The 57671-nt window shown below is 34.8% G+C and carries 54 protein-coding genes and 1 riboswitch (2 of these 55 running past the window's edge); of the genes, 22 read left to right on the top strand and 32 right to left on the bottom strand.

Features of this window, described 5'->3' with window-relative positions; translation table 11 throughout:
* The 3 genes from I5168_RS10835 to I5168_RS10825 all read left to right on the top strand — a co-directional run.
* Positions 1-542: the 3' portion of an MbnP family protein gene (locus I5168_RS10835; RefSeq protein WP_105018867.1), read on the top strand. 259 nt of this gene lie to the left of the window's left edge; the window shows 542 of its 801 coding nt (coding positions 260-801); its start codon lies off the left edge, out of view; its stop codon occupies positions 540-542.
* Positions 543-624: 82 nt separating this feature from the next.
* The gene (locus tag I5168_RS10830; RefSeq protein ID WP_431471769.1) at positions 625-1665 is read left to right on the top strand and encodes a cytochrome-c peroxidase; all 1041 of its coding nucleotides are present in this window, start codon (positions 625-627) and stop codon (positions 1663-1665) included.
* Positions 1643-2731, top strand: coding sequence for a hypothetical protein (locus I5168_RS10825; protein ID WP_431471768.1), 1089 nt, complete (start codon positions 1643-1645; stop codon positions 2729-2731). Before I5168_RS10830 ends, I5168_RS10825 begins: the two co-directional genes overlap by 23 nt.
* A gap of 74 nt (positions 2732-2805) precedes the next feature.
* Here I5168_RS10825 and gcvP read toward each other — a convergent pair whose 3' ends face one another.
* Positions 2806-5643, bottom strand: coding sequence for an aminomethyl-transferring glycine dehydrogenase (gene gcvP / locus I5168_RS10820; RefSeq protein ID WP_431472769.1), 2838 nt, complete (start codon positions 5641-5643; stop codon positions 2806-2808).
* Between the two features lie 174 nt (positions 5644-5817).
* Here gcvP and I5168_RS10815 point away from each other — a divergent pair, with 174 nt between their 5' ends.
* Positions 5818-6651 (top strand): hypothetical protein, encoded by an 834-nt coding sequence (locus I5168_RS10815; protein WP_105018871.1) that lies wholly within the window; start codon positions 5818-5820, stop codon positions 6649-6651.
* Here the strand turns inward: I5168_RS10815 and I5168_RS10810 are convergent.
* The 5 genes from I5168_RS10810 to purE form a co-directional block, all read right to left on the bottom strand.
* The gene (locus I5168_RS10810; RefSeq protein WP_042278654.1) at positions 6648-6899 is read right to left on the bottom strand and encodes a hypothetical protein; all 252 of its coding nucleotides are present in this window, start codon (positions 6897-6899) and stop codon (positions 6648-6650) included. The genes I5168_RS10815 and I5168_RS10810 overlap by 4 nt on opposite strands.
* A 6-nt stretch (positions 6900-6905) precedes the next feature.
* On the bottom strand, positions 6906-7469 hold the full coding sequence (locus I5168_RS10805; protein WP_431471767.1) for a sigma-70 family RNA polymerase sigma factor: 564 nt from the start codon (positions 7467-7469) through the stop codon (positions 6906-6908).
* Positions 7470-7477: 8 nt separating this feature from the next.
* Positions 7478-9526 (bottom strand): M3 family metallopeptidase, encoded by a 2049-nt coding sequence (locus I5168_RS10800; RefSeq protein ID WP_431471766.1) that lies wholly within the window; start codon positions 9524-9526, stop codon positions 7478-7480.
* Between the two features lie 66 nt (positions 9527-9592).
* On the bottom strand, positions 9593-9832 hold the full coding sequence (locus I5168_RS10795; protein WP_167341896.1) for a hypothetical protein: 240 nt from the start codon (positions 9830-9832) through the stop codon (positions 9593-9595).
* A complete protein-coding gene (gene purE / locus I5168_RS10790; RefSeq protein WP_105018874.1) occupies positions 9825-10316 on the bottom strand; it encodes a 5-(carboxyamino)imidazole ribonucleotide mutase in 492 nt (163 codons plus the stop codon). Before purE ends, I5168_RS10795 begins: the two co-directional genes overlap by 8 nt.
* 152 nt (positions 10317-10468) lie before the next feature.
* Here purE and msrB (I5168_RS10785) point away from each other — a divergent pair, with 152 nt between their 5' ends.
* The 3 genes from msrB (I5168_RS10785) to I5168_RS10775 all read left to right on the top strand — a co-directional run bounded on the left by msrB (I5168_RS10785) (position 10469) and on the right by I5168_RS10775 (position 11993).
* A complete protein-coding gene (msrB, locus tag I5168_RS10785) occupies positions 10469-11002 on the top strand; it encodes a peptide-methionine (R)-S-oxide reductase MsrB (protein WP_085774602.1) in 534 nt (177 codons plus the stop codon).
* 6 nt (positions 11003-11008) lie between these two features.
* Positions 11009-11392 carry a peptide-methionine (R)-S-oxide reductase MsrB gene (gene msrB / locus I5168_RS10780; protein WP_042278659.1) on the top strand — a complete coding sequence of 128 codons (384 nt, stop codon included), beginning with the start codon at positions 11009-11011 and terminating at the stop codon, positions 11390-11392.
* Between the two features lie 373 nt (positions 11393-11765).
* The gene (locus tag I5168_RS10775) at positions 11766-11993 is read left to right on the top strand and encodes a hypothetical protein (protein ID WP_431471765.1); all 228 of its coding nucleotides are present in this window, start codon (positions 11766-11768) and stop codon (positions 11991-11993) included.
* Between the two features lie 37 nt (positions 11994-12030).
* On the opposite strand, the gene I5168_RS10770 is transcribed toward I5168_RS10775, so the two are convergent.
* The 3 genes from I5168_RS10770 to I5168_RS10760 are packed head-to-tail and all read right to left on the bottom strand — an operon-like array spanning position 12031 to position 14961.
* A complete protein-coding gene (locus tag I5168_RS10770; protein ID WP_431471764.1) occupies positions 12031-12786 on the bottom strand; it encodes an ABC transporter ATP-binding protein in 756 nt (251 codons plus the stop codon).
* Positions 12786-13799 (bottom strand): iron chelate uptake ABC transporter family permease subunit, encoded by a 1014-nt coding sequence (locus tag I5168_RS10765; RefSeq protein ID WP_431471763.1) that lies wholly within the window; start codon positions 13797-13799, stop codon positions 12786-12788. The genes I5168_RS10770 and I5168_RS10765 overlap by 1 nt, the downstream gene beginning before the upstream one ends.
* 7 nt (positions 13800-13806) lie before the next feature.
* Entirely contained in the window at positions 13807-14961 is a 1155-nt protein-coding gene (locus I5168_RS10760) for an ABC transporter substrate-binding protein (protein ID WP_431471762.1), read from the bottom strand.
* Positions 14962-15049: 88 nt separating this feature from the next.
* A riboswitch (cobalamin riboswitch) is annotated at positions 15050-15250 on the top strand.
* Positions 15251-15338: 88 nt separating this feature from the next.
* Between I5168_RS10760 and I5168_RS10755 the strand changes: the two genes are divergently transcribed.
* Positions 15339-17189 carry a TonB-dependent receptor plug domain-containing protein gene (locus I5168_RS10755; protein WP_431471761.1) on the top strand — a complete coding sequence of 617 codons (1851 nt, stop codon included), beginning with the start codon at positions 15339-15341 and terminating at the stop codon, positions 17187-17189.
* A gap of 2 nt (positions 17190-17191) precedes the next feature.
* Positions 17192-18253, top strand: a complete 1062-nt coding sequence (locus I5168_RS10750; protein ID WP_105018879.1) for a YncE family protein — start codon at positions 17192-17194, stop codon at positions 18251-18253.
* A 70-nt stretch (positions 18254-18323) separates the two neighbouring features.
* Here the strand turns inward: I5168_RS10750 and I5168_RS10745 are convergent, their stop codons facing one another.
* The 3 genes from I5168_RS10745 to uvrA form a co-directional block, all read right to left on the bottom strand.
* Positions 18324-18899 (bottom strand): hypothetical protein, encoded by a 576-nt coding sequence (locus tag I5168_RS10745; protein WP_431471760.1) that lies wholly within the window; start codon positions 18897-18899, stop codon positions 18324-18326.
* A 248-nt stretch (positions 18900-19147) separates the two neighbouring features.
* Entirely contained in the window at positions 19148-20230 is a 1083-nt protein-coding gene (gene corA / locus I5168_RS10740) for a magnesium/cobalt transporter CorA (protein ID WP_060522592.1), read from the bottom strand.
* Between the two features lie 79 nt (positions 20231-20309).
* A complete protein-coding gene (gene uvrA / locus I5168_RS10735) occupies positions 20310-23114 on the bottom strand; it encodes an excinuclease ABC subunit UvrA (RefSeq protein WP_431471759.1) in 2805 nt (934 codons plus the stop codon).
* A gap of 209 nt (positions 23115-23323) precedes the next feature.
* Here uvrA and I5168_RS10730 point away from each other — a divergent pair, with 209 nt between their 5' ends.
* On the top strand, positions 23324-23911 hold the full coding sequence (locus I5168_RS10730; protein ID WP_042278668.1) for an RNA polymerase sigma factor: 588 nt from the start codon (positions 23324-23326) through the stop codon (positions 23909-23911).
* A gap of 88 nt (positions 23912-23999) precedes the next feature.
* Complete coding sequence (locus I5168_RS10725) at positions 24000-24146, top strand: hypothetical protein (protein ID WP_167341906.1); 147 nt, start codon at positions 24000-24002, stop codon at positions 24144-24146.
* An 83-nt stretch (positions 24147-24229) separates the two neighbouring features.
* On the opposite strand, the gene I5168_RS10720 is transcribed toward I5168_RS10725, so the two are convergent.
* The 3 genes from I5168_RS10720 to I5168_RS10710 form a co-directional block, all read right to left on the bottom strand.
* A complete protein-coding gene (locus tag I5168_RS10720) occupies positions 24230-25189 on the bottom strand; it encodes a D-2-hydroxyacid dehydrogenase (protein ID WP_042278669.1) in 960 nt (319 codons plus the stop codon).
* Positions 25190-25221: 32 nt separating this feature from the next.
* Complete coding sequence (gene serC, locus I5168_RS10715) at positions 25222-26283, bottom strand: 3-phosphoserine/phosphohydroxythreonine transaminase (protein ID WP_431471758.1); 1062 nt, start codon at positions 26281-26283, stop codon at positions 25222-25224.
* A 73-nt stretch (positions 26284-26356) separates the two neighbouring features.
* Complete coding sequence (locus I5168_RS10710; protein ID WP_431471757.1) at positions 26357-27469, bottom strand: acyl-CoA reductase; 1113 nt, start codon at positions 27467-27469, stop codon at positions 26357-26359.
* A 35-nt stretch (positions 27470-27504) separates the two neighbouring features.
* Here I5168_RS10710 and I5168_RS10705 point away from each other — a divergent pair, with 35 nt between their 5' ends.
* Positions 27505-27855 carry a 4Fe-4S dicluster domain-containing protein gene (locus I5168_RS10705; protein WP_042278672.1) on the top strand — a complete coding sequence of 117 codons (351 nt, stop codon included), beginning with the start codon at positions 27505-27507 and terminating at the stop codon, positions 27853-27855.
* A gap of 74 nt (positions 27856-27929) precedes the next feature.
* Here the strand turns inward: I5168_RS10705 and I5168_RS10700 are convergent, their stop codons facing one another.
* The 4 genes from I5168_RS10700 to I5168_RS10685 are packed head-to-tail and all read right to left on the bottom strand — an operon-like array spanning position 27930 to position 30120.
* Positions 27930-28766: an alpha/beta fold hydrolase gene (locus tag I5168_RS10700; protein WP_431471756.1), complete on the bottom strand. Its 837-nt coding sequence runs from the start codon at positions 28764-28766 to the stop codon at positions 27930-27932.
* Between the two features lie 55 nt (positions 28767-28821).
* Positions 28822-29481: an ATP-binding cassette domain-containing protein gene (locus tag I5168_RS10695; RefSeq protein ID WP_431471755.1), complete on the bottom strand. Its 660-nt coding sequence runs from the start codon at positions 29479-29481 to the stop codon at positions 28822-28824.
* Positions 29460-29747 (bottom strand): hypothetical protein, encoded by a 288-nt coding sequence (locus I5168_RS10690; protein WP_431471754.1) that lies wholly within the window; start codon positions 29745-29747, stop codon positions 29460-29462. The genes I5168_RS10695 and I5168_RS10690 overlap by 22 nt, the downstream gene beginning before the upstream one ends.
* A 10-nt stretch (positions 29748-29757) precedes the next feature.
* Positions 29758-30120: a DUF2200 domain-containing protein gene (locus I5168_RS10685; protein WP_431471753.1), complete on the bottom strand. Its 363-nt coding sequence runs from the start codon at positions 30118-30120 to the stop codon at positions 29758-29760.
* 140 nt (positions 30121-30260) lie between these two features.
* Here I5168_RS10685 and I5168_RS10680 point away from each other — a divergent pair, with 140 nt between their 5' ends.
* From I5168_RS10680 to I5168_RS10670, 3 genes are read left to right on the top strand one after another with little or no spacing between them, the layout of a single operon-like run.
* Complete coding sequence (locus tag I5168_RS10680) at positions 30261-33209, top strand: GH92 family glycosyl hydrolase (RefSeq protein WP_431471752.1); 2949 nt, start codon at positions 30261-30263, stop codon at positions 33207-33209.
* A gap of 36 nt (positions 33210-33245) precedes the next feature.
* On the top strand, positions 33246-34232 hold the full coding sequence (locus I5168_RS10675; protein ID WP_431471751.1) for an isoaspartyl peptidase/L-asparaginase family protein: 987 nt from the start codon (positions 33246-33248) through the stop codon (positions 34230-34232).
* A gap of 1 nt (position 34233) precedes the next feature.
* On the top strand, positions 34234-35532 hold the full coding sequence (locus tag I5168_RS10670; protein ID WP_431471750.1) for a sugar MFS transporter: 1299 nt from the start codon (positions 34234-34236) through the stop codon (positions 35530-35532).
* 82 nt (positions 35533-35614) lie between these two features.
* Here the strand turns inward: I5168_RS10670 and fumC are convergent, their stop codons facing one another.
* Positions 35615-37009, bottom strand: a complete 1395-nt coding sequence (gene fumC, locus I5168_RS10665; protein WP_060522581.1) for a class II fumarate hydratase — start codon at positions 37007-37009, stop codon at positions 35615-35617.
* 213 nt (positions 37010-37222) lie between these two features.
* On the opposite strand from fumC, the gene I5168_RS10660 reads away from it, so the two are divergent.
* From I5168_RS10660 to I5168_RS10650, 3 genes are all read left to right on the top strand, one after another.
* Positions 37223-37396 carry a hypothetical protein gene (locus I5168_RS10660; RefSeq protein ID WP_167341914.1) on the top strand — a complete coding sequence of 58 codons (174 nt, stop codon included), beginning with the start codon at positions 37223-37225 and terminating at the stop codon, positions 37394-37396.
* A gap of 146 nt (positions 37397-37542) precedes the next feature.
* Positions 37543-38283 carry a YebC/PmpR family DNA-binding transcriptional regulator gene (locus I5168_RS10655; protein WP_060522580.1) on the top strand — a complete coding sequence of 247 codons (741 nt, stop codon included), beginning with the start codon at positions 37543-37545 and terminating at the stop codon, positions 38281-38283.
* Positions 38284-38374: 91 nt separating this feature from the next.
* Positions 38375-38752, top strand: a complete 378-nt coding sequence (locus tag I5168_RS10650) for a LysM peptidoglycan-binding domain-containing protein (protein WP_105018891.1) — start codon at positions 38375-38377, stop codon at positions 38750-38752.
* 36 nt (positions 38753-38788) lie between these two features.
* Here the strand turns inward: I5168_RS10650 and I5168_RS10645 are convergent, their stop codons facing one another.
* Entirely contained in the window at positions 38789-39394 is a 606-nt protein-coding gene (locus I5168_RS10645; protein ID WP_431471749.1) for an ACP phosphodiesterase, read from the bottom strand.
* A gap of 60 nt (positions 39395-39454) precedes the next feature.
* On the opposite strand from I5168_RS10645, the gene glmM reads away from it, so the two are divergent.
* On the top strand, positions 39455-40849 hold the full coding sequence (glmM, locus tag I5168_RS10640) for a phosphoglucosamine mutase (RefSeq protein WP_431471748.1): 1395 nt from the start codon (positions 39455-39457) through the stop codon (positions 40847-40849).
* Here the strand turns inward: glmM and I5168_RS10635 are convergent.
* On the bottom strand, positions 40809-41729 hold the full coding sequence (locus I5168_RS10635; protein WP_431472768.1) for a lysophospholipid acyltransferase family protein: 921 nt from the start codon (positions 41727-41729) through the stop codon (positions 40809-40811). The genes glmM and I5168_RS10635 overlap by 41 nt on opposite strands.
* 50 nt (positions 41730-41779) lie before the next feature.
* Between I5168_RS10635 and I5168_RS10630 the strand changes: the two genes are divergently transcribed.
* Complete coding sequence (locus I5168_RS10630; RefSeq protein ID WP_431471747.1) at positions 41780-42406, top strand: rhomboid family intramembrane serine protease; 627 nt, start codon at positions 41780-41782, stop codon at positions 42404-42406.
* Here I5168_RS10630 and I5168_RS10625 read toward each other — a convergent pair.
* Positions 42403-43527 (bottom strand): redoxin domain-containing protein, encoded by a 1125-nt coding sequence (locus tag I5168_RS10625; RefSeq protein WP_431471746.1) that lies wholly within the window; start codon positions 43525-43527, stop codon positions 42403-42405. The two genes, I5168_RS10630 and I5168_RS10625, sit on opposite strands and share 4 nt — an antisense overlap.
* Before the next feature lie 115 nt (positions 43528-43642).
* Between I5168_RS10625 and I5168_RS10620 the strand changes: the two genes are divergently transcribed.
* The gene (locus I5168_RS10620) at positions 43643-46003 is read left to right on the top strand and encodes a GAF domain-containing protein (protein ID WP_431471745.1); all 2361 of its coding nucleotides are present in this window, start codon (positions 43643-43645) and stop codon (positions 46001-46003) included.
* Here I5168_RS10620 and I5168_RS10615 read toward each other — a convergent pair.
* Entirely contained in the window at positions 45984-47183 is a 1200-nt protein-coding gene (locus I5168_RS10615) for a Pycsar system effector family protein (RefSeq protein WP_042278761.1), read from the bottom strand. The genes I5168_RS10620 and I5168_RS10615 overlap by 20 nt on opposite strands.
* A 39-nt stretch (positions 47184-47222) precedes the next feature.
* Here I5168_RS10615 and I5168_RS10610 point away from each other — a divergent pair, with 39 nt between their 5' ends.
* Complete coding sequence (locus I5168_RS10610) at positions 47223-50939, top strand: metallophosphoesterase (RefSeq protein WP_431471744.1); 3717 nt, start codon at positions 47223-47225, stop codon at positions 50937-50939.
* Between the two features lie 194 nt (positions 50940-51133).
* On the opposite strand, the gene I5168_RS10605 is transcribed toward I5168_RS10610, so the two are convergent.
* From I5168_RS10605 to I5168_RS10570, 8 genes are all read right to left on the bottom strand, one after another.
* Positions 51134-51994 (bottom strand): hypothetical protein, encoded by an 861-nt coding sequence (locus I5168_RS10605; RefSeq protein ID WP_431471743.1) that lies wholly within the window; start codon positions 51992-51994, stop codon positions 51134-51136.
* A gap of 78 nt (positions 51995-52072) precedes the next feature.
* Positions 52073-52564, bottom strand: a complete 492-nt coding sequence (locus I5168_RS10600; protein ID WP_042278762.1) for a Dps family protein — start codon at positions 52562-52564, stop codon at positions 52073-52075.
* A 213-nt stretch (positions 52565-52777) separates the two neighbouring features.
* Positions 52778-53662 (bottom strand): DUF1853 family protein, encoded by an 885-nt coding sequence (locus tag I5168_RS10595; protein ID WP_431471742.1) that lies wholly within the window; start codon positions 53660-53662, stop codon positions 52778-52780.
* Positions 53663-54295 carry a WbqC family protein gene (locus I5168_RS10590; protein WP_431471741.1) on the bottom strand — a complete coding sequence of 211 codons (633 nt, stop codon included), beginning with the start codon at positions 54293-54295 and terminating at the stop codon, positions 53663-53665. It abuts the gene before it with no gap.
* Positions 54296-54300: 5 nt separating this feature from the next.
* Positions 54301-55887, bottom strand: coding sequence for a signal peptidase I (gene lepB / locus I5168_RS10585; RefSeq protein WP_431471740.1), 1587 nt, complete (start codon positions 55885-55887; stop codon positions 54301-54303).
* A 44-nt stretch (positions 55888-55931) separates the two neighbouring features.
* Positions 55932-56633, bottom strand: a complete 702-nt coding sequence (gene dapB, locus I5168_RS10580; protein WP_431471739.1) for a 4-hydroxy-tetrahydrodipicolinate reductase — start codon at positions 56631-56633, stop codon at positions 55932-55934.
* A gap of 1 nt (position 56634) precedes the next feature.
* On the bottom strand, positions 56635-57231 hold the full coding sequence (locus I5168_RS10575) for a DUF5683 domain-containing protein (protein WP_431471738.1): 597 nt from the start codon (positions 57229-57231) through the stop codon (positions 56635-56637).
* A protein-coding gene (locus I5168_RS10570; protein WP_105018903.1) for a ParB/RepB/Spo0J family partition protein crosses the window boundary here: on the bottom strand, positions 57224-57671 show its 3' portion. The gene runs 449 nt beyond the window's last position; the window shows 448 of its 897 coding nt (coding positions 450-897); the start codon falls outside the window, past its right edge; its stop codon occupies positions 57224-57226. The genes I5168_RS10575 and I5168_RS10570 overlap by 8 nt, the downstream gene beginning before the upstream one ends.

Raw genomic sequence — 57671 nt, 5'->3', positions numbered from 1 at the left:
CTATTCCAGCAATAGATAATATTTTTATTGTAGATGAATCTCAAGCTAACAATGCAGGTGAATTCAACATTACACTTAATGATATTGATGCAGGAAATTACACTCAAATTAAATTTGGAATAGGTGTTGACCAAGATCGTTATACGCTAGGTGCGGCAGGTCAAGGTAATTTTTTACAACAAGCAGATGACGCTGGAATGATGTGGAGCTGGGCAACTGGATATAAGTTTATTAGATTAGACGGAACTTATACCGATTCTAATGCAGCAGACCAAGCTCTAAATATTCACATGGGTAGTGTGGGAACCTCATTAGATAATTATAGAGAAATTACATTAGACTTACCAAATACATCACGAGTACGTGAAAATAGTATTGCCGAAATTCACGTGATTGCTGATATTATGAAAATTTTTGAAGGGTCTACCACAGTTTCTTTCGCCGATGGTTACAATCAAGTGCACACAAACGAAGTAGAGACACCTATTATAGCTCAAAATTTTTCTGAAAGCTTCAGTGTACACCACGTTCATAACAATTAATAGTTCTTATAATCACTGATATTGAAATTCTTCCCTATAAAAAGAATATTCTGTATCAGTGATTTGTTCAATTTTTTAAGTTATGTATAGACTTTTTACAATTACATGTATCTATCTATTGATACTAAGTTGTCAAAGCGAAGAGGACTTGGGATATGAACCTACTCCCGTAGATTTCAGTATTCCAAGTAATTTTCCTTCCATGGAATATGATTTGAATAACAATCCTTTGACAGAACAAGGGATTGCGCTAGGCAAAAAGCTTTTTTTCGATGGTAGATTATCCTCTAACAACGCTATAGCTTGCGCTTTTTGTCATGAACAAGAGTTTGCTTTTACGCATCACGGTCATACACTTAGTCATGGTGTGAATGGTAACATAGGTTTTAGGAACACTCCACCATTACAAAACTTAGCTTTTCAAAAGGAGTTTGGCTGGGATGGTGCAGCAAGTCACTTAGATCTTCAACCTATTATTCCAATAACAAATCCTATTGAGATGGATGAAACTTTGGAAAATGTAATCGAAAAACTTAAAGCAGATTCTGACTATCCACATCTCTTTAAACAATCCTTTGAAGATGGTGAAATAAATACAGCAAATATGTTGCAAGCATTGTCACAGTTCATGCTCACTATGGTATCGTCAAATTCAATATATGACCAAGTAAAACGAGGTGAAGGACCAGTATTTAACCCATTAGAATCTCAGGGAGAACAAGTGTTTAATCAAAAGTGCGCTAGTTGTCATGCAGGAGCTTTATTTACTGATCAATCCTATCGTAATAATGGTTTAAGTATCAATAGTAGACTTGACGATAAAGGAAGATTTCTTGTATTAGAAAGGCAGGAAGATCTTTATAAGTTTAAAGTGCCCAGCTTGAGAAATGTAGAAGTCACAGCACCCTACATGCACGATGGTAGATTTTCTACATTAAAGGCGGTTTTAGACTTTTATGACACGGGTATGGTTGATACAGGCACCATAGATTCATCACTAGTAAAACCAGATAATTCTTTAGGAATTGATCTTACAGAACAAGAAAAGGAAAGTTTAATTGCTTTCTTGAAAACCTTAACCGATCCAACTTTTTTAAACGATGATCAATTTTCAGAATATTAAAACCTATCTAATTTGCTCAATTGCTTTTTTATTGTGGTCTTTCAGTTACAGTCAAAATTTAAATCAATACGATATTGATTTTCAAGACAGCAAACTTATACTTAATGATTTACAAGAGTCTTTTGAATCAGACCGTGAAGAGTACCATTTAAATTCTTTTACTCGCACTGTAAAAATTGACTCACCTTCAAAATTGCTTTGTGACCTTTGTAGTTGTACAACCTCAAGTGGTAGTTCGGGATTTGGGACGTTACAAAATTTAAATTTTGTTGGCATTAGGTTCATTTACCAAAACTTTGAATCAAAAGATGGCATATTTAATAATTCTCCATCCAGTGAGGAGCAATTTTACACTTATCAAGCTTGGGCCAATATTCCCATTAGTAAGAAAATCGCATTAAATGCTGTTATTCCGTATCAGGATTTAAGTAGAAAACGAGTTAATGGAAATGAAAATATCAATGGAGTAGGAGATATCACAATAATAGGATGGTATAAACATGTGCTTTATAAACGTCCAGAAGGATATAACGTAGTCTTTGAAAACAAAGATCCATCCGGTCATCAATTCCAGTATGGGCTAGGAATTAAATTACCTACTGGTAAATTTGAAGAACAGCTTGTAGATCGTGTAAATCCAGGTTTTCAAGTAGGTACCGGTAGTACCGATTTTTTAATCAGTGTAATGCATAATTACTCTGCCAAAAAATGGGGAATAAAAACACAGGGAACCTATTATTTAAAGTCTGAAAATAAAAATGAGTATCGATTTGGAAATCAATTAAGTGCATCGAGCAATGTTTTTTATAATATCGCTTTCGCGAAAGCGTCATTAAATCCATACCTAGGTATTTCTACAGATTTATATGGTAGTATTAGACAATTTGATGAAGAGATTAAGGATACTGACGGTTATGTATTCAATGGAACTCTAGGTGCTGAGTTTAATTTTGATCGATTCAACTTGGGAGCGAGTTATACCTTGCCTGTGGCTCAAGAATTGTTTGCAGGAAATGTTGAATCTCAACAACGAGTAAGTATTTATTTAAATGTTTTGTGGCAATAAAGCTGAAATTTCGCAAAACAAAAAACCGAATCAATTCTAGTTGATTCGGTTTTTTTATGATTGATTTTAAAAGTTTACAAGTACTCTTCCATAGGAGCACAAGTACACATTAAATTTCTGTCACCATAAGCATCATCGGCGCGACGTACTGTAGGCCAGAATTTATTGTCACTTACCCATTCCAGTGGATAAGCAGCTTTTTTCCTAGTGTAAGGAAAATTCCAGTCATCACTGGTTATCATTTGTAAGGTATGCGGTGCATTTTTAAGAACATTATTAGGCTCTTCCTTAGTAGCCTCTTCAATTTCCTTTCTTATGGAAATCATAGCATCGCAAAAACGATCAATCTCTTCCTTACTTTCCGATTCTGTTGGTTCGATCATCATGGTTCCATTTACTGGGAATGACACAGTAGGAGCGTGGAAACCATAATCCATCAAACGTTTGGCGATATCAGTTACTTCTATTCCATTTTCTTTAAATGGTCTACAGTCAATGATCATTTCGTGAGCGGCACGACCTCTTTCACCTACATATAAACATTCAAAACTCCCGTCTAAACGTTCTTTTATATAATTAGCATTAACTATAGCATATTCAGTAGATCGCTTTAAACCAGCAGCACCTAGCATGCATATATAACCATAAGAAATTACACAAGCTAGCGCACTTCCATATGGCGCAGCACTAATAGGAGTAATCGCTTGATCGCCACCTGTAGGTACTACAGGATTTGTAGGTAAGAATGGTACTAGTTGCTTTGCAACACAAATAGGGCCTACACCAGGTCCACCACCACCGTGAGGTATGGCAAATGTTTTGTGTAGGTTAAGGTGACAAACATCAGCGCCTATATTTCCTGGGTTAGTAAGACCTACTTGAGCATTCATGTTTGCACCATCCATATAAACCTGACCACCATTTTCATGAATGATTCCAGTTATCTCCTTAATCGCACTCTCATAAACACCGTGAGTCGATGGATAAGTAACCATAAGAGCAGACAGGTTGTCTTTATATTCAATCGCCTTGGCTCTTAAATCATCAACATCTATGTTACCATTTTCTAGTGCTTTTGTAACAACTACCTTCATTCCTGCCATAACAGCACTTGCAGGATTGGTTCCATGTGCACTAGATGGAATTAAACAAATATTACGGTGGCTATCACCACGAGACTCATGATAGGCCCTAATAGCCATAAGTCCTGCAAATTCTCCTTGCGCACCAGAATTAGGTTGCAATGAGGTACCTGCAAATCCAGTAACTTCATTCAATTGTTCCTCAAGCTTTGTCAACATTTCTAGATATCCTTGAGCCTGATCTGCAGGAACAAAAGGGTGAATATTACCCCATTGAGGATCTGAAAGTGGTAACATTTCGGCTGCTGCGTTCAATTTCATCGTACAAGAACCTAAAGAAATCATCGAGTGATTTAATGCCAGATCCTTACGCTCTAATTTTTTAATATAACGCATCAATTCAGTCTCACTGTGATAACTATTGAATACGTCATAGGTCATGAATTCGCTTTCACGTTTTACACCTACATTGTTTTGATCCAATAGATTAGTGATTACCGTTGCTTCTTTTGAGTACGCTTTCGCGAAAGCGGAAACAATATCGTTTAGATCTTTTATGGAAGTAGTCTCGTTTATAGAAACTTGGACTGTTTCTTCATCTGGATAATAGAAGTTAATTTCTAATGCTAAAGCTTGTTCGCGCACCTTGGCTGCATCAGCTTTAAAAGATAAAGTATCAAAATATTGTTCGTTTTCTTGATAAATACCTAGTTTTTCAACAGCATCGGCTAGGGTAGCAGCTGTGTTATGTACTTTACTAGCAATGTATTTTAATCCCTTAGGACCGTGGTAAACACCGTACATTCCAGCCATTACTGCTAGTAGAACCTGAGCAGTACAAATATTAGAAGTTGCTTTGTCTCTTTTAATGTGTTGCTCACGAGTTTGTAAAGCCATACGCAAGGCACGCTTACCATCCATGTCGCGAGTTACACCTATAATTCTACCAGGTATTTGACGTTTATACGTTTCCTTAGTTGCAAAATAGGCAGCATGAGGACCACCATATCCTAATGGAATACCAAAACGTTGTGTAGTACCTACAACAACATCGGCACCCCAATTACCAGGAGCTTCTAACATTACTAGTGAAAGTATGTCTGCAGCTACTGCTATTTTTATGTCATTTTCTTTACAAGCTTGAGCAAATTGAGTATAATCAACCACTTTACCACTTGCACCAGGATACTGAAGTAGTACGGCATAATAACCGTTGGACATATCCATCTCCTTAGGGTTACCTTCAACAAGCTCAATTCCTAAAGGAATAGCACGTGTTTTTAATAATTCTTTGGTTTGTGGCAAGGTGTCCTCGTCAACAAAGAATTTCACCACTCCTTCTTTTTTCTGTGCGCGTTCACGAACTGCAAAAAGTAAGGTCATCGCCTCGGCAGCAGCAGTAGATTCATCTAATAACGAGGCGTTTGCCAATTCCATACCAGTAAGATCGGTGATCATGGTCTGGTAATTGAGCAATGCCTCTAGACGACCTTGTGCAATTTCTGCTTGGTAAGGTGTGTAAGCTGTATACCAACCTGGATTTTCAAGTATATTACGTTGAATTACGGCAGGTGTAATAGCGGCGTTGTATCCTAAACCGATGTAGGTCTTAAATTGTTTGTTTTTATTACCTATTTCTTGGATATGATTTAGGTACTCGTACTCGCTCATCGCTGGATCTAATTCCAGTTCTTTTTTCAATTTAATTCCATCTGGAACGGTTTGATAAATGAGCTCGTCGATTGAGGAAACACCAATGGTATCTAGCATGGTGTTAAGATCTTTCTTGCGTGGCCCAATGTGTCTAAGGGCAAAACGATCTGTATTCATAGTGCTTATGTGGTCTATGTTATTAAATAGCAACTTGTTTTTAAGGGTAGCCGCTTTATTTTTATGCAAAAGTAGTCGATTAAGTAGTTTAAACTAACAGAGGTTAGTTAATTATTACCTCTTTTTATTCACGCTTTTTAATAGGTTATTAACCACTGCTATTACCTTTGTTTTATGATGCTAATAAAAAAAGGGTTGGAGTTCTACATAAGAACGAGTTTACATGTGGCAATTTGCTTTGTAACCTTGTCTATGGTTATCACATTACCTTATCTAGAGCCTTTTGTCGATTGGCCGTTTTACATTATGCAATTTTGTCTAGTTGTCGTTAGTTATAACCTGACTAAATATTACCCATTAATATTAGCCAGAAAACCATTTAAATATCGAGGCTTTATATTAATCATGAGCTCCTTATTGATATTAATTGCTCTTAGTTTATTAGCCTTTGAAACAACGGAGTATTGGCTAATTGTGGCTTTGCTAGTACTGTTAAACTTAGTTTATGCGTTTCCTTTGCTATTCAATAAGAAAATCAGAGAGTTTGTTTATTTAAAAACTCCTGTTGTAGCAATAAGCTGGGTGATATTGTTGTTGAGTTTTTTTTGGAGCGCGCACGGATTTACAAACACTGTTCGTGATTTGAATTACATGGATTTTGAAGATCATATGTATCTTGGAATAACTCTTCTTTGCTTTATGATAGCTTACTGTATACCTTTTGAAATTAGAGATATTGAAGATGATAAAATACATCTAATCACATTACCTCAAAAAATAGGAGTTAGTTACACTAAAATTATCGGGTATCTAAGTGCCTTTTTCTTTTTTGTCTTGCAATTGATGTATCAACCCATTATTGGTTCAAATACGCCTGTAACAGTAATTATTACGGTTTTATTATTGCTTTTTATTTATTTATCAGACAAAATAAAAAGCTCCTATTTTGTGAGCTTTGCCGTTGAGGGATTACCGATTATTTGGCTACTTTTAAAAGTTTGCTGTTAAAGTTTCCTTTCAATCGCATCCTTAATGCGAGAACGAATTTTAGCCTTTTCGGCTGCGGTTAATTTAATCCAGTTCAAACCGTTTAACGTTCTAGTAAACTTGCAGTTTTTTTTATTAAAGGATCTACATCTCCAGCAATGGGAGTGATGCATTTTAAGTTTAAAACGTTCTTTACTATTGAGATCATTGTATTGCTCTCGTGTACTCAACACTTCGGCATCGTTACAATTTATAAATACTCTACCCATGATAGTTTAATCGATCTTGTACCATTTTTTATTCAAACATTCCATTAATTGGACTCTGGCTCTATGAATTATCACCCATAGATTGGACGCCGTGATATCATGCTCCTTACAAATGGTTTCTGTATCCATGCGATCGATGGTTTTTTGCTCAAAGATAATGGCATATCTTTCAGGCAAAGCTGCAATACATTCTTGTAACGCTTCACCTAATTCTTTTTGTTCTATATCATCCTCTACGGTGGGATTGCGTAAATCTTTTACTCGTTCTTCTAGCCAATCTCCTGTTTCATCATTGTTATCTAAATAACTCATTCTAACCTCGGCTTTCCCTTTATTAGAATTGATTTTGCGATAATAATCAATGATTTTACGTTTAAGAATTGATACAAGCCAAGTGCGCTCAGTGGATTTACCCTTGAATCTGTGCGCACTTTTAAGACCAGCCAGAAAAGTTTCGGCAACTAGATCTTGTGCCATAACAGCATCATTAACTCTTGTTATGGTGTAATTAAATAAATAGTCGCTATAACGATCTACCCACTTTTTTGGATCTAATTCTACTTCTGGCATTTAGTTTTTTATGTTTTTATAAGTCCTGCTCGTTTTAAAAGAGCGTCTGTTTTTGGTTTGCTTCCGCGAAAGCGAACATATAATTCCATAGGGTCTTCTGTTCCTCCCATGGAAAGCACATTGTCTTTAAAAAGATCTGCAACCTCTCTATTGAAAATTCCCTTTTGTTTGAAAAATTCAAAAGCATCGGCATCCAAGACCTCAGCCCATTTGTAACTGTAATATCCAGCACTATATCCTCCTTGAAAAATGTGGCTGAATGCTGTGCTCATGCAACTGCTAGGTACATTTGGATATAAATCTGTTTTCTCAAAAATGGTGCGCTCATGATCCTTAACATCTTGTATATGTGATGGATCAATACCGTGCCAGCTCATATCTAATAATCCAAAACTGAGTTGTCGCATGGTTTGCATACCTTCTAAAAAGGTAGCTGCAGCTTTGATTTTTTCAATATACTCTTGTGGTATTACCTCGTTAGTTTCATAGTGCCTTGCAAATAGTTCAAGTGCTTCTTTTTCATAACACCAGTTTTCAAGAACTTGACTAGGTAATTCTACAAAATCCCAATGCACCGATGTTCCTGAAAGGCTACGGTATGTAGTGTTTGCAAGCATACCGTGTAGGGCATGACCAAACTCATGAAATAAGGTTGTTACCTCATTAAAAGTAAGTAAAGATGGTTTTGTACTAGTAGGTTTTGTGAAATTGCACACAATTGAAACATGTGGTCTGCTATCATGTCCATTTTCTTTCCATTGACTTTTAAAACTAGTCATCCACGCTCCATTACGCTTACCTTTTCTTGGAAAAAAGTCTGCATAGAATATGGAGTTCAATGATTTGTCTTCATTATAAACTTCATAAATCATTACATCTTTATGATAGCTGTCAATTTCTGTATTTTTCTTGAAAGTCAGTCCGAACAATTTGTTGGCAATTTCAAAAGCACCGTTTATTACATTTTCTAATTTAAAATAGGGTTTAAGCAACTCATCATCAAGTTCAAATCGTTGTTGCTTTAACTTTTCACTGTAGTAAGCGCTATCCCATTTTTGCAATTGATCAATCGGGAAATCCTTATGATTTTGGGCAAACCTCTGTAATTCATCAAACTCACTTTGAGCGGCAGGTTGTGCTTTTTCAAGTAATTCATTCAAAAAGTCGTTAACCTGCTCTGGCGATCCAGCCATACGTAGCTCTAAAATGAAATGAGCATGACTATCGTATCCTAATAATTGTGCTCTTTCAAACCTTAGTTGCGCAATTTGCAGTACATTTTCTTGATTATCATGATCATCTTTGTAAGCTCTAGACCCAAAAGCAAGTGACATTTCTTTGCGTAAATCCCTATCGTTTGCATAGGTCATTAATGGAATATAACTAGGATAGTCTAGTGTGAAAATATAACCTTCTTTATCACGACTGTTAGCTGTTTCTTTGGCAGCTTCTAGAGCGCTTTCTGGTAGGCCAGATAATTTTGATTCATCTGTAATATGCATTTCAAATGCATTTGTTGCTGCCAGCACATTTTCACCAAATTGTAGACTTAACTGTGCTAGCTGTGTATCAATTTCTCGTAATCGTTCTTTCTGTTTATCATCAAGCAAGGCACCATTACGTGAAAATCGTTTATACTTTTTATCAAGAAGAGTAAGTTGTTCTGGATTTAAATTAAGCTGATCACGTTTATTATACACATGCTTTACACGTTCAAATAGGTCTAAATTTAAGGTGACATCATTGCTAAATTTACTTAACTGTGGACTTACCTCACGAGCGATTCTTTGAATTTCATCGTTGGTTTCGGCACTATTAAGATTAAAGAAAATGCTTGATATTCTGCCTAATTTTTCGCCTGCCTTATCCAGGGCTTCAATCGTATTTTCAAATGAAGGCTCATCTTTATTACTCGTAATAAGAGTAATTTCTTCTTGTGCTATTTTTATCGCTTTCGCGAAAGCGTCCTCATACAAATCCTCTGTGATAATTGAAAAAGGAGCTGTATTGAATGGTGTATTAAATTTTTGTAATAACGGATTATCACTTGTTTTCATATTGTAAAATTACTTATCAATAGTCCAAAATGGACTATAATATTGTTAAACTTTTGATTAATATAGTTAAACAAAAAAATATCCCCAACCCATTAAAACTACCATTAGAGTTCCATGAATGATCCCCAAATAGTTGTATTCCCAGTTGTGATACTGTCGATTTATTATAAATGACATGATGAAATGAATTCCACCAGCGGTCATTAATTGCCATTTAATCCATTTGGGTTGAAATCCAGCATAGACTAACCAAATAAGGGTTAGAGAGATGATTAAAATGGAAATTACTTTATAAGTTTTAGTCATATTTCATCTCACTAGCAGCACGATGAACTTTCTCTTTAAGACCTTCTTTATAGGTTATTATTCGGTCCCTTACATCGTCTTGTGTAGCACCTATTATTTGAGCCGCAAGAATTCCAGCATTTTTTGCGCCATTCAATGCTACTGTAGCTACAGGAACACCACCTGGCATTTGTAAAATAGATAAAACACTATCCCATCCATCAATAGAATTACTTGACTTGACAGGAACACCAATAACTGGTAAAGGAGACAGACTGGCTACCATGCCCGGTAAATGAGCAGCCCCACCAGCGCCAGCAATTATTACTGCTATGCCATTCTCGTGTGCAGTGGTTCCAAATTCAAACATTTTTTCAGGCGTGCGGTGAGCGCTCACAACATCTACTTCAATTTCAATATTAAGTTCTTTAAGAACATCTATGGCGTCTTGCATCACAGGTAAATCACTTGTAGATCCCATGATAATAGCTACTTTTTTATTCATGCTATAAAGGTACAAAACACCCTATAAAAAGAGAGAGACAACTGCTAGACATTTTTGCAATGATATTGTGATACTTTCGACATAATACTTAACAGTCTTGCAACATATTCTGGCATGTTATTGGTATAATTTTGAATCATAAATAAATAGTAATGATTAAGAGAATAGTTATTTTAGTTACCGTACTAGGTTTTTTGTCCTGTAAAAATGAAGAAGCAAAAGTGGCAATGAATGACACTACTGCTTCCACAACCGAGCAAGAAACAACCTATAAAGTTTCTAAGACTAATGAAGAATGGAAACAAATCCTATCACCACAAGAGTACAACGTGTTACGCGAGGCTGGTACCGAAAGACCTTTTACCAGTCCTTTGAATAAACAATATAAACCAGGAACCTTAATTTGCGCAGCATGTTACGCACCTGTTTATAATAATGAGCACAAATTTGATTCTGGTACAGGATGGCCTAGTTATGATAGGGCTATTGATGGTCAGGTTGAAAGGGATACCGATTATAAAATTGGGTATGCAAGAACCGAGTTAAAATGTGCAACTTGCGGCAGTCATCTAGGTCATGAGTTTAATGACGGCCCTAGAAGAACGACGGGAAAAAGACATTGTATAAATGGTGTAGCATTGAATTTTATTCCTGAAGGTGAATCTTTACCAGAACTACGTAAATAATTATTTATGAAAAAGACCGAAGCAGAGTGGAAGGAAGAGCTTACACCAGAGCAGTATTATATTCTACGAGAAAAAGGTACTGAAAGGCCCTTTAGTGGTGAATATAATACGCATTTTGAAAAAGGAATGTATGTATGCGCAGCTTGCAACAATCCATTATTTAAGTCAGAGACAAAATTTGATTCTGGTTGTGGTTGGCCTTCTTTTGATGGAGAAATTCCTGGTGCAATTGAACGTAAATTAGATAAATCACATGGGATGATACGTACGGAAATCCTTTGCTCTAATTGCGGTGGGCATTTGGGTCATGTATTTAATGATGGTCCTACAGCTAGTGGTATTAGACATTGTGTAAACAGTATTTCAATTGATTTTAAATCAAATCAATAACCTGTTAAATTACAAGTGTTGCTCATAATAAGTATCGGCATTTTATGACAGCTACCGAGTTTTAAGTATATTTACTTAGACTCAATTCACTTTTTATGACATCCTTACTGCTGCTGGCTATTTTTGTATTTGTTGCTTGTATGTATTTGTTTTGGCTTACAACTCATAAGCATTTTATAAAAATGTATGGAGAAACTTATTTCAAGCAAACCACCTCAAAGTTATATTATTGGCAAGGCGCAATATCTTTTGGTATAGGAGGCGCATTACTTGTTGTCTATATAGTAAAGTATTTTAACTGGATGAATTAGTGATAAAGCTATTCTATAAATTTTTCATTTCGCTTTTTTTATCAATAACACTTTTCTGTACTTTGTCTTTTATTTCCATTATTGATAATATTTCAACACCATGGAGTAATGAAAGTTCGTTTGAAATAGATATAGGTTTGCCTTTTACCTATTATCATGAATTTTTAGATGGTCAGGCTAGCCTTCATCATTCTTGGTCACTGGATTTCTTAATTATTGATCTATTACTATGTACGCTTATAATGTCCTTATACATTTTAGCTAAGCATAAACTTAAATCAAAAATTTAAGGCTCATAAATCGAATTAAAAATTCAGAAGGTTATCATTACCACTTATAGGAAACTCCATTTTCATCAAAATAGAGTTTGCTTGAGGGAAACATCTCATTTAATAAATTACTCGATAGCAATTCTTGTCTTGTATGTTTGACAATCGAACCCTTATGAATAGTTACCAGTTCATTTGCTAGATGAAGTGCCATTTCTAATTCATGAGTACAAAAAATTATACCTTTTTTATTACTAAGACAAACTTCTTTAAGTTGGTGCAACAGATCAATTTTAAAGTTAAGATCTAGATGACTAGTAGGCTCATCCATCAGAATAAAATCAGTATCCTGCACTAGTGCTCTAGCAATTAGAACTCGCTGTAATTGCCCGTCACTTAAACTGTGTAATCTACGATCCAATAAAGTTGAAATTTGAAAATCAGTACTAATTTTTTGTATAATTTCATTATCTCCTTCACTTATTCTGGCCATAAAATTACTGTAGGGTATTCTACTAAGCTCCAGAAGTTCTTTTACTGTAAGATGGTGACTAAATTCTCTTTGTGTAAGCACAACAGCTACTTTTCTAGACCATTCAACATCGCTGTAATTTTGTCTTAATTTATTGTCTAGAATTACATTCCCTGAAATCTTGTGGTTACCATACGCCAGAGCTCGTAAAAACGTTGATTTCCCCATCCCGTTACCACCTATGATTGCTGTTAGATTCGCTTTCGCGAAAGCGAAATCACCAACCGTGCGAGCAACTTCACAAGAACCGTATCCTATATGTAAATCCTGTGCTACTAACATTAAAAGTGAAGTTTACGTTTTCTTACAATTAACCAAATTACAACAGGAGCACCGATAAGTGATGTGACGGCATTTATGGGTAAGGATTTACTACTAAAAGGCAATTGAGCTATTATATCACAAAATAGAAGTAGGGCAGCTCCTAATAAAACAGCTGTAGGAAATAAGGATTTATGATTAACACTGGGTAACATCATCCTAGTAAGATGCGGAACAGCAAGCCCTATGAAGGCGATGGGTCCGGCATAGGCTGTAATGGATCCAGCTAAAACACTTGTGAGTATGATAATGATCCACTTAGTCAATTTGATATTAATTCCTAAACTTAGGGCATATTGTTCACCTAGTAATAGTGCATTAAGTGGTTTAATGAGGTATGTGATTACCACTATACCTATAAGTAGTATACTTGCTAGTATAAGTATTGAAAACCATGATACGTTACTCAAACTACCTAAAGACCAAAAAACATACCTCTGTAATTCTGTACTGGCGCTGAAATAACTTAAGATTCCTACTATAGCGCTACTTAAGCTACCCACCATAAGTCCAATTATGAGTAGGCCCATGGTGTCTCTTAATCTAAATGAAATAAGAAGTATCAATATTAAAACAACCACGCTACCTAAGATACTTGATACAACTAAACTACTTTGACTTGCTGCTTGAAAACCCAGCCAACTAGCGCCTAGTACCGTAAAAGCAACACCTAATCCTGCACCACTTGAGATACCTAAAACAAAAGGTCCTGCTAATGGATTCCTGAATAAAGTTTGCATTAATATACCTGATATTGCAAGGAATGCACCGGCAATTATTGCCATAACAGCTCGTGGTGCTCGTATGTTAGTAACTATGTAGGTAATGGTAGGTTGGTCTTGAAGTGCCTTTTCACTAAAAAAGGAGTCCCATACCTGATGGGGTTTGATGAAAACAGTGCCCAAACAAATATCAAGTACAAATAGAAATACTATTCCTATAAATAATGATATGATAAGCGTGTTAACTTTCATTTAGAACCTATGGTAAAAGTGTACTAAAAAAATAAGGCTGATAGTCTTTAAGCAAGTCACGGTCGTGCGTGAGATAAATAATGTCCTTAAGAACTAAATCTGGTCGCATACTAGCTTCTTCATAATAAATAAATCCGCCTGTAGATCCTCTCTTCAATGCAAAGGTATATAGTTTTTTTTGCTGAAAGGCCTTAAACTGTCCATAGGCTTGATTATCTGCGAGCATGTTTGAATAAGTCGTATAACTTCCAGGAGCGATCCAATAATCTGCCTTTTGAGCATCTTTAAGTACTTGTTCAATATTATAGGCTAGTGATCCTTTGCCAGATGTGTCTTCATAAATGTAATTACAGCCGGCATCAGCTAGAATTAATCCTTGCCAAGAATCACCATAGGGTAAATACCACACATCTTTCCAGGTTGCACCTGCAATTACAGTAGGTTTTGGCAGGTCAACTACCAACTCTTTTGCTTGTAAATAATCATTCTTAATTTTATTAAATATGGAGTCAGCTTGTTTTTGTTTACCAAATAGCAGTCCGTAAAGCTTAATCCACTCGGCTCTTCCTAATGGATGCTTCTCAACCCAAGCACCACTAAATAATACTGGAATACCAGCTTTTTGAATGTTGTTGTATGTTGGATTTTCTCCTTCAACACCATACCCTATGACCACATCTGGTTGTGTGAGTATGACACTTTCCACATCTAGTCTTTCGTTGATTCCAACATCTTGTATATTTCCTGATTCTATTAAATTTCTTATTGTACTATTACTTATGTAATCAGTTTCAGGAAATCCCACTAAACTTTTTTCCACGCCTAACAGGTCTAAGGGTGGTAAATGAGTAGTAGATGTTGCAATTATACGTTTTACAGGTACTTGTATGATAGTGCCAGCATCAGGTTCAGGAATTAATTCTCTTTTCTGGTTAGAAGCGGGAACAAGTTTGTATGTGTAATCCTTTGTTGCATCTGGCCAAGGTTTTTTTACAGTAACGTAAATTCCTGTTTCTGTATTTTGAACTGTAAGTCCGGTTGCATAATCAAACGATATATCACTTTTGGTTTCTGGAGTTTCAACCAATGTTTGATCTCTATTTTGCTTACAACTACCTAGTAAAATCGCTATAAACCCTATGTATAAAAACTGTTTCATCATTGTGAGCGTAAAAATAACTTTATTAGATTACTTTTGCCGTGTATTGAAGGTTTCATTAACTAATGATTATTATGCTTTCCTCGCATTTGCCTTTATGGCAAGCTACGGTCGCGAAAACGTAATAACCATATACTAATGAATTAAAAGGGAATCTAGTGTAATTCTAGAACTGTTCCCGCAACTGTAAACAACATTACTCGCAAGAGATGTTTCGATCATAGCCACTGGTTTATCTGGGAAGGCAGAAACATGTTGAAGTCAGGAGACCTGCCTCTAATACCAAATAATGTTAACCTTCGGGATAAAGGTGGCAGGTATCTCATCAAATGCTTATGGGCATTTGTGATCTCTGTGCTTTTACCTGAAAACTAAAAGTAATGCATAAAGCACTGAGAATACTACTATTCATTTGTTTTACCTGGACAATCTACGGTCAACAACAGCCTGCGGAACTTGATACGATTGTATTAAATGCAGACAGGCTACTAGTGCCTTTTTCCAAAACCCAAACAACAACCACTCTTACAGATAGTATAAGCAAGAGACAGTCTGCTCTATTAACTGATTTATTAAGGTTTAATTCAACCATTTTTTTCAAAGAAAATAGTCTTGGCGGCGTTTCGTCTCCTTCTTTTAGAGGAACAACAGCGCAGCAAACAGCAGTAATATGGAACGGAATAAATATTAACTCACAGCTTAATGGTCAAACTGATTTTAATACTTTAAATACAAGAAACTTTGAAGAAATTACGGTTAGGTATGGTGGCGGAAGCGTAATTTATGGAAGCGGAGCAATAGGAGGAACCATTCACTTTAATGATAAAATTGAATTTAAAAATCAGTTTTCAAACGAGCTTTTTGGTAATATAGGAAGTTTTAATACACAGGATTTTGGTTATAAAACTTCTTATGCTAATTCCAAGCTTTATGCTGGTATAGCTATTTCACGTCAAAGTTCAGACAATGATTACACTTATGATTTTAGAGGTCAGGAACGAACTAATTTGAATGGGCAGTTCGACAACTTTTCCGTAAATTCTCAATTGGGTTATAAGCTCAATAACTATCACACCTTTAAGTATTACAATTATTACTTTGATGGTTCTAGGAACTTTTCATTAATCAATCCTAGTGAAATTCCATCTAAGTATGAAGATTACAACACAAGAAACCTTCTTGAATGGGAATTTAAAAAGAAGGCTGTTACCTCAGTCTTAAGAGCAGCTTATTTAACTGAACGCTACAGGTTTTATGGAAATGTTGATCGAGATTCCTACAGCTCGGGTAATTCTCAATCATGGATAGGAAATTATCAGTTCAACCTAAAAATTAATACTAATACGCAAGCACGATTTGTAGCTGACTTGAATCATACCTCAGGAACTGGTAGCAATCTTGAAAATAGAGATAGAACTATAGGTTCATTTAGTTTTCTTTTAAATCAAAAGTTCAATAAATGGTATTATGAAATAGGTAGTCGTTTAGAAATTACAAAGGATTATGATAGCCCTTTATTATTCAATGTAGGAATAAGTTATAGGTTATTTGATTTTTATACAATAAATATAAATGGATCACGCAATTATAGAATACCTACGTTTAATGATTTGTATTGGATAGGAGCTGGGAATAGTGAATTAAATCCTGAACAATCTTATCAATTAGAAATGGGTCATTCTTTTGATTTTGAGAACAGTAATTTTAAAATCACTGGATTCTACTATGATATTAGTGATATGATAAGATGGGTACCCAATTCTAGCGCTATATGGAGACCTATTAATACAGATCAGGTAGTTTCCTATGGTCTAGAATTTCAGGCTAACTACATAACAAGATGGAATAACATTAATTTTAAATTAAACGGTAATTACGCTTACACTAACTCAACCAACCGACTTACTGACAAACAATTAATTTATGTGCCCTATCATAAAGCCACTAATTCAATTCACATAAATTTCAAACCAAGTGCCAATAAACTACATGAAATAAACACCTATGTTCAAACCATGTACGTTGGCGAAGTATTCTTTCAGTCAGATAATAATCCTGAAGCTGTACTGGATTCTTATTTGGTATCAAATCTTGGTATGGAGTTTTTACCTAAGAAGAACTGGACTATAGGTTTACGAGTTCTCAATCTTTTTAATGTTAATTATCAATCGGTTAATAACAGGTTTATGCCTGGAATTAATTATAACTTTTATTTAAATCTAAATTTCTAAACATGAACAGAATTTTAAAATTTCCTCTTTACTTAATGGCTATTGCTATTTTATTCACATCTTGTAGTGAAGACGATGATGTAAACGGTACAGCACCTAGAGGAGAATATGATGGTGGTTATTTTATACTGCATGAAGGTGGTGGACCATTAAGCCCTTTTACTTATGTAGATGATAATGGTACCGTAGATACAAATGCATTTGAAACTGCAAACCCTACTGAACTACCTTTTGGTGGATTCAATCAAGATATGTTTTTTAGCGATGATAGAGCGTTCGTTATTTCAGGTCAGTCTAGTAGTGTTACAGTTTTAGACAGATTCTCTTTATCCTTAATAAATACTGTAGACACGGATTTTGAAAATCCTAGATATGGTGTGGTAGTAGGTAATAAAGCTTTTGTTACAAATTCAGGCGATTTTATGTCAACTGCTGATGATTTTGTTACAGTTATTGACCTTAATGATTATAGCACCTCAACTATAGTAGTTGGAGACGTTGTCAATAGAATTTATGCTGCAAATAACAATGTTTATGTTTTGAATGGATCATTTGGAAGTGGTAATGCAATAACAGTTATCAATCCTGATTCTGAGTCAATTATAGGTTCTATTGACCTAGGAGCTGGTAACTCGCCAGATACTGCAGTTTTAAATGCTAATTCTCTATACGTTCTTGCCAATAATGGTGGTGCAACAGGCAGTGTAATTGAAATAAATATAGGTACTAATGCTATCGTGAATACAGTAAGTTTACCAGCATCTTTAACAACGCCTAAGCACATTTCTATCGATGGAGCAACAACCTATTTTACAAACGGCACAGCGGTTTACGGTTACACCACAAATAATCCTCAAATATCAACTACACCAGTTTTAGAGTACAATTCAAGTTCTCCATTTGGTGCCATGTATGGATTTACCGTGAAAGATGGTATTATTTACATTGCTGATGCAGGAGACTTTGTTTCCAATGGTCAGGCATTTGAATATGATTTAAATGGTAACCTAATGACAACCATTTCAACCGGTGTTGCACCCAATGGATTTTTCTTTAATGATTAATGTCAAAATAGTTTCAGTATTAAAAAAGGCTTTTCGATTAAGAAAAGCCTTTTTTAATTGATATTATATATTATTCCTTGAAAAGTCTAGCCTTCTGCATGACTGTAATAGGGTAGGCGCTTACCTCAAAACCTTCGGCTTCGCCTGCCAGCTCTTTACTCTCTAATGGACTAAAGCTTATAAGAAACTCAATGTACTCTTCATTAAAAATTAATGTTGATGTCAATAAATTACCAGCCACTTCATAGGTACTGAATAAGGTGTTCTCACTATAAGCTGTTGGTAATATTATTCCATTATTTTCATCAAGCTCAAATAAATTAGGATTATTCGTTTTTAATAAGGAGTAAGGTCTTTCTGATCTTTCTTCTCCATAAAATATTTTATAATCATATTTCAATGAATCTTGAGTAGCAAGAAGATGTAATTCCATAGGAATTGAATTTAACCCGTTACTTGTGGTAATATTCAATTTTCCTTTATAAATACCTGTATAATCTTCGGGAAATAGTAATAAATCTGAGTTCGTTTTAACATTTTTTTCAGCTTTTGAGGTGGTCAAAACGTCAGTTTCTCCATTATTGGTTTCATTTTTACAAGATATTAGAGTAAAAACAAGTAGTAAAATTGGAATATATTTCTTCATGATTTTAATAAATATAAGGACTTAATTATAGAATGGTCTAAAATTAGAAAATCCCGAGCAGAAGAATACTGCTCAGGACTTTCACTAACCAACCAAAAAACTTTATGAAAATTACTCTTAATAACCTTCGCCTATTTATATGCAACTGCTGTGCCAAACACAACCTTTCATCTAAAAAGGCGTGCAAAAATACAGCGAGTATCTGCTTCAAACAAAATGATAAATGTTAAAATTTTATCGAGTTAAATTTATAACCATTTTTTGAATTTAAAAAATACTATTAATCCTACAAACATTACCGCACAGATTATCCAAAAATACATGTATCCGTGTTCCCATGTAAGCTCGGGAATATGCTCAAAATTCATCCCGTAAATTCCTGCTAGAAAAGTCATTGGAATAAATATGCTACTTATTATAGTCAATACCTGCATGATTTGATTCATCTTATGACTTACGCTAGATAGATACATATCTTTTAATCCTGTATTTATTTCTCTGTAGGATTCAATAGTCTCAATAATTTGTATGCAATGATCGTAGGCATCTTGAAAATAAGCTTTTGTCTGTGGTTGTAAAAACCTAGATTCTTCTTTTAAAAGTCTGCTTATTGATTCTCTTAATGGATAAACCGAACGTCGTAAATTAATTAGTACACGTTTGTTATTTTGTACTTTATTTAGAGATTCTTTTTCTGGGTCATTGAATATTTCATCCTCTAGAACGTCTAGATAATCTCCTATTTTTTCTATAGCAATAAAATAATGGTCCAGCACGCTGTCTATAAGTGCATAGAATAGATAGTCACTGTCTGATGTTCTTATTCTTCCATGATTATTTTCTATCCTACTGCGCACACTCCCAAAAACATCACCAGTTTGTTCTTGAAAGGTTACAACTTCATGTTCATTTAAGATTATACTAACTTGTTCTTGTTCAATATCATGATCTTTTTCATCGTAAGAGATCATTTTAATACATTGAAATACGTAATTGGGATAGAACTCAGTTTTAGGGCGTTGTGTAGTATTAGCTACATCTTCTAGTAATAAAGGGTGAATATCAAATCGTTTCCCTATTTTTTTAAGTTTTTCTATATCGTGAATTCCGTCCAGATTGTACCATTTTACATAATCATTGGGTAAACTATACACAATTTTATCATGCTTTTCATAATGCTCTGGACCGTAGGCTATAGTTTCAGTTATTACTTCACCTTCACGATGAACTCCTACGTAAGATATAGTTCCAGGTGGTGTGAATACTGTTTGTGAAGTTTTAGGCGCTGCCTTTCTTTTAATTCTTAGTTTATTAATGATTTTTTTAGGCATAGCTATTTTATTATACTATTAAATTTACTATTTATTATGCTTTCGCGAAAGCGCAATTATAGCAACCTAACAAGTAGAATTACTTCAATTTTTGAGAAATATATGGTGCGGTATGACTTTCTTTTACCTGAGCAACTTCTTCTGGAGTACCAAATGCTACTAGATTTCCTCCTTGCTTACCACCATCGGGACCTAGATCAATAACATAATCGGCGCATTTTACTAAATCCATATTATGTTCAATTACGATAACAGAATGTCCTTTGTCAATAAGAGCATTAAAACTGTCCAATAATTTATTGATATCATGAAAATGAAGACCGGTAGTAGGTTCGTCAAAGATGAATAACGTTTTATCTGCAGTGGTTCCTTTAACGAGGAAGCTTGCAAGTTTAATACGTTGTGCCTCACCACCAGATAGGGTAGAACTACTTTGTCCTAGGGTTACATATCCTAAACCTACATCTAACAGTGGTTGTAATTTTTTTGCAACTTTATCTTGCTTGTTAGTTTTGAAAAACGCAACGGCATCACTTATTGTCATATTAAGAATGTCGTGAATGTTTTTACCTTCAAATTCTACTTCTAGAATTTCTTTTTTAAACCGTTTACCATTGCATGTTTCACATTGTAAGGTGACATCGGCCATGAACTGCATTTCAATGGTTACTTCTCCTTCACCTTTACAAGTTTCACAGCGACCACCTTCTACATTAAATGAAAAATGTTTGGGTTTATAATTGCGAATTTTTGAAACCTTTTGGGTTGCAAACAAGTTTCTAATATCATCGTAAGCCTTTATGTAAGTAACAGGATTAGAGCGAGAGCTACGACCTATTGGGTTTTGATCAACAAATTCTACAGTTTTTACATTTTCAAATTTTCCTTCTATACTTGTGAAATGCCCTGCCTTTTTACCATAACCACCTAATTTTTTGAGAATAGCTGGATATAATATTTGTTTCACTAATGTAGATTTACCACTACCGCTTACACCAGTAACCATAGTAAGAACTCCTAGCGGAAACTTAACATCAATGTTTTTAAGATTGTTTTGTCTGGCACCTTTTATATCTATGTAGTACTTGAAGTTCCTACGCTTGCTAGGTACAGGAATCTCTAGTGATTCATTTAGGTACTGTGCCGTTAGACTGTTTTGATTTAAAATTTCTTTTAGTGTTCCAGTAGCTACCACTTCACCACCGTAGGTTCCTGCCTCTGGACCTATATCGATAATTTCATCGGCTGCTTGCATGATTTCCTCATCATGTTCTACTACGATCACTGTATTTCCTAAGTCTCTTAGATTTTTGAGAACTTTAATTAATCTAGTGGTGTCTTTAGGGTGCAATCCTATACTGGGCTCATCTAGAATGTACATGCTACCAACTAAACTACTACCTAAACTCGTAGCGAGATTAATGCGCTGGCTTTCTCCACCAGATAAAGAATTTGATTTACGATTCAAGGTGAGATAATCTAGACCTACATCACTCAAAAATTGTAAACGACTATTTATTTCTATAAGGAGTCTTTCGGCAATTTTAGCATCATGTTCTGAAAGTTGTAATTGATCAAAAAATGGAATTAATTCCTTTATGGGTAACGTGACAAGATCTGTAATCGTTTTATCATCAATTTTTACATAGTTAGCCTCTTTACGCAATCTCGTACCATGACATTGTGAGCATTTTGTTTTTCCACGATAGCGTGATAGCATCACACGATTTTGAATTTTGTACGCTTTGGCTTCTAGCTCGTTAAAGAAGTCGTTAATTCCTTCAAAGTACTTATTTCCTTCCCAAACTATATTTTTTTGCTTTTCTGTTAACTCAAACCAAGGACGGTGAATAGGAAAATTGAATTTTGATGCATTTTTAATTAATTGATTTTTATAATAGGACATGCTTTCCCCTTTCCAAGGGAATACTGCTCCTTCATAAACAGATAGTGCTGTATTAGGAATAACAAGATCCTCATCAATACCTATTACATCACCATAGCCTTCACATTTAGGACAAGCTCCATAAGGATTATTAAAACTGAATAAATGTACATTAGGTTCTAGAAACTCCATGCCATCTAATTCAAAAGCATTACTAAACATGTGCTCCTTATCTTGTTTTACATGTTCTATATAAGCTGTTCCTTTTCCTTCGAAAAAGGCGGTTGAAACAGAATCGGCTAGTCTGTTATAAAAATCTTCATCATCCTTTTTAACAATTCTATCTACAACAATTCTCAAAGAATCCTTTTCTTTATAAGTAAGATCTTCATCGTCTATTCGATAAACGGTATCATTTATTTTTAATCTAGTATATCCTTGTTGCTGTAATACTTCTATTTGCTCTTTGACCGAGCGTTTACCTTTGACAATCAATGGTGTTGTGAGAAGCATTCTACTACCATTTTCTTGCTTTTTTACGTAATCGATTACATCGCTTACAGTATCTTTTTTTACCTCATTCCCAGAAATAGGAGAGTAGGTGCGTCCTACACGAGCATATAGTAATTTTAAATAATCGTAGATTTCTGTGGTTGTCCCTACCGTACTTCTAGGATTTGTTGAATTTACTTTTTGTTCAATAGCTACTGCCGGAGCAATACCCTTGATATATTCGACTTTAGGCTTGTTTAGACGTCCTAAAAATTGTCTTGCGTATGAGGATAAACTTTCAACATACCTACGTTGTCCTTCTGCATATAATGTGTCAAATGCAAGAGAAGATTTACCACTACCTGATAAACCGGTAATGACTACCAGCTTATTACGTGGTATGACTACATTAATATTTTTTAAGTTGTGAAGTTGTGCTCCTTTAATTAAAATATTCTCTTTTGGATTAAGAGTATCTATTTCTTCAAAAAATTCAGTCTTTGACATATTACAAAAATACACCCTACTTAAACTAATATAAATTGTGATGCATCTATTAATTTGTTAAAAGTTGGTCCAAATTTTTGCATTTGTTTTATAAAAGTTTATATATTAGCCGAATACAATTGAACAACTGCCTATAGATACAATTTTACTTTAAATCACATTAACGATACGAGTTATAACAAAATAACTCTCTTTAAAGTAGTTGTACTATGAGAATGGAAAATGTTCAGGATGCTGTTTTGGTTAGACAGTATATAGAAGGTAAGGAATACGCGCTAGAGGTTCTAATAAACCGACATAAACAAAAAATCTACAGTTTTATTTTTTCTAAAGTAATGGATAAAGACATTACTGAAGATGTTTTTCAAGATACTTTCATTAAAGTAATACGTACTTTAAAAAAGGGAAAGTATAACGAAGAAGGTAAGTTTTTACCATGGGTAATGCGTATAGCGCACAATTTAGTGATAGACCATTTCCGTAAAAACAAGCGTATGCCAAAATTTCAATCTAGAAATGATTTTGACATATTTGATGTAATCAGTAATGGCGCTGATTCTACAGAAACTGAGATGATACTCTCTCAAGTACATGCCGATGTTAAGCGATTAGTCGAAGAACTACCTGAAGATCAAAAACAAGTTCTTAAAATGCGAATCTACAAGGAAATGTCTTTCAAAGAAATCGCCGAACAAACTGAGGTAAGCATTAATACGGCTCTCGGTAGAATGAGGTATGCTCTTATCAACTTAAGAAAAATAATTGAACAGCACAATATTATACTAACAGATAATTAAGGTTACGTTAAAATGAAAAAAATACGGTACTGATTATAATATTGTGAAACTATGGACGTTAAAAAAGAGAATAAACAAATTAACGCTCATGGCAAAACTTTACAATGAATCATTACCAGAACAAGTGAAACCTACTGGACCGAGCAAAGAAACGATTAAGTTTTTACTCAATTTTTCAAAATCGTTACACATTACTAAGTATAACAAAATGACATTTGAAGCATCAAAGAATTAAACTTTAAATTTTTGATTTCTAGAAGAAAACCCCATTCATAAAGCTACTATGAATGGGGTTTTTATTTGTTATTAGATATATTATTATCCTAATATTGCTTTAATTTGATCAGCAAGTTCAACTCCTATTCGGTCTTGAGCTTCATTAGTAGCAGCACCAATATGAGGACTTAATGACAGTTTACTATTCATGAGTAATTGCACTTCTGGTTTAGGTTCTTTTTCAAAAACATCTAATGCCGCAAAAGACAAGTGCTCGTTTTCTAAAGCTTCTACAAGAGCTACTTCATCTAAAACGCCACCACGAGCAGCATTTACCACAGCCGCTCCTTTTTTCATCATTTGAAATTCTTTAGTTCCTAAAACATATTCCGATTGAGCTGGCACGTGAAGAGTTATAAAGTCTGCATTCTTAATAACGTCTTCTTTCTCTAACAACGGAATTTCTACGGTAACAGATTGCCCATCAAAAAGGTCCCAACTTACTTTTGGATTTGTTGTAGCATTATGATCATATCCTACAACATTCATCCCTATTCCTGCTGCAATTTTTGCAACTTCTTGACCTATGCGACCTAAACCGATTATTCCAATCGTTTTTCCACGTAATTCTACACCTTTGGCATATTGTTTTTTAAGCCCTTTGAAATTTTCATCACCTTCTAATGGCATGTTACGATTTGCATCATATAGAAAACGTACACCACCGTATAAGTGTGCAAAAACAAGTTCGGCAACACTAGCGCTACTTGCAGCTGGTGTATTAATCACCTTAAGTCCTTTATCACGCGCATACTCCACATCTATATTATCCATTCCTACGCCACCACGGCCTATAATTTTAAGGCTTGGACAATTATCGATAATATCTTTACGTACTTTAGTCGCACTACGCACCAATATAACACTTACATCATTATTATTGATGTAGTTAACTAATTGGTCTTGAGCTACATTTGTTGTGATCACCTCATAGCCAGCTTTTTCTAATTCGTTGATTCCGCTTTGAGAGATACCGTCGTTAGCTAATACTTTTTTGCTCATTCTTAATTTATTTGTTCAATTATTGGGACTAATTATGCTTTACGTTCTAATTCTTTCATTACATCTACAAGAGTCTGAGCGCTCTCTAAAGTAAGAGCGTTATACATACTTGCTCTATAACCACCTACAGATCTGTGACCATTCAATCCATTAATCCCTGCTTCTTGCCACATTTTATTGAAGGTGTCTTTATGATCCTCATTCACTAAGTTAAAGGTAAGATTCATCATCGATCTGTCTTCTTTATTTGCTACAAACCCTTCAAAAAGTTCATTGCGATCAATCTCATCATAAACTAATGCTGCTTTTTCATTATTGATTTTTTCAATCCATTCAATTCCTCCATTATCTTTTAACCATTCCATCGTCAACATACTTACATAGATAGGAAACACTGGTGGTGTGTTGAACATAGAGTCTTTACTTATATGGACTTGATAATCTAGCATGGAAGGAATGCTGCGTGACACCTTTCCTAATATGTCTTCTTTCACCACAATAAGAGTAGTACCAGCTGGACCCATATTTTTTTGTGCACCGGCATAAATAAGATCGTATTTAGAAAAATCTCGCTTACGTGAAAAAATATCACTACTCATATCACATACCATAGGAACACTTACAGTTGGGTCGTCCTTTAACTGAGTTCCAAAAATGGTATTGTTAGTTTGAAAATGAAAGTAATCAACATCACTAGGTACTGTGTATCCTTTTGGTAAATAATTGAAATTTTGATCCTTAGAAGAAGCAACTTCAATCACTTCACCAAATAATTTTGCTTCCTTAATCGCCTTAGTAGACCATGTACCAGTGTTTAAATAAGCTGCTTTACTTTCAAGTAGGTTATAGGCAACCATTAAAAACTGCATACTTGCGCCACCACCTAAAAAGAGTGCTTTATAACCTTTATCGGTAAGATCTAGGTGTTCTAGTGCTAAATCTTGAGCCTTTTCCATCACCTCAACAAAATCCTTGCTACGGTGAGAAATTTCTAGAATACTTAAATCGTTAAAATTAAGAACAGCTGCAGCTGCTTTTTTGAAAACTTCTTGAGGTAAAATACAAGGTCCTGCGCTAAAATTGTGTTTAAGCATAATGGTGTTTTTGAATGTACCACACAAAAATGCAAAACAAAGCGTTTAAACTTGTTATAATTCCAATAAGATTTTAAGATAATGTCAACAAAAACGATATAGTATCTACACCATCAGCGTAATCATTCAAGGTAGGACACTGGGTTTGACCAAAATTAACGAATTGTGGTGCCGCAAGATCTTTAAAATTAGGAGCTAGTTTTTCACGATCTACATCATTAATAACCACACATTGTAAACTTTCTGCTTTCTGATTAATTTCTTCGGCAACCTGTTCAAGATTATCGTAATAGCTGTACCCTAAAGAAGCAATAGGCGATGAGAAACTTTTATTCTCTTCCTTAATTAATAGAAACTCATTATCAAGTAAATCAAATTCACTCATTAAGTAAACAGCCTTGTTGTAATCGTAATTATTCGTGTACTTTTCAAACTTGATTAAATTGCGCTGTATATACATGCCATTAAAAAACAAATCAAAGTTGTAATCTCTAGGAACTTTAAGATGGCTTACGCTACGACAACCTAGGCCGAAGTATCTAAAGACATCTTCACTCAGCGCTTCCATATCCTCTAAAGTTTCTTTTCCTGTTATTACCGCTATGCTATTACGGTTTTTTCTTATGATGTGCGGTTTCCCTTTAAAATAATATTCAAAATACCTCGATGTATTATTGCTTCCTGTCGCAATAACTGCATCGTATTCTGGTAATTGTCCTTTTACAAAACTATACGAGCTAACTAAGTCTTCCTTATGTGAAGATGCCATATCCAATATTAAAGGTATAAGGACATCATCATTGCTACTATTTTTAATGATAGCATGATGACCACTTATTATTACAGATAAAACATCGTGAAATCCAACAAGTGGAATATTTCCAGCTGTTATAATGGCTACTCTTTTACCTTCAACCTTTTCTAAATCGTATCCATTGGTCCATTGTTCAAGATTCTCAGGTAATAGAGCTTGTGACCATTGGGTAATAGCATGAATTAAGTTTTCTCTTGTGAACCAGCTGTTTTTTCTTTCAGCCTGCTGCAAACTTTCTTCTATGCGTTGATTCCAAGAATTTGAAGATTCAAGGTTTGAATCGGGTTGTATATAAGAGGATAGTAGTAGTCCCGCTTTCGCGAAAGCGGAAATTCTATCATTTAACGTGGTATTAATTGCCAGTGATTTCAATGGGCATTATTTTTGTGCAAAAGTAAAGAAAAGCTATGGCAATCATAATTACTGACGAATGTATTAATTGCGGCGCTTGTGAACCGGAATGTCCAAATACAGCTATTTACGAGGCTGCAGATGACTGGCGCTATGCTGATGGTACTGACCTAGATGGGCAAATTGTTTTACCTAACGGTAAAGAAGTAGATGCAAATGAAACTCAAGAGCCTGTGAGCGATGAGTTCTATTATATTGTTCCTGATAAGTGTACAGAGTGTGTAGGTTTTCATGAAGAACCTCAGTGTGCTGCAGTTTGTCCTGTGGATTGTTGTGTTCCAGATGAGGACATTGTAGAAACAGAAGAGGAATTAAAAGCTAAACAAGCTTTTATGCACAAAGAATAACCTGATTATTAGACATGATAAAAGCCGATACTTTTTAAAGTATCGGCTTTTTTATTTATTATCAGTCTCACTTATTATTGCTCTAAAAAATTTAGAAGTAGCTTATTAAGTTCTTCTTTATGGGTCACATATAAACCGTGTGGCGCGTTTTCTATAATTTCTAATTTTGAGTCTTTAACTAAAGAATGTCCTTGTTTTGAACTAGGCTCGATAGGAACGATTTCATCTGCGCTTCCGTGAATGAATAGGGTAGGAACATCAACTTTTTTAAGTGCCTCACGTAAATCAGTGCGTCCAAAAGCACCTATACAATCTAGCGTTCCCTTAGGACTTGCTTGAGCTGCTATTTGGAAATTATAATTGAGTTGACCTTCAGAAACGCGATCCTTGTTGTCCTCATAGTTCACAAACCCTTTACCAAATTCTTTTAAGAAACCTAAACGATCTTGTTTCACATTTTGCTCCATACCTTTAAAAACATCATCTGGAGCGCCAGTTGGATTATCATCTGTTTTAAGTAAGAATGGTGCTATACTGGCAACAAAAATTAGTTTATTGATTTTATCGGTTCCGTAATCGGCAACGTATTGTGCTAGCTCGCCACCACCCATTGAAAAACCAATTAGGGTAACTTTTTCAAGTTCTAGTTGATCAATTAGATCATGTAAATCGCTAGCCATAGTTTTGTAATCGTAACCTTCATAAGGTCTAGAACTGCGGCCAAAACCACGGCGATCATAAGTTATCACTCTATATCCGGCTTCTATTAAATCAGGAACTTGGTATTCCCACATTGCACCGCTCAATGGCCAGCCGTGTATGAGTATAATAGGATCTCCATCTCCTTGATCTTCAAAATAAATACTAGCATCTAGATCTTTTTGATCGGTAAGTTTTTCTAAGTAAGGCATAAAATTTTTGATTTCAAGTTAAAAAGACTAAGGTAAACTGTATTTTATAGAATTGTTAATTTGTTAGATAATCGGGTAAATAAGATAATCCCTTTAGTTCCTTTTTGGATTTTATCTCTTTAAGGTGTCGATTATTCAGGTAAAATAGACGATCAGAAACTTTGAGAACGTCTTCATATCGATGATCAGAAAGTATAAAACCTTTGTGTGCTTTCATTTCATTGATAGAAAGGCATATTTCATCAATAACCAAGGGACTAAGTCCATTGAAGGGCTCGTCTAGAATGGTAAACGCTTTAGGTTGGTATATAGTTATTAAAACCTCAATAAGTCTTAATTGTCCACCAGAGAGATCTTTTGGTTTGTTATTTAAAAAAGGTTGAATCAACTTATGATTCAACAACTTATTACAATTAACCATTTTTAAAATGGTTCTTACTCTTATTTGATTGGGTAAAAAATGATGTTGCGGCAAGTAATTAATGAATTTAGAGATAGTAGAGCTACTATTTATAGGGCGATCATTTATGGAAACAAATGAATGAACTGATTTTTCTAATCCAGTAAAAATTTTAAATAATGTTGATTTACCTGAGCCATTACGTCCAATTACCGCGACGACTTGGCCAGTTTTACAACCTAAATAGATGTCGGATAACAATTTTTGATCACCAAAAGATTTTTCAACACTATCTACCTGTAGTATATTATCCATACCAGTACATTCAACAAAACAATAATTAAATAAAATAGGATTGTAGATAACCACAATCTTTTACGCGACCATCCTAGATTAAAATAAAAAGCATATTCTTCTGGTTTTCTATATTCATATTGAACATAGTGAGTAGAAACTCCTACTAAGGTCGCGATTTGACCAAAACTATTCCAACTACCTACTAATAAAGTAATACATACAGATAAGAATAAGCTTAACGGAATCAATATATAATGAAAGAGTAGTAAAGGTTTTAGATTCATTAAGTAATTATTATGCTCTTAAAATCTTTTCCATTTTACGCCCTTTAGCCAGCTCGTCTACTAATTTGTCTAAATATCTGGTTTGTTTTGTAAGTGGAGTTTGAATTTCCTCAATACGATATCCACAAATAACACCTTTAATCAACTCAGCATTAGGGTTGATGGTGGCTTTTTCAAAAAAATCTTTAAACGTAACTTTTTCTGCAATTTTATTTTCTATATCCTTTTCGCTATAGCCAGTAAGCCATTGAATTACTTCGTGCAATTCTTCTTTAGTCCTGCCTTTCTTTTCAACTTTAGTTACATAATGTGGATAAACAGAAGCAAAAATTAATTTGGCAATGCGTTCATCGTGTTCTGGTGTGGTAGACATAATCTCAAATTTATAACTAATCAAATTTAAACTTTATTACGTAAAAAAGCTTGATGCTTCAAATCAGTCTGCCGTGATTATCAAACAGTTTGCTATGTAGATATTCTTTATCTTTAACAATTCAATATCAAAAACTAGCTTTGAAAAAACTTATAACCTTAATTGGCGTTGCTTTATTGTTTGTATGTTGTAAAGAAGACGCCACTTCGACTTCTGCTGCTTATCAATCTAAAGAGCTTACCTCACTTGTCAATCCGTTTATAGGAACTGGTGGTCATGGACATACCTATCCTGGTGCAACAATGCCGTTTGGGATGATGCAATTATCACCAGATACTCGTTTAGATGGATGGGATGGTTGTAGTGGATATCACTACAGCGACGATAAAATCTATGGTTTTTCTCATACTCATTTAAGCGGTACCGGCGTGAGCGACTATGGTGATATTTTATTGATGCCTACGCGTGAGCCTATACTCAACAATGGAGCCGATGGTAAAAAAGGGTACCGTTCTTCATTCTCTCACGACAATGAAAAAGCGAGTCCTGGCTATTATGAAGTACACCTAGACGACACAAATATTGATGTGCGGTTAACTGTGACGGAACGTGCTGGCATTCATGAATATCGCTTTCGCGAAAGCGAATCAAATCAAAAACCCGATAACCATTATGTCATTCTAGACCTTTTACATCGTGATAAACTATTAGAACACGACATGCAAATCCTATCAGATACAGAAATTCTAGGAAAGCGTTTTTCTAGTGCGTGGGCGACAAAACAAATGTTATACTTCTATATAAAAACATCACATCCCATTAAGAATTGGAATACTGATTATGAAGTAACACCTAAGGTGATGGCTCTTGAATTCGACAATCCAAACAACGAACCCATTACTATTAAAATAGGAATTAGCCCAGTAGATGAAGCTGGCGCTAGACGTAATCTTGAAACCGAGATAGGCGATAAAAGCTTTGACGAAATAAAGCAATTGGCCAATGAAACATGGGAAAAAGAACTCTCAAAAATTTTGGTTGAAGATGACAATGAAGATAATCTAACCAATTTCTACACCTCATTGTATCATACAATGATTGCTCCTAATTTGTACCAAGATGTTGATGGTCGCTACCGCGGGATGGATTTAGAAATTCATCAATCTAATGAATTCAATTATTACACTGTTTTCTCCATGTGGGATACCTATCGCGCTGCTCATCCATTGTACACTATCATTGATGAAAAACGTACTAACGATTTTGTAAGTACCATGCTGGCAAAATATGACGAAGGCGGTATTCTTCCTATTTGGGATTTAAGCGGTAATTACACGGGTTGTATGATAGGATATCACGGCGTTCCCATCATAGCAGATGCTTACATGAAAGGGATTAAAGACTATGATGTGAATAAGGCCTATGAAGCCATGAGAAACAGCGCTATGCAAGACAAGCTAGGCCTAAAACACTATAAATATTTAGGCTATATACCAGTAGAACAAGAAAGTGAGAGTGTTTCTAAAACACTGGAATATGCCTACGATGATTGGACGCTAGCACAGGTTGCAAAAGACCTGGGAAAAACTGAGGACTATAAGTTATTTACACAACGCGCGCAGAATTACAAAAACTTATACAATCCAGCTACGGGATTTTTCCAAGGTCGCCAGCGTAATACATGGTTCTCACCTTTTAAACCAGAAGAAGTAAACTTTAATTATACCGAAGCTAACGCATGGCAATACAGCTTGTACGCACCACAAGACATTTCGGGTCACATCGCATTAATGGGCGGCGATGATGCCTATGAAAAGCATCTGGATCAAATGTTCCGCGCGCCCATGGAAACAAGCGGTAGACATCAGGCTGATATTACAGGGCTTATAGGTCAATATGCACATGGTAACGAGCCGTCTCACCACATGGCATATTTGTACAATTTTGTAGGTAAGCCACATAAAACGCAAGAAAAGGTTCACGAAATTTTGACTACACTTTATACAAATGAACCAGACGGTATTTCTGGAAATGAGGATTGTGGTCAAATGAGCGCGTGGTATGTATTGAGCAGCCTAGGCTTTTATCCAGTGACACCTGGAAGTAATGACTATATCATCGGGACACCTTTGTTTGATAAGGCTACCATTCATCTAGAAAATGGGAATAAATTGACGATTATTAAAAAGGGTAGTGGTAAGTATATAGCCAGTGTTGATTACGCTTTCGCGAAAGCGGAATTACAACCACACGCTCAATCATTCATCACCCATGAACAAATAAACAACGGTGGAACACTAGTATTTACCATGAGTGAAGAACCTACAGATTGGGCAGTAGAAAAATCTAACAGACCAAAATCTGCAATTGAGGAGTATCCCATATTTACAGCACCCTTTTTAGAAAAGGGCTCCATCGCCTTTACCGATAGCACCGTGGTTCAATTAAACACTTTACAATCCAATGCACAAATGTTTTATATGCTGGGCGATAGTAGCTGGAAAGAATATTCTAAACCCATCACCATTTATAATGCTGGAGACCTAACGGTTATTTCAAAAAAAGATGGTGCTAGCAGCCCAGCGGTAACTACCACATTTTATAAGTACGATAACGATATTAAAATCACACTTAATCACAGCTATGCCAATGAATACAGTGCTGGTGGAAATGATGCCTTGATTAATGGTATGCAAGGAACAGAGGATTTTCGCTCTGGAGCATGGCAAGGAACTCAAGGTGAAAATTTGGATGTTACCATTGATTTGGGTGAATCAAGGTCTATAAATAGTATTTCACCTGGATTTTTAAAGGATCAACGCAGCTGGATTTTTTACCCAAAAGATGTGACTTTTGAATTCTATGATGAGAATAACAACTTACTAAAAAAGATTTTTAAAATGTTACCTGAAACAGGTAGAGAAGAAGAGTCTGCCGTTTTTAGACCTAGATATGAAACTTCTGGTTTGAATAAAGTGAGATATATAAAAATGAAAGCAACTACGTATGGTAAATTACCAGAATGGCATTTAGGATATCCGTACGATGGTGCAGCTTGGATTTTTACTGATGAAATTGTTATCAAATAAATAAAAGAAAGTTAATCACAATCAACCATTACTTTTATGCAACGAAGAAAATTTATAAAGCAAAGCGTCCAAGGTAGTATCGCTTTATCTCTAGGAGCAACTGTTCTTAGTTGTGTAGAACCCAAAAAAACAGCTACAATGAATAACACAACAAAACCTGTATCAATATGTACTTGGGGATTTGCCAAAGCCAATGAAACAGCTGGACTAGCTTTAGAGAATGGTCATAACGCACTCGATGCTGCTATAAAAGGTGTAGCAGTCGAAGAAGAGAATGTAAAAAATACAACAGTTGGTAAAGGTGGTGCACCAGACCGTGAAGGAAATGTCACACTAGACGCTTGCGTAATGAACAGCAATGGAGATGCAGGTGCAGTAGTTTGTGTGGAAAATATAACTAATGTTGCTGCACTAGCCAAAGTAGTTATGGAGGACACTCCACATGTAATGCTAGCAGCAAAAGGTGCCGAAGAATTAGCTTATGAAAAAGGGTTTGTCTCAGAAAATTTGCTTACGGAAAATTCAGAAAGAGCCTATAGAGAATGGCTGAAAACAAGTGAATATAAGCCTATCATTAACATTGAAAATCACGATACCATAGGAATGTTATGTATGGATACTAACGGTGATATTGCAGGTGCTTGTACAACATCGGGATTATCTTATAAAATGCGAGGTAGAGTAGGAGATTCTCCTATAATAGGATCAGGGTTGTTTATTGACAATGAAATAGGTGGAGCAGCGGCTACAGGTATGGGCGAAGAAATCATGAAAACTGTAGGAAGTTTTCTTATCGTTGAATTAATGCGTCAAGGAAAATCACCTCAAGAAGCTTGTGAAGAAGCTGTACAAAGAGTAGTTTCTAAAAATTCCGGTTACAAAGAGTTTCAAGTTGCTTACATAGCCATGAATAAGAAAGGTGAAACAGGTAGTTACTGTATTCATCCAGGATTTGCTATGATGCAGTATAAAGATCAAAAGAATACAAGAATAAAGTCTGACTCGTACATCAAAAAGTCATAATATGGCACAAGATAAAAAATACACTAGTGCCTTTGCCATTGTAACTACTCTGTTTTTTCTATGGGGTTTTATTACAGTTCTAGTAGATAGTTTGGTACCTAGATTAAAAGATGTTTTTGAGCTTAGTTATTTTCAAGCTGGATTAGTTCAATTTGCCTTTTTTATAGCTTACTTCATCTTTTCTATTCCAGCTGGTTTTATATTGGATAGGGTAGGATATAAAAAAGGAGTTATAATTGGCTTATCAACAATGGCCTTGGCTTGTTTGCTCTTTTATCCAGCAAGCGAATACAGACTTTTCAGCATATTCTTACTGGCCTATTTTATGCTGGCAGCAGGAATAACTTTTCTTCAGGTAGCAGCAAATCCCTATGTAGCTGTTTTAGGTCCTGAAAAAGGTGCAAGTAGTAGACTTAATCTAGCACAAGCCTTTAATTCATTAGGTACTGCCATTGCACCTATTGCAGGTGCTGCATTCTTATTAAGTGACACTATATTAAGCTCTAAAGAAATAGACGCCTTATCAAACGTAGCCAAAGAAGAATACTATCTGAGAGAAGCAACAGCCGTTCAAGGTCCATTTTTACTTGTGGCAGGCTTCATTTTTTTATTAGTAATAGGATTTATTTTTATACAGCTACCAGCAGTAAATGAGGAGAAAAAAGGAACCTATTCACAATTATTATCTAAACCTATTATTTGGCTAGGAGCAGTCGGAATTTTTGTGTATGTAGGTGCCGAGGTTGCTTTGGGTAGTTATATGGTTAATTATTTTATAGAAAACGATTTACCTGTACATATTCAAAATAGCACATTTATGAAAACCATCGCTAGTACCATTTTAGGCAAAAATGATCTAGCACTTGTAGATGCCAAAGCTGTTGTAGGCGCCTTTGTTTTCTTTTATTGGACAGGTGCTATGATAGGACGATTTATAGGTTCTTATCTTACGCGTATCTGGCGACCTCATTATGTTTTAATAGGATTTGGAATTTCGGCAGTAATTATGATTTTACTTTCGATTGTTACCGATGGTTTGTGGTCTATGTGGACGATCTTATTGGTAGGTCTTTTTAATTCTATAATGTTTCCGACCATCTTTTCATTATCTCTTGAAGGATTAGGTGACTTAAAAGCCAAAGCATCAGGAATATTATGTACAGCTATTGCTGGCGGAGCTATAATACCGATTTGTTTTGGAGCTCTTATTGATTTTTCAGGATTTAATCTGGCCTTGTTATTACCAATTTGTTGTTACTTATATATAGTTGTTTTTGGTTTTATTCGTAAAACAACGTGACAGGTACAATTCAATTTTAGCATAGATAAATAAAAAGCCGCTAGTAATTAAACTAGCGGCTTTTTAATATGAATAAGGTCATCTATCTGTGACCAACCATTTCTTCTGGTTTAACCCATTCATTAAACTCCTCTTCGGTCAAATAACCTAGGGATAAGGCAGCGGCTTTAAGTGTAGTGCCTTCTTCGTGTGCCTTGTTTGCTATTTCTGCAGCTTTATAATATCCTATTTTGGTATTAAGAGCTGTTACAAGCATTAACGAATTATCTAATAGATTTTTGATTCTATCATAATTAGGTTCAATACCGCTAGCACAATTTTCATCAAAACTTCTACAGGCATCACCGATTAAAGTTGCACTTTGTAAAACAGCAGCAGCCATAACAGGTTTAAAAACATTAAGTTCGTAATGACCTTGAGTTCCACCTACGGTAACCGTTACATCATTACCCATTACTTGTGCACAAACCATTGTTAAGGCCTCACATTGAGTAGGGTTTACTTTTCCTGGCATTATTGAACTTCCTGGTTCATTTGCAGGTATAATAATTTCACCTATTCCACTACGAGGACCAGATGCCATTAATCTTATGTCGTTTGCAATTTTATTCAATGAAACGGCAATTTGTTTTAAAGCACCATGCGTTTCAACTAGAGCATCGTGTGCTGCTAGTGCTTCAAATTTATTTTTTGCAGTTATGAACGGCAGTCCAGTAAATTCTGCAATGTACTCTGCCACCTTAACATCGTAACCTTTAGGAGTGTTTAAGCCAGTACCTACAGCAGTTCCTCCTAAGGCAAGTTCACTTAGATGTTTTAATGTGTTTTCAAGGGCGATTATTCCGTGATCAAGTTGACTTACATAACCAGAAAATTCTTGACCTAATGTAAGAGGTGTAGCATCCATTAAATGGGTACGACCTATTTTTACTACATTATCAAATTCGATAGACTTATTATGCAGGGTATTGCGCAATTGTTTGATTCCTGGAATGGTATTTTCAACTACCTTTTTGTAGCAAGCTATATGCATACCAGTAGGGAATGTATCGTTTGATGATTGAGATTTATTTACATCATCATTTGGTTGTAAAGTTTTTTCTCCTTCACCAATTGTTTTTCCAGCGAGTTGATGAGCTCTATTTGCAACCACTTCGTTAACATTCATATTTGACTGAGTACCAGATCCAGTTTGCCAGATAACTAGTGGAAATTGATCATCATGTTTACCTTCTAGAATTTCATCACATACTTGACCTATCAAATCCCTTTTATCTTCGGCTAGTACACCTAGATCGCAGTTTGCATAAGCGGCAGCTTTTTTCAAGTAAGCAAATCCATACACAATTTCTAACGGCATGCTTCCTGCAGGACCTATTTTAAAATTCATTCTAGAGCGTTGGGTTTGTGCGCCCCATAATTTATCAGCTGGTACCTCAACAGGTCCCATAGTATCTTTTTCTATTCTGTATTCCATTGGGTTGAATTTTGCACAAATATAAAACTTGATTAGAGTTCTATTTATAAGGTAAGGTTAATGATTTCAGTAAAGTATAGGTTGGTAGTATTTACGCTTTCGCGAAAGCGGAATTAACACCAGGTTTATCAACAATAAAATGTTTATAAATCTTAAGTGTAGTTTTCTATTTTAAGACAAAGCCCTTATCTTTGCAGCAATAAACTAAAGAACATGTTTGAATTTGATCAATTTTTAGGTTTCGGTGCATTTTTCATCATTCTTTCAATAGGATTCTGGTTGATGATTCTACTTACAGTAGTGATTATTCCTTACTGGATTTTTGGAAGTACAATGGAACGTATGAAGATGAAAAGAGAAGCTAAGAAGAAAAACTTAGAATCTTAATTTAGATTTATATACATAAAAGGCACCGCTTCTTTATTCAGAAGCGGTTTTTTTATGCCTTTTAATTAGATTAAACCTAGTATAAATAAACTTTGCGTGTAAAACAGTAGTCCACTATTTTTACACCTATAATTTAAATAAACAATATGGGAAGAGCATTTGAATTTCGCAAGGCACGTAAAATGAAACGTTGGAGTGCTATGTCCAAAGCCTTTACAAAAATAGGAAAGGACATTGTAATAGCAGTTAAAGAAGGTGGACCTGATCCTGATAGTAATTCTAGATTAAGAGCGGTAATTCAAAATGCAAAATCGGTGAACATGCCTAAGGCAAACATCGAACGAGCAATTAAAAAAGCAACTGACAAGAATACAGCAAACTTTGATACGGTCTTATTTGAAGGATATGCACCGCATGGTATTGCTGTTCTGGTAGAAACATCTACAGACAATAATAATAGAACGGTCGCTAATGTGCGCAGTTATTTCAATAAATGTAATGGAAGTTTAGGCGTATCAGGAAGTGTCGAGTTTATGTTTGATCACAAATGTCATTTTAGAATTGCTGCTGCCGATTACGACCTAGAAGAATTGGAACTAGAGCTTATCGATTTTGGCGCCGAAGAGCTGTTCAAAGATGAAGCCGATGAGGAAGATGAAAACTCTCAAGATGGAATCATGATTTATGCAGAGTTTGCAAATTATGGTGCTATACAGAAAGCTCTAGAAGAAATGGGTGCAGAGATACTTAGCTCTGACTTTGAATACATCCCAACTGTTCAAAAAGATCTTACTGAAGAACAAAGGGAAGATGTAGACAAATTATTAGAAAAGTTAGAAGAGGACGATGATGTGAACAATGTGTATCACACCATGAAAGAAGAGTAGTTAGTCGACAATTAAAGTTTCTTAGAAAACTTTTTTATGTCCGACTTTTTATTTTGTAACTTTCAATCTCTAATATAAAAATGAATTTAAAATGGTAAAGCAAAAATATCAAAGCGTTCTAGATTTAGGTGAAAAACTAAATATCGAGAACGGCGACGTACAAGTGAACGGCGACAAATTAGAAGTAAGAGGTACTGCAAAAACTCAGTATGAAAAAAACTTACTTTGGGATGAGATTAAAAAGGTAGGAGGAGAATCACCAGCTGATATAATGGCTGATATTAAAGTTGCAGATGAGTCTGTATATGCTTATCACACAGTAGAAAGTGGTGAGTCTTTAAGTAAGATTGCAAAACACTATTACGGTGACCCAATGAAATACCACCAAATTTTTGCTGCAAATGATGATGTTCTTAAAAATCCAGACGTGATTCATCCAGGTCAAGAATTGAAAATTCCTAATCTATAATTGTATTAGATAGAATATAAATATTAAAACCGCTCTTTAAGAGCGGTTTTTTGTTATCAATCCTTCTTGAATTTTCATTTGAGTGAAACTCTCTAATTCTTCCATAAAAGAAAAGAAATGAGATTTTAAAAGATCATAATGTTCCTCAAGTTCAATAGGAGCAAAGTTCATTTTACTTTTTCCTTTTGTACGTTTGTTCATTTGATAGAATATACTGGAAATACCATCTATTGTTGCGTACTGTAACAGCCAGTTGTGCTCCATCATAATAGGTAAAAATCGTTGAACTTTCTGTGGTAGGACTGGATAATATTCCTTAAGATCTCGATAAAACTCTAGACTAAACTGCTCTAAAGGTGTAGTGTGAAATTCTTCCCAATTTGCCGCTAAAAAATGATCATAATATAAGTCCACAATTACACTGCTCCAAAGACCATATTGTTCTCTAATAAGTGATTTACTTTCCTTAACTATTGGGTGTGTATCGGTATACGTATCTATATGTCTATGTAGAATAATTCCAGCAGCAACCTCCTTTGGAAACATTTTGAAGTTTTTACCGCGCACGGAATCTGCTATAAAATTCCCTATTCTAAGCTCAGTATTTTCTCCTGATAAATAAATATGTGCGAGATAATTCATGTTCAATTTTTGAAAGCGTATAGACTAGCTTTACTTTTGCAGTAAATGTAAGGCTTAAATATGACGTTAATAAAATCAATATCAGGAATTAGAGGAACAATCGGTGGTAAACCCGAAGATAATTTAACACCACTAGATGCGGTAAAATTTGCTAGCGCCTATGCTATGTGGTTAAAGGACTATTCAGGAATTGATACTCCTACAGTTGTCATTGGAAGAGATGCTAGATTAAGCGGTTCAATGATACAGGCCTTGGTGCAAAATACAATTATCGGTTGTGGTTGTAATGTTATAGATTTAGATTTAAGTACAACTCCTACGGTAGAAATTGCTGTACCACACTTTAATGCAAATGGTGGGATTATTCTAACAGCAAGTCACAACCCAAAACAATGGAATGCTCTTAAACTACTTAATAGCAAAGGAGAGTTCCTAGATGGTGTTGAAGGGCAAAAAATATTGGATATTGCTGCTGCCGATGATTTTGAATACGCACAAGTTGACGACCTAGGTACGGTAACACGCGTAGATAATTTCATTGATGTTCATGTAAAGGAAGTGATTAACATGCCAATAACTAAGGTTGATGCTATCGCTTCTAAAAAGTTTAAAGTAGTAGTAGATGCCGTAAACTCTACTGGCGGTATTGCAGTTCCTGCCTTATTAAAGAAATTAGGAGTTGAGGTGATAGAAATGTACTGTGAACCTACAGGGCATTTCCCTCACAATCCAGAACCTCTTAAAGAACATTTGACAGAATTATGTGCTGCAGTAGTAGAACATAATGCAGACTTTGGTATCACCGTGGATCCAGATGTTGACCGATTAGCATTTGTAGATGAAAAAGGAGAAATGTTTGGTGAAGAATACACGCTTGTGGCATGTGCAGATTACATCCTAAGTGAGAAAAAGGGAGATACTGTTTCTAATCTTTCAAGTTCAAGAGCATTAAGAGATATAACTCAAAAACATGGTGGCACGTATCATGCAGCTGCCGTAGGTGAAGTAAATGTGGTAACCAAAATGAAAGAGGTTAACGCGGTAATAGGTGGTGAAGGAAATGGTGGAATTATTTATCCAGAATCTCATTACGGCCGTGATGCATTGGTAGGTATTGCTATGTTTTTATCCTTGTTATCAGGTAAAGAAAGCACTGTAAGTGAATTAAAAGCATCTTATCCAGCTTATTTTATGGCAAAAAAGAAAGTTGAACTGACTAAAGGAATGCCAGTAGATGCGATCTTACAAGAAATTCAAAACAACTATCAAAACGAAAACATTACCTCTATTGATGGTGTAAAAATTGATTTTCCAGAAAATTGGGTACATATGAGAAAGTCAAACACTGAGCCTATTATACGTATTTATACAGAAGCACAATCACAGGAAGTTGCTGATAAGTTAGCCGATAGATTTATCTCTGAATTGAAGGAGATAGCTCAACGTCACGCTTAACATCCTGAAGGGATGTCTTCCATCTTTTATGCGACCAGAGGTAATACTCTGGTTGCATTTTTATTTGATCTTCTAGTAAAGAGAAAAACTTATCCGTTACCAACCACTCTGGTTCTTTAGAGGCGTCGTCCGTAATTTTATGAAATGTTGTTTCATAATAACCTCTTTTAATTTTTTTAATTGCAAGGAAAAAGACAGGAAGACCATGCTCGGCAGCAATGCGTTCTCCACCTCTGAAAACAGCGCTAGGCTTGTTGAAGAAATTGGTAAAGTATTGAGATCTTGCTCGTTTTGGAGCTTGGTCTGCTACCAGTGCAAATAAACAACGCTCGTTATCTGCCTTTTCAGACATTACTCGAGTAGCATGTCTCATTGGAACCATGGTAGACCCAAATTTCTTTCTAATATCTGTAATCAGTTGATTAAATTTTTTATTCTTAATAGGTTTATAAATAGCATACACATTAAAATGTAAAACCTCGTCCAGTACCATGGACCATTCATAGCTACCTGCATGACCAAATAAAGCTACAATTGATTTGTCCGCTTTCGCGAAAGCGTTAACCATCTCAGCATTTGTACAAGTAAATCTTTTATGCATCTCTTCCTTACTTATATGTAAGGATTTCATCATCTCAATAAAAATATCACAAAAGTGTCGAGTACTTGCTTTAGCGATTCTTGTAACTTCTTTTTCATCAAAGTGAGGAAAGGCCGTTCGTATGTTACTCTTTGTAACCTCTTTGCGATATCTTATAATGTAGTAAAGTATAAAATAAATGAAATCACTTAATCTATAAACCAGCCAAAATGGTAAGACAGATACCAATCTAATTAATGCATAAGCTATATAGAATAAGAGGTTTTGCATGTGCGTTATTTTTTTAGCAAATATACTATCTTGTCCGTTCTCAAGATTTAATGAATTCTATGGATTTAGTCACTTTATTTGTTATTGGCGTTACATCATTAGTCAGCTTTAAGGCTTTTAATGATCGGTATTTCTTTGATCGCTTTAAATTTAATATTGCCGGAATAGAGCGTGGTGAACAATGGAGGTTTTTTACAAGTGGTGTTTTACATGCAGATTTACAGCATTTGTTTTTTAATATGTTTACCCTTTTCTTTTTTGCCGATGAAGTTGTAGGTTCTTTTAATAGCGTGAAATTTTTAATTATCTATTTGGCTAGTATGTTAGGTGGTAGTTTTTTGAGCTATATCATTAATAGAAATAATTATGCCTATAGTGCTGTAGGGGCAAGCGGCGCAGTTTCTGGAATTATATACAGCGCTATATTGTTGGATCCAACAATGCGTATTTATTTTGGTATTCCAGGATGGATATTTGGAATAGGATACATGATTTATAGTATCATTGGAATGCAGCGCAAGGCCGATAACATTGGACACGATGCGCACATCGGTGGTGCCATTACAGGTTATCTTATTACTCTTCTATACGATTATAATATTATCCTCGATCGACCTTTTGTGGTAGGAGCGATGCTGTTACCCATTATTGCCGTAATAATTCTTATAAAAATGAATAAGGTTTAAGAGCCCAATAGCTCTTCTAGTTTATTGTGCAACTGTTGGCCACGTAAATCTTTGGCCACTATAACTCCATTTTCATCCAATAAGAAAGCTGCAGGGATAGCATTAACATTGTATTGTCTAGCAATAGGACCAAAGTATTGAAGTCTACTTATATGATCCCACGTTAGATTATCTTTTTCAATGGCTTGTTTCCACTGTTCTTCAGCTCCTGGTTTATCTAGAGAAACTCCTAGTATACCAAAACCTTTGTCCTTATATTTTTGATAAGCATTTACAATATTAGGGTTTTCTCTACGACATGGTCCACACCAACTTGCCCAAAAATCGATAAGTGTGACCTTATTTTTTGCAATTACTTCTTCAAGTTTTATGACCTTACCGTCAGGATTCTTCCCTTCAAAGTTAGGTGCTTTTCTTCCAATTCCTACAGACTCTATTTTACGTAAATAATCATCAATCCTAATTGAAAGTTCTTCACGTTGAACATCTGCACTGAACTTATTGAATTCTTGCCTTGCATCAATAGGATCGATTAATTTTGAACTCATTAAGTCACCTAAAATTATAGGACTTAATAGAGTGTTTTTATTTTCTGAAATATATTTTTTAGCTTCAGAAACATAGAGTTTTTCTTCTTCCTTCCATTGTTGCATTAACGTGTTTAATTCTTCTAATTGACCAGATCTTTGAAAATTAGAACGCTGCTGACTAAAGGTTTTTGACTCTGCTCGGTATTCATCCTGTATTGCTTTATAGGTATTAAACTGATCATTAAGTTTACTTCCCTTAACAGTACTACTAAATATAGAGTCTTTATTCACTTTAACTTCTACCGGATTATTATCATGTAAATAAACAATACTTCCATTTGAACCATCTACATTTAAAAAACGAATTTCCGGCTTTTTCACTTCGTCAACGGGATCAAAATGAAACGTTTCATTTATTACGACAGCTGTATCTATAAACTGTTGCTTTCCATTTTCACCTACTTTACCATAATAAACTCTCATACCATTTAACACACCTGGAGCATTTCCATTTATCATATGTTTATCGGTAGTTTCTTTGTTACAACTTACCAATACGGTTACAATCATTAAACTGTATAAAAACTTCATCTTTTTATTTTAAGTGGCACAATATACAGAGCAAAGTTAAAACATGGGTTAAACTTATCTAAAACATCAGCCTATTCTCACAAGTTAGATTAGCAAAAAAGTTAACTTTGCAATAATGAAAGAGGAAAAGGAATTTTTTCAAATAAAACTTAATTTTAAGTCTTTGCTTGAAACTTATGTAGAAAAACTGGAGTTAGAAACTTCTAATTTCAAAAGGCTCTATTTGTCCTCATTAATTCAATTTGTTGAGAAAAATGAAGCCCTTTATACTGAGGTACCTATTGATAAGATCGCTCATTATGAATCTGATATAGATACTGTTCTTACAGATCTTTTTCCTACCGCATTGACTTTAAATGAAATTAAAGCGGCAACCGTACCTTTTTCGGATCAGATTTTCAATTTGACTACAAGATTTAAAAATATTATCAGTGAAGCTGGTGATGATTTTAAATTTGATGTAATGGAATCATTTTCCCAGGATAAATACCGAATGGCATGCGGTGCGATCCTTAAAATTTTCTACGGAAGATTTGTAAATTTTTCCAAACCCTTACAAGTAAGTATTAAAAATGCATCGGGAGCACTTAGAACTTATCGCATTACTTATAATGCCGATTTTGTTAGGATTAGTCTCAATGATGAGAAATACAGGTTGAGTGAAACACAAATAGCTCAATTATTAAGAGAACATGATAACATGGAACTGTGGAAAGAATATTTTCCACCGCAAGCATATTCTTTTGAAGGTTTTGGAATCATTTCTCTTACCGATGTTACCATAGATAATGCAATTTCAGAATTAAAAACCATTTTCCTTAATGGTAAATCAATGGGTGATACCCAAAATGACAAAGTAGAATCAATTTTTCGAACTATGTTTGGAATTGAGGATTTAAGAGCTGGGTTTACAAGCTTTAATCACTACGATAAATCATTTGAAACATTAATGTACGGTGATGTAGTAAGTTATTTATTGGGTCAAAGTCATGAGAAAAACTGTGAAAATGCCTTATGTAGAGGAGCTTATAAAAATTTAATCAACGATTTCACTCCATTAGTCATTTCTGATGTTGAAGAGTACTTGAACACAGTTCAAAATACTTTCCTTGCAGAAAACCTTATGAATAATGGCATTAAAAGTGCCACCTTTTATCCTGTTCATGAAAACGATCGCTTACTAGGTATTTTAGAATTAGTTAGTGGTAAGGAATACGAACTCAACAACTTCAATGTAAGTTTGTTAGATGCCGTAGCTCCTTATCTTAAGGCGGTTTTATTAAACTCTGAACGTGAATACGAAAATAGTATTAATGCTATAATTCAAACAGAATGTACATCCATTCACGATAGTGTAAAATGGAAATTTGAAAATGAAGCCAGGCGTATTCTTAAATCACGTAGCGATGGTGGATCTGCACAATTTGAAGATCTAAAGTTTGAAGACGTTTATCCTTTATATGGTCAAATTGACATTGTTGGTAGTAGTGACACGCGTAACAAAATGATTAAAGATGATCTTTTGAGTCAACTTGAAGAGGTTGAAGATATTTTCGCTTTCGCGAAAGCGCAGCAACCATTACCACTTTATGCACAACTTGAATACCGAGTACACAAATACGTAAAGGAGCTAAGAAAAAAAGAGCTAGATGCTAATACAGAAAGAAAGATCATAAAATTTCTAGCAGAAGAAATTCATCCTGTGTTTAATCACTTCAAACAAATAAATCAAGAGATAAAACAACAGATTGAAACTTATGAAAGTTTCTTGGATCCTAACGAAAATGTAAAACATAGTCGTAGAATTGATTATGATAAATCAGTTCAAATTATGAATGATGCAGTAGCTGGTGTTTTGGATAAAAGACAAGTAGAAGCACAACGTATCTATCCTCATTTCTTTGAACGTTTTAAGACTGATGGAGTAGAACATAACATTTACGTAGGTAACAGCATTACCACTGCAAATGACTTCAATCCAGTATATCTTTATAATTTAAGGCTATGGCAACTACAAGTTCTTGTAGAACTTGAAAACAAATTTTACGAGCTTCAAAAGGAATTACCTGTAAAAATAGAAGCAGCTTCCATGATACTGGCATTTGAGAATACCCTTACTATACGCTACCGAATTGATGAGAAAAGATTTGATGTTGATGGTTCATATAACGCTCGTTATGAAGTTGTGAAAAAAAGAATAGACAAGGCTTTAATCAAAGGAACTAATGAGCGTATTACACAACGTGGTAAAATAGCTATTGTTTACGCGAGTAAGGATATGGAAAGAGAGTATTTACGCTACATAGATTTCCTTAAACACAACAACCTTATTGAAGATAAAGTTGAAAAGCTAGAACTTGAAGATGTTCAAGGAGTTGCAGGATTAAAGGCATTACGGGTAAGTGTACTCTATAACTTTTCAGACAGTCAGACTACACTTACCTATAACGATCTTATTAAGGAATTGCAGTTCTAATTTGTTGAAAATCGGTAGTGTAAAAAGCAATCACAAATGATATTACGCTCACGATAATTCCAACCATGAAGATGGTATAGGTCCACCTTAATAAGGTATACTTTCTATTGAGAACGACACCTAGTAGCCATAAATCTTTAAGCAAGCTTTCGTAGACCTCTTCCTTATTATCTAAAAGCCCCATTAAGGCCTCTCTATATTTTTTAAAAGGTACCTTATGAAAATTACCAAAAAATAATAAGTTCACTTCTCTATTACGGACTTGTTCGTCAGTAAACTCACCTGATGTGACATTAGGTCGCGTACTCATAATAGATAGTATAATACTCGCGACCGAGAATAGTATTAATATTAATGTGGGAAACAACAAGTGTCTATTTGTTGGTGCGTCTAGCTTTGGAATTATATTAGCCAGTGCGAGAGATATAATAATGGCATTGACTGATAATAGAATATTGGCTTTAGTATCTGCTATATCAGATAATTTGATATGATTACGTAACGTCGTTCTAAAAAGTGTTTGAATAGCTCTTTCTGGAGATTGATTTTTCAAATCCACCTTAAGCTGTTCTTTTTTAATTTTATTTTTACTCTTCTTTTTCTTTTTTAAAAGTCTAAGCAGGTTTTCATTCTTTGATTTATTCCAATTTTTAATAGCGTAATCACTATAATATCTATGAAACTGTGTAAAAAACTTAATGTTTTCTGCTCGCCACTCTTTATTTGTATATAATTGACCTCTTAATTCTAACTCCTTTTTTAATAACTCGCTCGTTTCTTTATAATAATCCTTGGCAAAATGCGAGCTGTCGGCATCTAGAATGATTTCCTCTAATTTATTTTGAGGTAATCTATCGCACTTTGTGACCTTTATAAGTGTTACAATTTGTTCAATAATAGCCTGATCGACGTTATGTTGTTTCAGGTAAGCCTCTGCCATTTCAGCACCAACTTCCTCGTGATTTTCATCACTTTGAGTATAACCTATATCATGAAGTAACGCTGCTAAAGTAAGTATCTGGGCTTCTTTAACATCTATTTCGGAATTGTCAATGATTTCCTTTATACTTTTAACTACGCGTTTAGTATGAGTATAGTTGTGATACACATATCTTTCGTCTAGGTTTTTCTTGAATAAATTCAATACGTAATCGTCAGTAATTTTAATCAGGTCATCCATAAAAAGTGTTTGCATAAAAATAGTAGTAATATTCACTGCATGAAAAAAAATAACATATTCTTAGGTCTTATAGCTTTAATCCTTGCCTCATGTGCTAGTTTCAAAGCTCAATATAAGGAAGAAAATCAATCAGTTTTTCCTAATAATGAATCCATAGATAAAAGTTTTTATTTAATAGGTGATGTAGGATTATCTCCTATGAACGGTAAAAGTGATGGTTTATTAGCCTTGGAGTCTTATTTAAAAGATCAATCTATTTCAAAAGATGATCATTTAGTTTTTCTAGGTGATAACATTTATCCTACGGGAATGCCTAAAAAGGATGATGAATTTAGACCTTATGCCGAAAATCATTTGAATGCTCAAATAGAGGTAGCAAAACAATTCGGCGGTCAGGTATTGTTTATTCCAGGTAATCATGATTACTATAATGAGGGACTTGATAATGTTGAACGAGAGAAAGAGTATATCGTTGAGGCGATGGGTGATAAAGAAGTATGGCAGCCCAAAGTAGGTTGTCCTATAGAACTTAGAGAAATAGAAGACGACGTTCTCATGCTTATCATCGATAGTCAATGGTATCTCGCAAAATGGGATAATTTACCTACTATCAATGATGACTGTGATCAAATTAAAACAAGAGAACAATTTTTCCTAGAAATAGAGAGCGAACTAAAAAAAGCTCAAGACAAAACAATTATAGTTACGTTACACCACCCGTTGTATACTAACGGTATACATGGTGGTCAATATGCAGCAATAAAGCACTTATATCCTTCTCAAAACAATATTCCGGTACCGGTTCTAGGCTCTTTAACATCACTTATAAGAACAAGTGGTGGAGTAAGTGCACAAGACAGACAAAATAAAAGGTATCAACAAATGGCCGACCGTATTGCAACACTTATACGTGCAAGTGCTGCCAACCGTGTAATTGTAGCAAGTGGTCATGAACACACTTTACAGTATATTGAAAATGATGGCGTACGACAGATTGTTTCAGGATCTGGAAGTAAACAAGGATATGCCGCACTTAGTAACGATGGTTTGTTTTCTTATGGAGGTAAAGGTTTTGCTAGACTAGATGTAATGAAAGACGGTAGTTCCTACGTTAGGTTTTACAGTTTTGAAAATGGTACTTACAATCTGTTATACACCAAACAGGCAATTGAACCACAGGAAGATTTTGATTTAAAATCATTACCTGAAGATTATCCCGCTTTCGCGAAAGCGAGCATCTACACCAAAGAACAGGTTGATAAATCAGGATTACATGAATCTATATGGGGTAATAAGTACCGCGATCTTTATGGAACAGAATTGAATGTTCAAGTAGCTATGTTAGATACTTTAATGGGTGGACTTACAGTAGAACGAGGTGGTGGTGGCCATCAAACAAGATCATTGCGTTTAGTAGCAAAAGATGGTAGAGAATACAACTTGCGAGCATTGAAAAAAAGCGCTGTTCAATTTTTACAAACCACTGTATTCAAAGAAGATAATATAGCGAGTAGTTTTGAAGATACAGGAGCAGAAGATCTTATTTTTGACTTCTACACAGCTGCACATCCCTATGCTTTTTTGACGGTTCCTACACTCGCTAGCGCCATTGACGTGTACCACACAAATCCGGTGCTTTACTACGTACCAAAACAACCGGCACTAGGCAACTACAACAAGGAATACGGTGATGAATTATACATGCTCGTTGAACGACCAGAGGAAAATCATAAAGATTTAGAATCATTTGGTAAGCCAAATGATATAGAAAGCACTGCCGATGTCTTTGAGCGATTAAGGAGAGATGAGAAATATAAAATTGATGAAGAATCCTATGTAAGAGCCAGATTATTTGATATGCTTATAGGCGATTGGGATCGTCATGCAGATCAATGGAGATGGTCTGAATTTGAATTGGAAGATGGAACTCATTTGTTTAAACCAATCCCTAGAGATAGAGATCAAGTATATTCCAATTTTGACGGTGCATTGTTTGCCACATTAAGAGCTATGATAGGAATTACTAATCAATTTGCTACTTATGATGAAGATATTAATAACCTAAAATGGTTTAATACAGCTGCCACCTATCTAGATCGTAATTTATCTCAAAATTCTGGGAAGGAAGTATGGCTAGAGCAAGCGGCATTCATTCAACAAAACCTGACTGACGAAGTCATTAATGAGGCTTTTGATAAGTTACCACAAGAAATTAAAGCTGCTGAGAGTACAGAAGTCATCAAGAAGAATATGCGAACTAGACGTGATAAAATGGTCAAAATAGCTACAAAATACTACGATATTATCTCTGATCTAGCTATTCTTACCGGTACTGATAAGGATGATTTTATAGACATTGAAGTGATAGACAAAAACTCTACTAGGGTTTCCATATACAGAAATAAGGATGGACAACGAGCAGATGTTGTGGCCCAACGTACCTTTTATAAAAATGAAACTGATGAAGTATGGGTTTATGCGCTAGATGATGATGATGTAATCACTTCAACTGGATCAACAAAATCAAGAATTAAAATTCGAGTAATCGGTGGTCAAAATAATGATATTTATAAAATGGATAATGGTAAAAATGTATCTATCTATGATCACAAGTCTAAACCAAATAGCATCGAGAAGAAAGGGAATGCTAGATTAAGATTGACAGATTCATATGATGTTAATTTATATGATCCAAAGAAACAAATAAGTACAGCAGGAGCTTTTACGCCAGGTATTGGATTTAATCCTGATGACGGTTTTAGAATAGGTATTCAAACAAGTTATATCGTCAAAGGATTTAATAGAAACCCAAATACTCGGGAGCATAGATTTAAAGCCGGTTACTATTTTGCTACACAAGGATATGATATTAATTACAACGGTGTTTTTGCTGGAGTTTTTAATCACGGTAATTTAATCGTTAAGGGAAGATTTGCAGGTCCAACATTTGCGGAAAACTTTTTTGGATTTGGTAACGAAACCGTAAATCTTGATGATGAGTTGGATTTTGATTACAACCGTGTGCGATTAAGTGAAATTTCTGGAGGAATTGGTTACAGTTACGTAGGTGAATACGGTTCTAATTTATCTGCGACTTTTGAAGCACAAGGATTTCAAGTAGAAAGAGATGAAGAACGATTCTTAGCACAATCAGGCTTTGATAATCAAGAAGATTTCTATGAGCGCAATTGGTATGCCGATTTAAGTGCAAGATATAATTATGAGAGTTATGATGTTAAATTAAACCCTACTCGAGGTATGATATTTGATCTCGTGGCAGGTGTTAATACCGAATTTGATGATTTAGAAGGTTCTTTTGGGTACTTAAAACCAAAATTAGGATTTCATAATGCTATTAGTCGTGACAGAAAATGGGTTTTAAAAACTCTTTTACAAGGTCAAGTCAATATTGGTGATGATTTTGAGTTTTTTCAAAGTGCTCAATTGGGTCAAAACACAGGTTTAAGAGGTTACCGTTTACAGAGATTTTCAGGAGAAAGTGCCATGGCTTTCAGTGGTGATGTAAGGTATAGTTTCAATGAATTTAATTCAGGTTTTGTTCCTCTACAAATTGGAGTATTTGTAGGTGGTGATGTAGGTAGAGTATGGTTAGATGGCGAGGATAGTTCAAGATGGCACAATGATTATGGTGGTGGATTCTATGTTAACAGTGCCGAGGCAATAGGAGCAACCTTTAATTTATTTCATGGTGCTGATGGATTTAGATTCAGTTTTCAGGTTGGATTTAGCTTCTAACTTATATTTTTATCACTTGATATAGATAATCTTTACATGATAAACAAAAGTACCAGCATTTCACTTATTGCAATAGGTAGTTTACTAGTGCTAATAGGTCTTTTATTTTACGCTTTTAACATTGCAGGATCTATCGGTATGTTTGTGTTGGGTGGAATATCCGAGGTTTTAGGGATTGTATTTTTAGTCTTACACTATAAGTCAAAACGATAAATATTACCATCGCTGTGTTTGTTCTCTTCATCTGCTATAAACAGTTCGGAGTCATTAATAAAACTAATTGCTTCCTTTTGTGAGAAGTGATCCAATTTATATTCGGTCACCTGGTACTCCTTAAAATCCCTATCATAATCTGTTAGTATGATTACCTTATCGTAGGTTAGTAAAGCTATTTTGGTTTTAAATACATCAGCAGCAGTTACTTGACAATCATCTTTATCATTACAAATTTCAATTTCTGTTAGTTTTTTTGCTTTTTGTGGTATAGTTGATATCGGGAATGTATAAACCGAAGTTTTTCCATTAAAGTCTTTAGATCGATTACGGGTAAAGATGTAAAAATTGTTATTTAATACAATTAGCGATTCAGCATCAAAAAGTCTCTCTTTCTTTTTTGGAGGAAACTCATCTTGATCTTCGTAATGAAAGGGATGCGCAACAGCATTCAATTCAACTTTACCAGATAGTTGTTCTATATTTTTAATAGAAGCCTCATAAATGACTAGATCTTTTCTTTTATTATAATTATTACCGGTATCGGCGATATAGATATTAGTAATACTTCCGTTTTTTATAACAGCCATATCTTCCCAATCTACATTATTCCATTGATCACTATGTAACTCTGCAACAACACCTTTATTGATATCGCACAAGTAGATTATTGATTTTCCACCGCTATCATTTAATGCCAAATACATAGTATTGGAAATAAATTCCATTCCACTACATTCATCTATAACATCTGGCAAGTTTGCAACAACTTGAAGCTTATCATTTTTTAGGCAACTTGTAGAAATAAAAAAGGATAATAGAAGAAGAAAATATGCTTTCATGGGTGATTTTAACTAATTAAAAAAAGAAACCGAGCTAGACAGTTAGTCCAGCTCGGTAGTTTTATAATTTCAAAAGTATTAGATAGATTTATGAGTATCGCTTGTATTCATTACCCATGCATCTAACATCCAACTTTCTTTTTCTAGTTCTCTAATGTAAGCTCCTATTAAATCAATAGTACCTTCATCACCAGCAGCATCGGCTACTTCAACAACCTTTCTCATTTGAGTGATCAATTTTCCATGATCGGATAACAGTTGTTTAACCATTTCAACATCTGTATGTTCAGATTTTGATTCTTCGATAGAAGATAACTCTAAATATTCTGATAGGTTAGAGGTAGGTTGATATCTCAAAGTTAAGATACGTTCTGCTATCTCGTCTACTTTGATTTTAGCCTCATCGTACATCTGTTCAAACTTTTCGTGGAGATCGAAAAAGTTATGTCCTACTACATTCCAATGAAAATTACGTAGTTTTTGGTAGTATAAGTGGTAATCTGCCAGTAACACGTTTAATTCTGTAACGGTTGTTGCTGTTTTTTGTTTATCTAAATTTAAATAACTCATATTTGTATTTGTTGTTTGGTTTTTTGTTGAATTTGATTCGGTATGTGTAGTAGTAACAGGCTCTTTTAAATCAAATTGCTCTGGTCTACTACGATCTCCAAAATCACTTAAATATTGTTCTCTATTTTTAGGTTCAAATTTCCTTTCCATGTTTTTATTTTAAAGATACATCATCATAACGTTTAACATCCGTAAGGTAACGTTAAACGTTGTTTATATTATCCTAATGCCATCTTTAGGCATAGTCACAAAGAACCTTTCAAAGCTGTCTTCTGCGACCTGTTTCCATAGCATGGGCGCATATCCTCTTTTCAGACTTTCTTGGACTATGGGAAGTATGGTTGAATGATTGTAGGAAACTTCTAGTTCATGAGCATGTGATTTCCATAAATGCTTGTGAGGTAAAAAATAGGTGTGTGATGAGTACGCTTTCGCGAAAGCGTTATAATCCAAATAGTATCCTGAGATACATGCTTTATTTATAAATAGAAATGGTTTGTTCCAATGATCTTGCGGAATAAAAACATGGGCAAGAAAGCAAACTTGCTGTTTTAATGCATCAACATTAATATCTAATTTCTCAAGAATTTTTCTAGTTTGTTTACGATATAAAAGTGGTAATTGATGCTGCTGTAGTCGGTGAAACTTTTTAAGAAAAGTATCACGTCTATTAGGTCCTACATAACGAGATAGCTCCCTAACCCTAGAATCGTCCAATAGGTTTGATTTACCTATTGCGCAAGGATCATAAATATAAAATTTGTAAACCAACTCAACATGTAATTGCTTGCCAGTAATTTTGTTTTGAAGTATATAGTCTATTTCACCTAACGTCTCCTTATTACTGAAGATTTGTTCGTTTGAAAGTAAAACATCATAATTTTTAGATTGCTCTACGCAAAACTTAAAAAAATATTCTGCTCTTTTTCCTAGTACAGTATTAGGTGGAATATTGGGTAAATCTATTTTTGAAGTTGACTCCTTAAGATGTGAGAAATCTAAGCTATCCAGAGCAAACTGTTCCATTCCCGATAGATTACCCTTCCAGAAATTTCTGGTTGTGAAAAAGGCCTCAAATCGTTTGTAGGTGTCGTTCATTTACTTGAAGTCGCATAAAGCTGCTTGAGATTTCAAAAAGCTGCGACTGCTAGGACCTAAGTTAAATAACAAATCTAGACCAGACAAGGGTTGCAAAAACCCGTGTTTCTCTTGAAAAACTTGAATGTAAGACTGATATATGGGATGTTTATTACCCTTGGCGGTGATCAGTTTCTGAGCCTTGATATCTCCTTGATAGTTACTGGTGTAACTTATTTTTGGTAAAATTTGTAATTGTTCTAATAAAAACTGTGTACAGCTTAAATTCCATTTCATCAAAGAAGATTCCTCTTTGGCATAGAGTTCTAATAGACCCTGCTCATAATATTCATAGTAAGGACTGTTTTGATAAGCACTTTTTATTGCCCTTAAATGATTGAGTTTCCATTTTTCAGAATAGTCAATTTCAATACTTGAGTACGGCACCGATGAACCTGACTTTTGATGAATTATGGGAATGCTAAGAGCGTTTTTGCCATTAGTAGTTGCAATAACACACCTGTTGCGATAGGTTTGTTTTACGTAATTGTCGTGAATTTCAAAAACAAGTTCATCACAGTGATAGGTGTTAATTAGACTGATAACATCCATAAAATAACTAGGATGTACAATCAACTGTGCCCTGGATTCCATCACTATTACTTGTTACCTTTCTTCTTTTTGTAAAGGTATCTACCTGCAAAATATATACCTATAGCTATTACTACATAAAGCAAGTATGATTTTGGTTTTCCATCACCGTTTACGGTTTGAATCATACGATCAGTTCTTAGGGCTGAAGGGAAACTTTTACTAGTATCATAACTAGCCCAAATAAGAACTGGCTTACCTACTATGTGCGTTTCAGGAACGTAACCCCAATAGCGACTGTCCAAGGAGTTATCTCGGTTATCTCCCATAAGCCAGTAGTAATTTTGCTTAAAGGTGTAACTAGTAAGTGGCTTTTCATTTAATAGAACCTGATTTCCTTTAAATGAAATTGTATTAGAAATGTTCATTTCGCTTCCCTCGTACACCTCAATTATTTCTTTATAGTAATCGATGTTTTGATTATTGATTTCTACCGTCTGATTTTTTGCAGGAATTAGAAATTCTTTTCTTGTACTACTGTTATTACCAGTCGATGCGTTGTATGGGAAAGCTCTATAATCAGGAATTCCAATTTCAATTTTTTGGAAATTAGATATTACGCCATCTGCCTTTAGCTTTGCCATAGATGCCTTGGTAGCAGAGTTAAAACCTATACTATCAGGATATTTATCAGGATGTATAGTTGCATATCTCAAACCATCAGTTATATCATACTTTTCTCTTAATATCGCTGGATTACTAAGAACATTACGGTCAATAGGAGTGAAGGCGTACGCATTTTGAAGTTTTGCGCGTTCTGGCATTTCAAGTAGTTCACCATTGATATAAACTTCACCATTTTTCATTGAGAGTAAATCACCAGGGATTCCTACACAACGTTTTACATAATTTGATTTCTTATCGATAGGTTTATAATAATATTTACCGTCATCTTGGCCATAAATATTTACACTGTCTACAGGCCAATTAAAAACTACAATGTCATTGCGTTTTACGTCTTGAAAACCTGGTAATCTAGTATAAGGTAGTTGTGGTCTAGGTAGATAACTTTTTACATTTACTACTGGAATCGTATCGTGCACCATAGGAAATGCAATAGGAGTCATAGGTAGTCTAGCACCGTAATGAAACTTACTTACAAATAACGCATCACCTATTAATAAGGTTTTTTCTAACGATGAAGTCGGAATAATAAAAGGTTGCATGACATAAGTGTGAACGATGGTCGCTGCAATTACTGCAAAAAGAATACTATTTGTCCATTCACCAGCTGCCGTTCTAGGTTTAAGCTCTCTATCTTTAATATGATTAAGTGGTTGTGCATAGTTAACGTAAAACAAATAAAGTCCTAGTGTAAGGATTACCAGTACGGTATGTTTAGTTTGATTGTATCCAAAACTGCGCAGTAAATCTACCCAGATAACAATAAACATAATCAGGTTAACCACTGGAAGGAATAATAGCAAAACCCAGTACCAAGGTCGGTTAATAATCTTAGTCAGTATATAAGCGTTATAAACAGGTACAAAAGCTTCCCAAGGCTTATGACCTGCGGCCACATACATCTTAAAGGTAGCTAACCCATGAATAATTTGTATTACTATAAAAAACAGGAACCATTCTGTCCACTCCATAATTTAAATATCTTGGTATGTAAGTAAGGTTGTATCTATATAAGTTACAATCCTAATACATCTTTCATTGTAAAAACTCCTTTTTTGCCGTGTATCCATTCTGCGGCTATTACAGCACCTAGTGCAAATCCATCACGACTGTGAGCTGTATGTTTAATTTCAATTTCGTCAATATCGCTACTGTAAAAAATACTATGTGTTCCTTTTACATCTTCTTCTCTAATAGCGTCAATAGTCACAATTTGTTCATCGCTAGTTTGTTCCAGTGACCAATTACTTTTTTTAAGAGGATCTTTAAGACCTTCAAATAAAGTGATTGCTGTGCCGCTGGGTGCGTCCTTTTTTTCGGTATGATGAATTTCATTCATACTCACTTTGTACTCTTTAAATGTACTCATCATAGCTGCCAGCTTCTTGTTAAGTTCAAAAAATAGGTTAACACCGAGAGAGAAATTTGATGCGTGAACTAAACTACAGTTCTCCTTTATTACGAGGTTTGAAATATTATCCAGGTTATCATTCCAACCCGTTGTTCCACAAACGGTTGGGATATTCAACTTAATCAATTCATTTAAGTTGTTAAGAACTGATTCTGGCGATGTGAATTCGATAGCAACATCGGCGATTTGTGCTTGTTTCATTTGATCATTCCTGCCTAATCGAGCTACAATTTCATGTCCGCGACTTGTTGCAAGACGTTCAATTGTTTTACCCATTTTACCATAACCAACTAGAGCTATCTTCATTTTAAAAATTATAGGTTAGAGAAAATCCAAAATTGCTACCTGCACTTAGATTATTATAATCAATATAGGGTAAAACAGCAAGATTGCGATCTACACTAAACTGACTTAAATGGCCATCAACATTGGCATCGATAATTTGTAGGACATAAGCTGCTGCTGCTAGCAACAAACTTAATTCTTTGTTACGTTGTGATACTTTTTGGGCACGTTCTAATCCTTGAGTAGAAATGATAGGATTACCATTCTCGTCAGAGAATTCATCATTGGTACCACCGGCAAGCCTTATTTTAAAAGCATCTCTTAATCTGTTGTATTCGTTGTCATTTCTTATGTAGAAATATACACTGGTACCTATAAGGCCATAGGCTATTGGTACTTTCCAATATTTTTTATTATAAACTTGTCCCATACCAGGTAATATAGCACTGTAAAATGCCGCTTTACTTGGTCGGTTTGCATCGTATACAATTGGTAGCGTATCGTTGGCAACAAGTACGGTGTTTAAGTCCTGTTTTTCAGGTGTATCATTAGGGTCATCCTGGGCATGACACCATGCAGAACTTAAAATTATAAATATGTAAACGAGGTGCTTAACCATTAATCAACTTGACAATACGTTCAAAATCTGCCTTTGAAGCATAATTAATGGTAATTTTTCCTTTCCCAGAACTATTCATAGTAGTAGATACTTTGGTGTCCAAATGTTCTCCTAGCTTTTTAGTTTGAGATTCTACTTTTTCTGGAAGAGAATTCTTTTTAGTTTGCTTTCGCGAAAGCGTACTATCCTTAAGCCCTTTAACTAGTTTTTCAGTATCTCTTACCGATAAATTATCTGAAATTATACGTTGATATATATCCAGCTGATCATCTAGGCTATCGACATTAATTAGAGCACGACCATGACCCATTGAGATAAAACCATCCCTCATACCAGTCTGAATAATTGGATCTAATTTTAATAGTCGCAGATAGTTTGCGATAGCACTACGTGATTTTCCTACACGTTCACTCATTTGTTCTTGCGTAAGACTGATCTCG

Origin of the sequence: Nonlabens sp. SCSIO 43208, assembly GCF_050703575.1 — a bacterium.
In the GTDB taxonomy this organism is placed as follows: Bacteria; Bacteroidota; Bacteroidia; order Flavobacteriales; family Flavobacteriaceae; genus Nonlabens; species Nonlabens tegetincola.
This window is presented reverse-complemented; position numbering and strand designations above follow the sequence as displayed.

Excerpts from the sequence above, each read along its gene's own strand:
- serC (WP_431471758.1), bottom strand. The coding sequence starts at position 26,283 with ATGCTTAAACACAATTTTAGCGCAGGACCTTGTATTTTACCTCAAGAA.
- I5168_RS10625 (WP_431471746.1), bottom strand. The coding sequence starts at position 43,527 with ATGAAGTTTTTATACAGTTTAATGATTGTAACCGTATTGGTAAGTTGT.
- I5168_RS10700 (WP_431471756.1), bottom strand. The coding sequence starts at position 28,766 with ATGCCTTACTTAGAAAAACTTACCGATCAAAAAGATCTAGATGCTAGT.
- I5168_RS10805 (WP_431471767.1), bottom strand. The coding sequence starts at position 7,469 with ATGCCAGAAGTAGAATTAGATCCAAAAAAGTGGGTAGATCGTTATAGC.
- I5168_RS10795 (WP_167341896.1), bottom strand. The coding sequence starts at position 9,832 with ATGACTAAAACTTATAAAGTAATTTCCATTTTAATCATCTCTCTAACC.
- I5168_RS10605 (WP_431471743.1), bottom strand. The coding sequence starts at position 51,994 with ATGAAAGCATATTTTCTTCTTCTATTATCCTTTTTTATTTCTACAAGT.
- purE (WP_105018874.1), bottom strand. The coding sequence starts at position 10,316 with ATGAATAAAAAAGTAGCTATTATCATGGGATCTACAAGTGATTTACCT.
- I5168_RS10755 (WP_431471761.1), top strand. The coding sequence starts at position 15,339 with ATGCATAAAGCACTGAGAATACTACTATTCATTTGTTTTACCTGGACA.
- I5168_RS10610 (WP_431471744.1), top strand. The coding sequence starts at position 47,223 with ATGAAAAAAAATAACATATTCTTAGGTCTTATAGCTTTAATCCTTGCC.
- I5168_RS10655 (WP_060522580.1), top strand. The coding sequence starts at position 37,543 with ATGGGAAGAGCATTTGAATTTCGCAAGGCACGTAAAATGAAACGTTGG.
- I5168_RS10690 (WP_431471754.1), bottom strand. The coding sequence starts at position 29,747 with ATGAATCTAAAACCTTTACTACTCTTTCATTATATATTGATTCCGTTA.
- I5168_RS10620 (WP_431471745.1), top strand. The coding sequence starts at position 43,643 with ATGAAAGAGGAAAAGGAATTTTTTCAAATAAAACTTAATTTTAAGTCT.
- I5168_RS10770 (WP_431471764.1), bottom strand. The coding sequence starts at position 12,786 with ATGTTAGTAGCACAGGATTTACATATAGGATACGGTTCTTGTGAAGTT.
- uvrA (WP_431471759.1), bottom strand. The coding sequence starts at position 23,114 with ATGTCAAAGACTGAATTTTTTGAAGAAATAGATACTCTTAATCCAAAA.
- I5168_RS10825 (WP_431471768.1), top strand. The coding sequence starts at position 1,643 with ATGATCAATTTTCAGAATATTAAAACCTATCTAATTTGCTCAATTGCT.
- msrB (WP_085774602.1), top strand. The coding sequence starts at position 10,469 with ATGATTAAGAGAATAGTTATTTTAGTTACCGTACTAGGTTTTTTGTCC.
- I5168_RS10675 (WP_431471751.1), top strand. The coding sequence starts at position 33,246 with ATGCAACGAAGAAAATTTATAAAGCAAAGCGTCCAAGGTAGTATCGCT.
- I5168_RS10645 (WP_431471749.1), bottom strand. The coding sequence starts at position 39,394 with ATGAATTATCTCGCACATATTTATTTATCAGGAGAAAATACTGAGCTT.
- I5168_RS10670 (WP_431471750.1), top strand. The coding sequence starts at position 34,234 with ATGGCACAAGATAAAAAATACACTAGTGCCTTTGCCATTGTAACTACT.
- I5168_RS10720 (WP_042278669.1), bottom strand. The coding sequence starts at position 25,189 with ATGAGCAAAAAAGTATTAGCTAACGACGGTATCTCTCAAAGCGGAATC.
- I5168_RS10695 (WP_431471755.1), bottom strand. The coding sequence starts at position 29,481 with ATGGATAATATACTACAGGTAGATAGTGTTGAAAAATCTTTTGGTGAT.
- I5168_RS10630 (WP_431471747.1), top strand. The coding sequence starts at position 41,780 with ATGGATTTAGTCACTTTATTTGTTATTGGCGTTACATCATTAGTCAGC.
- gcvP (WP_431472769.1), bottom strand. The coding sequence starts at position 5,643 with ATGAATACAGATCGTTTTGCCCTTAGACACATTGGGCCACGCAAGAAA.
- I5168_RS10765 (WP_431471763.1), bottom strand. The coding sequence starts at position 13,799 with ATGAAAGTTAACACGCTTATCATATCATTATTTATAGGAATAGTATTT.
- I5168_RS10750 (WP_105018879.1), top strand. The coding sequence starts at position 17,192 with ATGAACAGAATTTTAAAATTTCCTCTTTACTTAATGGCTATTGCTATT.
- I5168_RS10810 (WP_042278654.1), bottom strand. The coding sequence starts at position 6,899 with ATGGGTAGAGTATTTATAAATTGTAACGATGCCGAAGTGTTGAGTACA.
- I5168_RS10730 (WP_042278668.1), top strand. The coding sequence starts at position 23,324 with ATGAGAATGGAAAATGTTCAGGATGCTGTTTTGGTTAGACAGTATATA.
- lepB (WP_431471740.1), bottom strand. The coding sequence starts at position 55,887 with ATGGAGTGGACAGAATGGTTCCTGTTTTTTATAGTAATACAAATTATT.
- I5168_RS10615 (WP_042278761.1), bottom strand. The coding sequence starts at position 47,183 with ATGGATGACCTGATTAAAATTACTGACGATTACGTATTGAATTTATTC.
- I5168_RS10575 (WP_431471738.1), bottom strand. The coding sequence starts at position 57,231 with ATGGTTAAGCACCTCGTTTACATATTTATAATTTTAAGTTCTGCATGG.
- I5168_RS10760 (WP_431471762.1), bottom strand. The coding sequence starts at position 14,961 with ATGATGAAACAGTTTTTATACATAGGGTTTATAGCGATTTTACTAGGT.
- I5168_RS10830 (WP_431471769.1), top strand. The coding sequence starts at position 625 with ATGTATAGACTTTTTACAATTACATGTATCTATCTATTGATACTAAGT.
- I5168_RS10725 (WP_167341906.1), top strand. The coding sequence starts at position 24,000 with ATGGCAAAACTTTACAATGAATCATTACCAGAACAAGTGAAACCTACT.
- fumC (WP_060522581.1), bottom strand. The coding sequence starts at position 37,009 with ATGGAATACAGAATAGAAAAAGATACTATGGGACCTGTTGAGGTACCA.
- I5168_RS10815 (WP_105018871.1), top strand. The coding sequence starts at position 5,818 with ATGATGCTAATAAAAAAAGGGTTGGAGTTCTACATAAGAACGAGTTTA.
- I5168_RS10600 (WP_042278762.1), bottom strand. The coding sequence starts at position 52,564 with ATGAGTTATTTAAATTTAGATAAACAAAAAACAGCAACAACCGTTACA.
- I5168_RS10800 (WP_431471766.1), bottom strand. The coding sequence starts at position 9,526 with ATGAAAACAAGTGATAATCCGTTATTACAAAAATTTAATACACCATTC.
- I5168_RS10595 (WP_431471742.1), bottom strand. The coding sequence starts at position 53,662 with ATGAACGACACCTACAAACGATTTGAGGCCTTTTTCACAACCAGAAAT.
- dapB (WP_431471739.1), bottom strand. The coding sequence starts at position 56,633 with ATGAAGATAGCTCTAGTTGGTTATGGTAAAATGGGTAAAACAATTGAA.
- I5168_RS10685 (WP_431471753.1), bottom strand. The coding sequence starts at position 30,120 with ATGTCTACCACACCAGAACACGATGAACGCATTGCCAAATTAATTTTT.
- msrB (WP_042278659.1), top strand. The coding sequence starts at position 11,009 with ATGAAAAAGACCGAAGCAGAGTGGAAGGAAGAGCTTACACCAGAGCAG.
- I5168_RS10650 (WP_105018891.1), top strand. The coding sequence starts at position 38,375 with ATGGTAAAGCAAAAATATCAAAGCGTTCTAGATTTAGGTGAAAAACTA.
- I5168_RS10705 (WP_042278672.1), top strand. The coding sequence starts at position 27,505 with ATGGCAATCATAATTACTGACGAATGTATTAATTGCGGCGCTTGTGAA.
- I5168_RS10660 (WP_167341914.1), top strand. The coding sequence starts at position 37,223 with ATGTTTGAATTTGATCAATTTTTAGGTTTCGGTGCATTTTTCATCATT.
- I5168_RS10590 (WP_431471741.1), bottom strand. The coding sequence starts at position 54,295 with ATGGAATCCAGGGCACAGTTGATTGTACATCCTAGTTATTTTATGGAT.
- corA (WP_060522592.1), bottom strand. The coding sequence starts at position 20,230 with ATGCCTAAAAAAATCATTAATAAACTAAGAATTAAAAGAAAGGCAGCG.
- I5168_RS10745 (WP_431471760.1), bottom strand. The coding sequence starts at position 18,899 with ATGAAGAAATATATTCCAATTTTACTACTTGTTTTTACTCTAATATCT.
- glmM (WP_431471748.1), top strand. The coding sequence starts at position 39,455 with ATGACGTTAATAAAATCAATATCAGGAATTAGAGGAACAATCGGTGGT.